This is a genomic window from Glaciecola petra, assembly GCF_031846345.1.
Taxonomy (GTDB): domain Bacteria; phylum Pseudomonadota; class Gammaproteobacteria; order Enterobacterales; family Alteromonadaceae; genus Glaciecola; species Glaciecola petra.
In genome coordinates this window covers 57672-115342 of the sequence record NZ_JAVRHX010000008.1, presented here as the reverse complement: position 1 = coordinate 115342, position 57671 = coordinate 57672, and the positions used below count along the sequence as shown (strand labels likewise).

The 57671-nt window shown below is 40.0% G+C and carries 51 protein-coding genes (1 of these 51 only partly in view); 28 read left to right on the top strand and 23 right to left on the bottom strand.

The window, feature by feature from the left end; all coding sequences use genetic code 11:
* Positions 1 to 109 precede the first annotated feature (109 nt).
* A complete protein-coding gene (locus tag RM552_RS17300) occupies positions 110 to 1648 on the top strand; it encodes a leucyl aminopeptidase (RefSeq protein WP_311370140.1) in 1539 nt (512 codons plus the stop codon).
* 79 nt (positions 1649 to 1727) lie between these two features.
* On the opposite strand, the gene RM552_RS17295 is transcribed toward RM552_RS17300, so the two are convergent.
* The 3 genes from RM552_RS17295 to RM552_RS17285 all read right to left on the bottom strand — a co-directional run bounded on the left by RM552_RS17295 (position 1728) and on the right by RM552_RS17285 (position 4468).
* Positions 1728 to 2168 (bottom strand): SRPBCC family protein, encoded by a 441-nt coding sequence (locus RM552_RS17295; RefSeq protein ID WP_311370139.1) that lies wholly within the window; start codon positions 2166 to 2168, stop codon positions 1728 to 1730.
* A 6-nt stretch (positions 2169 to 2174) separates the two neighbouring features.
* Positions 2175 to 3749 carry an AMP-binding protein gene (locus tag RM552_RS17290; RefSeq protein WP_311370138.1) on the bottom strand — a complete coding sequence of 525 codons (1575 nt, stop codon included), beginning with the start codon at positions 3747 to 3749 and terminating at the stop codon, positions 2175 to 2177.
* Positions 3750 to 3994: 245 nt separating this feature from the next.
* A complete protein-coding gene (locus RM552_RS17285; protein WP_311370137.1) occupies positions 3995 to 4468 on the bottom strand; it encodes a hypothetical protein in 474 nt (157 codons plus the stop codon).
* Positions 4469 to 4838: 370 nt separating this feature from the next.
* On the opposite strand from RM552_RS17285, the gene RM552_RS17280 reads away from it, so the two are divergent.
* The 4 genes from RM552_RS17280 to lysC all read left to right on the top strand — a co-directional run bounded on the left by RM552_RS17280 (position 4839) and on the right by lysC (position 10792).
* The gene (locus RM552_RS17280) at positions 4839 to 5942 is read left to right on the top strand and encodes a PQQ-dependent sugar dehydrogenase (protein WP_311370136.1); all 1104 of its coding nucleotides are present in this window, start codon (positions 4839 to 4841) and stop codon (positions 5940 to 5942) included.
* 226 nt (positions 5943 to 6168) lie between these two features.
* Positions 6169 to 8781, top strand: a complete 2613-nt coding sequence (gene acnB / locus RM552_RS17275; RefSeq protein ID WP_311370135.1) for a bifunctional aconitate hydratase 2/2-methylisocitrate dehydratase — start codon at positions 6169 to 6171, stop codon at positions 8779 to 8781.
* 86 nt (positions 8782 to 8867) lie between these two features.
* Positions 8868 to 9413 carry a DUF192 domain-containing protein gene (locus RM552_RS17270; RefSeq protein ID WP_311370134.1) on the top strand — a complete coding sequence of 182 codons (546 nt, stop codon included), beginning with the start codon at positions 8868 to 8870 and terminating at the stop codon, positions 9411 to 9413.
* A gap of 29 nt (positions 9414 to 9442) precedes the next feature.
* Positions 9443 to 10792, top strand: coding sequence for a lysine-sensitive aspartokinase 3 (lysC, locus tag RM552_RS17265; protein ID WP_311370133.1), 1350 nt, complete (start codon positions 9443 to 9445; stop codon positions 10790 to 10792).
* Here lysC and RM552_RS17260 read toward each other — a convergent pair whose 3' ends face one another.
* From RM552_RS17260 to RM552_RS17225, 8 genes are all read right to left on the bottom strand, one after another.
* Complete coding sequence (locus RM552_RS17260; protein ID WP_311370132.1) at positions 10793 to 10951, bottom strand: YqaE/Pmp3 family membrane protein; 159 nt, start codon at positions 10949 to 10951, stop codon at positions 10793 to 10795.
* Between the two features lie 122 nt (positions 10952 to 11073).
* Complete coding sequence (locus RM552_RS17255; RefSeq protein ID WP_311370131.1) at positions 11074 to 13098, bottom strand: methyl-accepting chemotaxis protein; 2025 nt, start codon at positions 13096 to 13098, stop codon at positions 11074 to 11076.
* 71 nt (positions 13099 to 13169) lie between these two features.
* Positions 13170 to 13991, bottom strand: coding sequence for a symmetrical bis(5'-nucleosyl)-tetraphosphatase (locus tag RM552_RS17250; protein ID WP_311370130.1), 822 nt, complete (start codon positions 13989 to 13991; stop codon positions 13170 to 13172).
* Complete coding sequence (gene apaG / locus RM552_RS17245) at positions 13992 to 14366, bottom strand: Co2+/Mg2+ efflux protein ApaG (protein ID WP_311370129.1); 375 nt, start codon at positions 14364 to 14366, stop codon at positions 13992 to 13994.
* Positions 14344 to 15168 (bottom strand): 16S rRNA (adenine(1518)-N(6)/adenine(1519)-N(6))-dimethyltransferase RsmA, encoded by an 825-nt coding sequence (gene rsmA, locus RM552_RS17240; RefSeq protein WP_311370128.1) that lies wholly within the window; start codon positions 15166 to 15168, stop codon positions 14344 to 14346. The genes apaG and rsmA overlap by 23 nt, the downstream gene beginning before the upstream one ends.
* Positions 15165 to 16142, bottom strand: coding sequence for a 4-hydroxythreonine-4-phosphate dehydrogenase PdxA (gene pdxA / locus RM552_RS17235; protein WP_311370127.1), 978 nt, complete (start codon positions 16140 to 16142; stop codon positions 15165 to 15167). The genes rsmA and pdxA overlap by 4 nt, the downstream gene beginning before the upstream one ends.
* Positions 16143 to 16181: 39 nt before the next feature.
* Positions 16182 to 17486, bottom strand: coding sequence for a peptidylprolyl isomerase SurA (gene surA / locus RM552_RS17230; RefSeq protein WP_311370126.1), 1305 nt, complete (start codon positions 17484 to 17486; stop codon positions 16182 to 16184).
* A gap of 71 nt (positions 17487 to 17557) precedes the next feature.
* The gene (locus tag RM552_RS17225) at positions 17558 to 19798 is read right to left on the bottom strand and encodes an LPS-assembly protein LptD (RefSeq protein ID WP_311370125.1); all 2241 of its coding nucleotides are present in this window, start codon (positions 19796 to 19798) and stop codon (positions 17558 to 17560) included.
* Between the two features lie 339 nt (positions 19799 to 20137).
* On the opposite strand from RM552_RS17225, the gene djlA reads away from it, so the two are divergent.
* Complete coding sequence (gene djlA, locus RM552_RS17220; RefSeq protein ID WP_311370124.1) at positions 20138 to 20980, top strand: co-chaperone DjlA; 843 nt, start codon at positions 20138 to 20140, stop codon at positions 20978 to 20980.
* On the opposite strand, the gene RM552_RS17215 is transcribed toward djlA, so the two are convergent.
* Complete coding sequence (locus tag RM552_RS17215; RefSeq protein WP_311370123.1) at positions 20977 to 21294, bottom strand: hypothetical protein; 318 nt, start codon at positions 21292 to 21294, stop codon at positions 20977 to 20979. The two genes, djlA and RM552_RS17215, sit on opposite strands and share 4 nt — an antisense overlap.
* A gap of 300 nt (positions 21295 to 21594) precedes the next feature.
* On the opposite strand from RM552_RS17215, the gene xerD reads away from it, so the two are divergent.
* Positions 21595 to 22506, top strand: coding sequence for a site-specific tyrosine recombinase XerD (gene xerD, locus RM552_RS17210; protein ID WP_311370122.1), 912 nt, complete (start codon positions 21595 to 21597; stop codon positions 22504 to 22506).
* Between the two features lie 160 nt (positions 22507 to 22666).
* Positions 22667 to 23395, top strand: coding sequence for a bifunctional protein-disulfide isomerase/oxidoreductase DsbC (gene dsbC, locus RM552_RS17205; RefSeq protein WP_311370121.1), 729 nt, complete (start codon positions 22667 to 22669; stop codon positions 23393 to 23395).
* A gap of 21 nt (positions 23396 to 23416) precedes the next feature.
* Here the strand turns inward: dsbC and RM552_RS17200 are convergent, their stop codons facing one another.
* From RM552_RS17200 to pdsO, 3 genes are all read right to left on the bottom strand, one after another.
* On the bottom strand, positions 23417 to 23986 hold the full coding sequence (locus RM552_RS17200) for a class GN sortase (protein ID WP_311370120.1): 570 nt from the start codon (positions 23984 to 23986) through the stop codon (positions 23417 to 23419).
* Complete coding sequence (locus RM552_RS17195; protein ID WP_311370119.1) at positions 23983 to 26319, bottom strand: VIT domain-containing protein; 2337 nt, start codon at positions 26317 to 26319, stop codon at positions 23983 to 23985. The genes RM552_RS17200 and RM552_RS17195 overlap by 4 nt, the downstream gene beginning before the upstream one ends.
* A 133-nt stretch (positions 26320 to 26452) precedes the next feature.
* Complete coding sequence (gene pdsO / locus RM552_RS17190) at positions 26453 to 27223, bottom strand: sortase-associated OmpA-like protein PdsO (RefSeq protein ID WP_311370118.1); 771 nt, start codon at positions 27221 to 27223, stop codon at positions 26453 to 26455.
* Positions 27224 to 27418: 195 nt separating this feature from the next.
* Here pdsO and pdsR point away from each other — a divergent pair, with 195 nt between their 5' ends.
* From pdsR to RM552_RS17100, 18 genes are all read left to right on the top strand, one after another.
* Positions 27419 to 28114, top strand: a complete 696-nt coding sequence (gene pdsR / locus RM552_RS17185; RefSeq protein ID WP_311370117.1) for a proteobacterial dedicated sortase system response regulator — start codon at positions 27419 to 27421, stop codon at positions 28112 to 28114.
* On the top strand, positions 28111 to 30291 hold the full coding sequence (pdsS, locus tag RM552_RS17180; RefSeq protein WP_311370116.1) for a proteobacterial dedicated sortase system histidine kinase: 2181 nt from the start codon (positions 28111 to 28113) through the stop codon (positions 30289 to 30291). The genes pdsR and pdsS overlap by 4 nt, the downstream gene beginning before the upstream one ends.
* A 24-nt stretch (positions 30292 to 30315) precedes the next feature.
* Positions 30316 to 32085, top strand: a complete 1770-nt coding sequence (recJ, locus tag RM552_RS17175) for a single-stranded-DNA-specific exonuclease RecJ (RefSeq protein WP_311370115.1) — start codon at positions 30316 to 30318, stop codon at positions 32083 to 32085.
* On the top strand, positions 32086 to 32853 hold the full coding sequence (gene recO, locus RM552_RS17170) for a DNA repair protein RecO (protein ID WP_311370114.1): 768 nt from the start codon (positions 32086 to 32088) through the stop codon (positions 32851 to 32853).
* 152 nt (positions 32854 to 33005) lie between these two features.
* On the top strand, positions 33006 to 34343 hold the full coding sequence (locus tag RM552_RS17165; RefSeq protein WP_311370113.1) for a DEAD/DEAH box helicase: 1338 nt from the start codon (positions 33006 to 33008) through the stop codon (positions 34341 to 34343).
* A gap of 195 nt (positions 34344 to 34538) precedes the next feature.
* Complete coding sequence (gene pdxJ / locus RM552_RS17160) at positions 34539 to 35276, top strand: pyridoxine 5'-phosphate synthase (protein ID WP_311370112.1); 738 nt, start codon at positions 34539 to 34541, stop codon at positions 35274 to 35276.
* An 8-nt stretch (positions 35277 to 35284) separates the two neighbouring features.
* Complete coding sequence (gene acpS, locus RM552_RS17155) at positions 35285 to 35659, top strand: holo-ACP synthase (protein WP_311370111.1); 375 nt, start codon at positions 35285 to 35287, stop codon at positions 35657 to 35659.
* Between the two features lie 5 nt (positions 35660 to 35664).
* Positions 35665 to 37125: a 23S rRNA (uracil(1939)-C(5))-methyltransferase RlmD gene (gene rlmD / locus RM552_RS17150; protein WP_311370110.1), complete on the top strand. Its 1461-nt coding sequence runs from the start codon at positions 35665 to 35667 to the stop codon at positions 37123 to 37125.
* Between the two features lie 59 nt (positions 37126 to 37184).
* The gene (locus RM552_RS17145; protein ID WP_311370109.1) at positions 37185 to 37943 is read left to right on the top strand and encodes a class I SAM-dependent methyltransferase; all 759 of its coding nucleotides are present in this window, start codon (positions 37185 to 37187) and stop codon (positions 37941 to 37943) included.
* A 312-nt stretch (positions 37944 to 38255) separates the two neighbouring features.
* Positions 38256 to 40412, top strand: a complete 2157-nt coding sequence (relA, locus tag RM552_RS17140; protein ID WP_311370108.1) for a GTP diphosphokinase — start codon at positions 38256 to 38258, stop codon at positions 40410 to 40412.
* Positions 40409 to 40768, top strand: coding sequence for a MazG nucleotide pyrophosphohydrolase domain-containing protein (locus RM552_RS17135; RefSeq protein WP_311370107.1), 360 nt, complete (start codon positions 40409 to 40411; stop codon positions 40766 to 40768). Before relA ends, RM552_RS17135 begins: the two co-directional genes overlap by 4 nt.
* 157 nt (positions 40769 to 40925) lie before the next feature.
* The gene (rplM, locus tag RM552_RS17130; RefSeq protein WP_311370106.1) at positions 40926 to 41354 is read left to right on the top strand and encodes a 50S ribosomal protein L13; all 429 of its coding nucleotides are present in this window, start codon (positions 40926 to 40928) and stop codon (positions 41352 to 41354) included.
* Positions 41355 to 41366: 12 nt separating this feature from the next.
* Complete coding sequence (rpsI, locus tag RM552_RS17125) at positions 41367 to 41759, top strand: 30S ribosomal protein S9 (protein ID WP_311370105.1); 393 nt, start codon at positions 41367 to 41369, stop codon at positions 41757 to 41759.
* A gap of 519 nt (positions 41760 to 42278) precedes the next feature.
* On the top strand, positions 42279 to 42905 hold the full coding sequence (gene petA, locus RM552_RS17120) for a ubiquinol-cytochrome c reductase iron-sulfur subunit (RefSeq protein WP_311370104.1): 627 nt from the start codon (positions 42279 to 42281) through the stop codon (positions 42903 to 42905).
* A complete protein-coding gene (locus tag RM552_RS17115; RefSeq protein ID WP_311370103.1) occupies positions 42905 to 44170 on the top strand; it encodes a cytochrome b in 1266 nt (421 codons plus the stop codon). The genes petA and RM552_RS17115 overlap by 1 nt, the downstream gene beginning before the upstream one ends.
* Positions 44167 to 44895 (top strand): cytochrome c1, encoded by a 729-nt coding sequence (locus tag RM552_RS17110; protein ID WP_311370102.1) that lies wholly within the window; start codon positions 44167 to 44169, stop codon positions 44893 to 44895. Before RM552_RS17115 ends, RM552_RS17110 begins: the two co-directional genes overlap by 4 nt.
* Before the next feature lie 157 nt (positions 44896 to 45052).
* Positions 45053 to 45685 (top strand): stringent starvation protein SspA, encoded by a 633-nt coding sequence (gene sspA / locus RM552_RS17105; RefSeq protein ID WP_311370101.1) that lies wholly within the window; start codon positions 45053 to 45055, stop codon positions 45683 to 45685.
* A gap of 31 nt (positions 45686 to 45716) precedes the next feature.
* The gene (locus RM552_RS17100; protein WP_311370100.1) at positions 45717 to 46241 is read left to right on the top strand and encodes a ClpXP protease specificity-enhancing factor; all 525 of its coding nucleotides are present in this window, start codon (positions 45717 to 45719) and stop codon (positions 46239 to 46241) included.
* 46 nt (positions 46242 to 46287) lie between these two features.
* Here RM552_RS17100 and RM552_RS17095 read toward each other — a convergent pair whose 3' ends face one another.
* Both RM552_RS17095 and RM552_RS17090 read right to left on the bottom strand, forming a co-directional pair.
* Positions 46288 to 47541, bottom strand: a complete 1254-nt coding sequence (locus RM552_RS17095) for an amino acid permease (RefSeq protein WP_311370161.1) — start codon at positions 47539 to 47541, stop codon at positions 46288 to 46290.
* Positions 47542 to 47574: 33 nt separating this feature from the next.
* Positions 47575 to 48390, bottom strand: coding sequence for a LytTR family DNA-binding domain-containing protein (locus tag RM552_RS17090; protein ID WP_311370099.1), 816 nt, complete (start codon positions 48388 to 48390; stop codon positions 47575 to 47577).
* Positions 48391 to 48494: 104 nt separating this feature from the next.
* On the opposite strand from RM552_RS17090, the gene RM552_RS17085 reads away from it, so the two are divergent.
* Positions 48495 to 49133 (top strand): outer membrane protein, encoded by a 639-nt coding sequence (locus RM552_RS17085; RefSeq protein ID WP_311370098.1) that lies wholly within the window; start codon positions 48495 to 48497, stop codon positions 49131 to 49133.
* 105 nt (positions 49134 to 49238) lie between these two features.
* On the opposite strand, the gene RM552_RS17080 is transcribed toward RM552_RS17085, so the two are convergent.
* From RM552_RS17080 to RM552_RS17060, 5 genes are all read right to left on the bottom strand, one after another.
* Positions 49239 to 52835 (bottom strand): PKD domain-containing protein, encoded by a 3597-nt coding sequence (locus RM552_RS17080; RefSeq protein ID WP_311370097.1) that lies wholly within the window; start codon positions 52833 to 52835, stop codon positions 49239 to 49241.
* A gap of 202 nt (positions 52836 to 53037) precedes the next feature.
* Positions 53038 to 53622 carry a BON domain-containing protein gene (locus tag RM552_RS17075; protein ID WP_311370096.1) on the bottom strand — a complete coding sequence of 195 codons (585 nt, stop codon included), beginning with the start codon at positions 53620 to 53622 and terminating at the stop codon, positions 53038 to 53040.
* Between the two features lie 6 nt (positions 53623 to 53628).
* Positions 53629 to 54222: a phosphoheptose isomerase gene (locus tag RM552_RS17070; RefSeq protein WP_311370095.1), complete on the bottom strand. Its 594-nt coding sequence runs from the start codon at positions 54220 to 54222 to the stop codon at positions 53629 to 53631.
* A gap of 33 nt (positions 54223 to 54255) precedes the next feature.
* Positions 54256 to 54600, bottom strand: a complete 345-nt coding sequence (locus RM552_RS17065) for a YraN family protein (protein WP_311370094.1) — start codon at positions 54598 to 54600, stop codon at positions 54256 to 54258.
* Positions 54601 to 54607: 7 nt separating this feature from the next.
* Positions 54608 to 56578 carry a penicillin-binding protein activator gene (locus RM552_RS17060; RefSeq protein WP_311370093.1) on the bottom strand — a complete coding sequence of 657 codons (1971 nt, stop codon included), beginning with the start codon at positions 56576 to 56578 and terminating at the stop codon, positions 54608 to 54610.
* A 135-nt stretch (positions 56579 to 56713) separates the two neighbouring features.
* On the opposite strand from RM552_RS17060, the gene rsmI reads away from it, so the two are divergent.
* Positions 56714 to 57544: a 16S rRNA (cytidine(1402)-2'-O)-methyltransferase gene (rsmI, locus tag RM552_RS17055; RefSeq protein ID WP_311370092.1), complete on the top strand. Its 831-nt coding sequence runs from the start codon at positions 56714 to 56716 to the stop codon at positions 57542 to 57544.
* A 16-nt stretch (positions 57545 to 57560) separates the two neighbouring features.
* On the opposite strand, the gene argR is transcribed toward rsmI, so the two are convergent.
* Positions 57561 to 57671: the final stretch of a transcriptional regulator ArgR gene (argR, locus tag RM552_RS17050; protein WP_311370091.1), read on the bottom strand. The gene runs 354 nt beyond the window's last position; only the last 111 of its 465 coding nucleotides appear in the window; the start codon falls outside the window, past its right edge; it ends in the stop codon at positions 57561 to 57563.

Sequence of the window (57671 nt, the reverse complement as noted above, 5' to 3'; positions counted from 1 at the left end):
AATTAGCATTAACTCAGCTTACTAAGTTTAAGCACTTAAACTCTGCCTATGGGCATTATGATAAGAGCTGGGTATATTTAATTTTTACTTATAAAAGGACACTCTTTGCATGACTTTCAAAAAATCAATATTGCTTGCAAGTTTAATCAGCTTTTCAGGGTTTTGTACGGCTAGTGCAAGTTTCACATTTTCTGACCAAGTGAACACACAAAACAGTGATCAAATAGTGTTTGTTGACGATGTAAACGCACTAGATGGTGCAGCTGGAGAACTCAATAGCAGAAGCGGTGGACAATTAGCTAAACTATTGGCACTTAATGAGTTTGATGCAAAAGCAGGTAGCACCTTACATTTGCAAATGGTAGCGGGTGTTAACAATTTATGGGTAGTAGGTAGCGCAGACGAAGATGGTTTGAGTGCACCAGAACTACAAAACTTAGGGGGGAAAATAGCGGCTAGTGTTGATTCGCTTTTAAATGATGTAAACGTGGATGTGTTTATCGATAATTTGAATACCAATCTGCCTGCACCAAGCGCATATTTAGCTCAAGGTTATCATATGCGCCATTATAGCTTTGACAAATATAAAACCAAAAAAGATGCGGGTAAGTCAGATGTGCATTTTGTGACGGGCAGTGCCTCAGATGCTGAGGCGGCTTATCAAAAAGATTTGCGCTATATAGCTGAAGGTATACATTTTGCCCGAGATTTTGCTACCGAGCCCGGTAAAAGCATGTATCCGGCTTTGTTTGCAGACCGAGTGCGTGCCAAACTGAAAGGTTTAGATAATGTAAACGTTCGCGTACTCGACGTAAAAGATATGCAAAAGCTCAATATGGGCGCATTGCTAGGAGTAGGTAAGGGCTCAATACACGATCCCCGCTTAATTATTGTTGAATACATGGGCGGCAAAAAAGGCGATGCACCTATTGCACTAGCAGGTAAAGGAATCACCTTCGACACCGGTGGTATTAGTTTAAAACAAAACTCTGGCATGTGGGCAATGAAGTCAGATTTATCAGGTGCAGCGGCAGTGGCCGGTACTATGTATGCCATTGCAAAACGCGGTGAAAAAGTGAATGTTGTCGGTTTAATGGCAATGGCTGAAAACATGCCAAGCCGCGATGCTATTCGTCCTGGCGATGTACTTAATACCATGAAAGGCACCAGTATAGAAATTATGAGCACAGACGCAGAGGGGCGCCTTGTTTTGTCTGATGCTGTTTATTATGCTCAAGAAAAATATCAACCTAAAATGCTACTGAATATTGCAACGCTAACAGGCTCAGCAGCTAGAGCATTGAGCAAAGAATATGCTGCTTTAATTACTCGTGATTTTGAATTATCTACTCAAATGATGGCGGTTGGAGAGCGCTCTGGTGAGCATGTATGGCCGCTTCCTTTGCACCCTAATCACTTTAAGCAAATAGAGTCGCCCATTGCTGATATTAAAAATTCGGGCGCTGGTAACCCCGGTGCAAGTATTGGTGCTGCCGTTATTGGTAGCTTTGTGGCAGAAGATTTGCCTTGGATACATTTAGATATTGCCGGAGTAGATTGGCTCGATTCTGACATAGACGTTTCACCCAAAGGCAGCCAAGGGTGGGGTGTGCGTTTTATGGACCAGCTAGTAAGAGAAAACAAATAGTCCCTATTTGACATAATGAGGGTATGTTGAATGATGGTATTGCGAGTCAACATACCCCTTAATGAGCTGCAGAAAGTTCCTAGGCTAAATCAATAGACTTTAAAATACTGCCAAATGCTCTTGCGCCATTTTTTTGCAATTGCTTGTCAAAATACCATGGGCCTAAAAGGGGCACACTTATACGTCCCTTAGACAACCATTCTACTGCCGTTGTATTTTCGTCGAGTGCAAGCAGTTTGATTTGCCCAAGTTCGTGTTGGTATGGCAAAGGTTTTGAATAAACGATTTTATACGACAATAGTGTGGGTGGTTCGTAAGCTACGATTTTTTCATGCAAGGTACCCCCTGCTGCCACAATTTCTCGTATGGCGCCTAGACCATTTTTGTCGTTTTCACCTTCTTCAAGGAGAGACGAGTCATCAACGCCTTTAAATTGTTTATAGTTAGCATGATCAGCTAACTTGGCAAACACAATATCGATTGGCTTAGAAATTTTCCGCTCAACTTTAATCGAAAACATATAGCCCTAAGTCCTTAGTTCACGTCTTAGTATTTTACCCACAGAAGATTTTGGTAACTCTTCTATAACATTAATTTCTTTGGGGACTTTGTACCCTGTTAAGCTTTCTCGGCAATGGGCAATAACTTGTGCGGTGTCGATATCTTTGGCAACCGTGATATACGCACATACACGCTCTTGGGTATTATCGTCGGCTTTGCCAACAACGGCTGCTTCAAGCACATCGGGATGTTTGCACAAGACTTCTTCTACTTCATTAGGGTAGACATTAAAACCAGATACAATGATCATGTCTTTTAAACGGTCGACTATTTTAACGCAACCCTCAGGTGTTATAAGGCCAATATCACCAGTTTTAAAATAGCCACTTGTGGTCATTACTTTGGCGGTTTCGTCTGGACGCTGCCAATAACCTTTCATGACTTGCGGCCCTTTAGCGGCAATTTGGCCTTCTTGTCCTTCGGCCACGGGTTGGTCGTTTTCATCTAGAAATTGTATGTCGGTTTCGACTAGAGGAGGGCCTACAGTGCCCATGACTTCGTTATTTGGAACATTAAAGGCCAATACTGGTGCGGTTTCAGACAAACCATAGCCTTCAGATACAGAACATCCCGTGGTGCTTTTCCATAAATCTGCTGCGGCACTGGTTAACGCTGTACCACCCGACATGGTGAATTTTAATTTTGAAAAATCGAGATCTTTAAATTCTGGATGTGAACACAGCCCCATAAACAAGGTATTGATACCCGCAAAATTTGTAAATTGATGAGGTTTTAGTGTGTTGACAAATGCGTCCATGTCACGAGGATTAGGAATTAATAATATCATTGCACCTTTGGCAAAAAAGGTCATCATACATACAGTAAAGGCATAGATATGATAAAGCGGAAGCGGACACACTACAATCTCCTCACCCTCTACCACTATACTTTTTACTCTGTCTAATGTTTGTATGCTATTTGCCAGTACATTTAAATGAGAAAGCTCAGCGCCTTTAGACACGCCGGTGGTACCGCCCGTGTATTGCAAAATACACGAATCGTCTAAACTAATACCTTCACGAGCGGGTACCGTTGTGTTTGATACCATGGCAAATATTTTGGCGTAACAATCGTATTCGCTATTCTCTACAGGCTTTTCGTCTAGTAACTGGGTGGCACTTGTTACAATAACCTTTTCTATGCCAACGTCAGCTTTTATTGATTCGTATTTAGGAAGCAAGTCAGCCAATATGACTAATGCTTTAGCACCAGAGTCGTTAAATTGGTGTTGCATTTCGCTGGGTGTATACAAGGGGTTAGTGTTCACCACAACCATGCCTGCGCGTAATGCGCCATATACCGCAATAGGATGTTGAATCAGATTGGGCAATTGCACGGCAATTCGGTCGCCGGGCTTTAATTCGGTATGTTCTAATAAATAGTTGGCAAACTTAGCCGAAAGTTCGTCCATTTGAGCAAAACTCTTACTCTGTCCAAGCGCATTGTATGCAGGGCGGTCAGCATATTTTTTAAAGGTTTCTTCAATATAATCGGCGAGGCCGTTGATGTGCGCTGGAAGCAAGCTATTTGAGGCAGTCATAAGGGTTTCCTACTAAAAAATAAAACAAGTAATGGGCTGAAGTTGATATTGTTTGCACAAAATTGTACAGCAAAGATGAACTTACACTACCTATATTTAACACTATTTTTACAAATAGAGATCATCAAATATATTTTACTTAATGCATCATTCTTTTTTATGTGGAGCTAGCCACATTCATTACCGTTTTTTGTTTAGGAGTGTCTTAAATAGCCATCTAGCCATTTAGTATCTATTTATAAGTCTTAGTCGTTTTGCTGATGTAAAGCGTTATTCAGCTTATGCGTGCGCAGTTGTACAAAGAGGGTACCGCCGATCAAGCCACAGATAACTTGAAAAATCATGCCTAATGAGCTTCTGGCACCTGCTAAAAAACTAAGATTAAGTAAATTATCCATTAAAATTAGTATTGTTAGCATGGCTACACCGCCTGCAAGTGTATATAGATACATCGACTTTAAAGGGGTATATTTACGAAGTAACCATGTGCTGGTAAATGCAATTAAAAATCCAATAAGTACAATAGTGCCATAGGTGGGTAATAAGCCCATTAAATCTTGTACACTCATATACGCGCGGTCACCTAGCGTGATATTGATATCCAACAAAATGAGTTCATGCAGCACAAATTGGGTATGTGCTAAGCAGGCTAAAACAGCCGCCAAAGCAGCGCTGATGAAAAAATGCAAAACAAGCAACAAGTATTTCTTAAAACGCATATTTAATACTGCAATTATTGAGATTAAAAGTGAACACTAGTCTGCAATACTTTTCGCATAAGATATTTGCCGACATTTAGTATGATGAAACTACAGCCTATGCAATACTTCATGAATGTGCAAGTGCTATAAAATTTGCTCACAACTTGCTTTAAAATGAAAAGTTGGCAATATGCTAAACAAAAGAGTAGCAATGACAAGCTCATTTAATACTGTCGGTTATTTGCACTGGCCTAACTGTATTAGCCTAACTGTATTAGCTTAACTAAAGGGGCAACAAAGTATCTTTATACCTACATTTTGTGTCGCCACATTATCACGCAATTGCTTTCGATGTGCAGAGTTACACATAATTAAAATTAGTAAAATAATGGCCGCACTATTGTGTTGTTTAACAATAAATACGGCCGGGGCTCTAGAGACTGGCTTGTCACTAAGTCTGCTCAATGATCAAGTTCCTAAGTCTTATGCTATGACCGTTTCGCCTTCGCAAGAGCTATGGTTAACGCATCGATCGGGTAGCGTAGGTCAGTATGATTCAGCGGGTAATTTGCAGCATACATACCAACTAAATCTACCAGACCTCTATTACGCCGGGCAAGGCGGTTTACTAGACCTCGCTTTCCACCCCAATTATGATCAGAACGATTGGCTATATTTGTCATATTCTTATGGAGATGCATCTCTTAATGGCTTAAAAATTGTTAGGGTTAAGTTATCTAAAGGCGAAAACAAAACGGGCAAGTCAGTAGCATTAGAAACGATATTTGAACAACAAAATTTACGCGATACTGCCGCACATTATGGTGCACGTATGGCATTTATGCCCGATGGTAGCTTGTTGGTGACTACTGGTGATGGTTTTAATTACCGTGAACAGGCCCAGATGCATAATTCTCAAATAGGCAAGACTTTACGCCTTACTGATACGGGTGGTATTCCCAATGACAACCCCTTCTTTAATGCTGAGTCGGAAATTCAGAAACAAGTTTATAGTTTAGGCCATAGAAATCCTCAAGGATTGATTGTGTTGCCCAATGGAAAGGTAGTTGGGCATGAACATGGACCAGCAGGAGGCGACGAAATAAACTTTATCAAGCCGGGCAATAATTATGGTTGGCCAGTTGTCACTGACGGCAAAGATTATATTGGTGGGTTAATTTCGCCGTTTAAAGAATACCCAGGTATGCAAACACCAAACTATAACTGGACACCTTCCATCGCGCCGGCAGGACTTATTTATTATGAGCAAAGCAAAATTGCTCAATTTCAAAATAGGCTAGTTGTCACATCACTTAAATATAAGCAGTTGCACTCAGTGCTGGTAAATGGTGAAAAACTTAGCGACGAAAAAGTATATTTTGAGAATAGCAAATATCGTATGAGAGACATTGCACAAACAAATGATGGCAGAGTATTTGTGTTATCTGATTCAGAGCCAGGGCATATTTTGGAGATTATTGATAGACCTTAGAAATAGCCCTTAGCGACCACAAAAGCAATCAATTGACAAATTTATGTGATTGGACAGTATAATTTTTATCATGAATGTTCAAAATATGCGTTTACTTAGTCGATTATAGTCGCATAATATTCATTTTCAGGCTGTAGATGTTATACTCTGCGACCATTATTTCGTACGCTATCTATCGGATTTATTTAATAATCTGTTTGCCCAGCTCATAGTAGAGGACTCAAAAGTGTTAGAAGACTATCGTAAACATGTAGAAGAACGCGCTGCAGAAGGGATTCCCGCAAAGCCACTAAGCCCAGAACAAGTGTCAGGACTGATTGAATTGTTAAAGAACCCACCTAGCGGTGAAGAAGCGTTCTTGGTAGAGCTCTTGTCTGAACGAGTACCTCCTGGCGTGGATGAAGCCGCTTATGTGAAAGCCGGCTTTTTAAGCGCTATCGCAAAGGGTGAAGAATCTTGCTCGTTAATTAGTAAAGAAGCGGCTGTGCAGCTTTTAGGAAATATGCATGGTGGCTACAACATCGTGACGCTTGTTGAATTACTAGACGATGCCGACTTGGCCGAGCTTGCGGTTGAAGAATTAAAACACACATTACTGATGTTTGATGCTTTCCATGACGTTGAAGAAAAACATCGAGCAGGTAACAAGTATGCCACTGAAATCATGCATTCTTGGGCTGATGCAGAGTGGTTTACATCGCGTGATGATATGCCAGAAAAAATCACTTGCTCAGTATTTAAAGTAACGGGTGAAACCAACACTGACGATTTATCGCCTGCGCCAGACGCATGGTCACGTCCTGATATTCCATTACATGCTAGAGCCATGTACAAAATGACACGCGACGGACTTGAGCCTGAAAAACATGGTGAAATCGGTCCATTAAATCAAATTGAAGATATTAAAGCCAAAGGTCATCAAGTGGCATTTGTGGGTGATGTAGTCGGTACGGGTTCATCACGTAAATCTGCTACAAACTCTGTATTATGGTTCTTTGGTGAAGATTTGCCAGGCGTACCGAACAAGCGTGGTGGTGGTATTTGTATTGGCTCTAAAGTTGCCCCAATATTTTATAACACGATGGAAGATGCAGGCGCATTAGTCTTTGAAGCCGATGTTGAAAAAATGAATATGGGCGACGTTATCGATATTTATCCATTAGATGGCGTGATTAAAAATGCGGAATCAGGTGAAGTATTAGCCGAGTATAGTTACAAGTCTAAAGTACTACTAGATGAAGTCAGAGCCGGTGGCCGTATAAACTTAATAATAGGTAGAGGCTTAACGCAAAAAGCGCGTGAGTCGCTTGGACTTGAGCCAAGCACTGTTTTCCGCGTGCCGGAAATGCCTGCCGCTACCAGCGCTGGCTTTACGCTAGCTCAGAAAATGGTAGGTAAAGCTTGTGGTGTTGAAGGTATGCGCCCAGGTACATATTGCGAACCGCAAATGACCACTGTTGGGTCCCAAGATACAACCGGTCCAATGACCAGAGACGAATTGAAAGATCTAGCTTGTTTAGGTTTTTCTGCAGACTTAACAATGCAATCATTTTGCCACACGGCAGCATATCCTAAGCCGGTTGATATTGACACTCAACATACACTTCCTGACTTTATTATGAATCGCGGTGGTGTATCTTTGCGTCCAGGGGATGGCATTATACATTCGTGGCTAAATCGTATGTTATTGCCCGACACGGTTGGAACCGGCGGTGATTCGCATACGCGCTTCCCTATGGGAATATCTTTTCCTGCGGGCTCTGGCTTAGTTGCCTTTGCTGCAGCGACAGGGGTTATGCCATTGGATATGCCTGAATCTGTGCTTGTTCGTTTTAAAGGTAAAATGAAATCAGGTATTACTTTGCGTGATTTAGTGCATGCAATTCCCTTGTATGGCATCAAAGAAGGCCTATTAACGGTTGCCAAAAAAGGCAAGGTAAATGCATTTTCGGGTCGTATTTTGGAAATTGAAGGCTTAGAAGATTTAACCGTAGAACAGGCCTTTGAGTTGTCTGATGCGTCGGCGGAGCGTTCGGCGGCAGGTTGCACAATCAAGCTATCTGAAGAGTCAATTGCTGAATACTTGACCTCGAATATTACGATGCTTCGTTGGATGATAAATGAAGGTTATGGCGATCCTCGCACATTAGAGCGCAGGGCGCGTAAGATGGAAGAGTGGTTAGCTAATCCATCGCTGATGGAAGCTGATGCAGATGCAGAATATGCTGAAGTGATTGAAATTGATCTTGATGAAATTGATGAGCCAATCTTATGTTGCCCTAATGATCCTGACGATGCGAAAACCTTGTCGGATGTTGCAGGTGACAACATTGATGAAGTCTTTATTGGCTCATGTATGACCAACATTGGACACTTTAGAGCAGCGGGTAAATTGCTAGAGCAGTATGGTGGCACTTTGCCGACACGTTTATGGGTATCTCCACCGACTAAAATGGATAAAGCTGTTTTAATGGATGAAGGTTATTATAATATTTATGGCCGTGCTGGTGTGCGAACTGAAATGCCAGGATGTTCATTGTGTATGGGTAACCAAGCGCGTGTTTTAGCAGGTACTACCGTATTGTCTACATCAACGCGGAACTTCCCGAATCGTCTAGGGGATGGCGCTGACGTTTATCTATGTTCGGCTGAAATTGCCGCAGTGGGTGCAATATTAGGCAAAATTCCGAACAAAGAAGAATATATGGAATATGCGGATAAGATTGATTCTATGCGCTCAGAAGTTTTCCGTTATTTGAATTTTGATAAAATTGATTCATTTAAACAAGCAGAAGAAGACGCAAAAGCGAAGATCATACCGACTTTAAATGTGGCATAAGCTTATTGCTTAACTCATAGACAGCAAACACATGCTGTGTATGAAGTGATTTTTGCTTTAATGATTAAAAAGGCTGAGTCTAATAAATGACTCAGCTTTTTTTATATCAAAAGAGCTTAGAAAAGTCTTTTCGACCTGTTATTATCGTCTATAGAAAGAAACCTTTTAATGAATTGCAAAATAAGAATGGAGAAGCTGAAGTGATTAGATTATTGCCCTCGCTGATACTGCTTACTGTACTATTATTTGGCAATAGCATATTGCACGCCGAAGATGATGATAAAGTCAGCATAAAGATAGGTGAGAAAATGCTGAATATTGCTTATGCTGATTCGCCTTTAGAACGACAACTAGGCCTAATGTACCGAAAAAAGATGTGCGAAGATTGTGGTATGTTATTTAAATTTGAACGCTCTAAAATAGCGGGCATTTGGATGAAAAATACATACATACCTTTAGACCTAGCTTATATAACAAAAGATGGCATTATTGTGGATATTAAACCATTAACACCACATGACCTTGTCGCGGTAAACTCGCCTGAACCTGTATTATATGCGCTAGAGATGAATCAAGGTTGGTTTGATAAACAGAACATTCGAGTTGGAGATAAAGTCGATTTGCTGCCTTAGGCATTCGCGTTTCTGAGAAAGGAATTTACATGCAAAACCCCATTAATGTAGCCAAGTTTGGCGGAACAAGTGTTGCCAATTATCAGACGATTTGCAATTGCGCACAGATCGTTATCAACAATACCACTACCAAGGTAATGGTTGTCAGCGCTGCAGCGGGTATCACTAATCATTTGGTTAAACTTGCTAACGAAGCACTAAGCTCGGAGCAAATCACTGACATTATCGAAAAAATTCATCAAATCGAAATAGCGATTCTTAGCAAAATACCATCGGCACAAAATGTTGAAACCAAACTCTATGATTTATTAGCTGAGCTAGAAAGCTACGCTAGGCATGAAGAAATTAATTATAGAGACGATGTAAAGGATGCTTTAATGTCGATGGGCGAGCGGATGTCATCGCTATTATGTGCTGCCATTTTGCGCGAAAAAGGCGCCAACGCTATCAATTTTGATGTGCGTAAAATATTGAGGACTGACGAAAGGTTTACACAGGCGAGCCCAGATTTAGCAAAAATTAAATTGCTTGCGGAGCAGTTGTTGCTACCCGAACTTGAACATAAAATTGTAGTAACGCAAGGTTTTGTAGGAGCCGATGCTCAAGGAAGAACAACGACTTTAGGAAGAGGTGGTTCTGATTTTACCGCAGCATTAATTGCCGAAGCAATTGGTGCTAAAACATGTGAAATTTGGACAGACGTAATTGGTGTTTACACTACCGACCCTCGCATAACTCAACATGCTAGGCCATTGCCAGAACTTAGTTTTGAAGAAGCCGCAGAAATGGCGACGTTTGGTGCTAAGGTACTTCATCCTGCTACTATGGAGCCAGCATTACGTCAAAATATTAAAGTGTTTGTTGGCTCCAGTAAAGAGCCCGACAAAGGCGGAACGTGGATCAAGAGAGATTGCGATCACGAGCCACCGTTTAGAGCGGTAACGCGGCGAAAAGACCAAGTGATGGTGACCGTTAAAACACCTAAGATGATGTACGCAAAAGGCTTCTTAGAGCGGGTTTTTCATATCATTGCCAAACATGAACTCAGCGTTGACCTTATAACAACGTCTGAAATTGCAGTATCGTTTACTTTAGATAATCCGCCTAATTCAATGTCAGAAAAGATGAACAAAGAAACCTTGATTGAATTGAGCAACATATGTGAAGTCACGGTAGAACGTCATCTCGATGCTGTGACTGTGGTGGGCAACAACATGCATAGTGAAGCAGGTGTATCGTCTAAAATATTTTCAGCGATCTCAGCATTTAATTTGCGTATGATTTGTTTTGGAGCCAATGTACATAATTTATCGTTTGTCATTGACGAAAGCCACAGTGATGAGGCTGTTAGAGCCTTACACAGGGCTTTATTTGAATAGTTATTTTTTTGCAATAATCCACACGGCATGAATAATACCAGGTAGATACCCGCAAATTGTTAGCAAAATATTAAGCCAAAAATGACCTTTTATACCCACTTGTAAAAACACACCCAATGGCGGCAGTATTATTGCAATGATTAGCCTTACGATATCCATATAATTCCTTAATTATTGTTATTGTTAGATGTCACCATCAATGGTATCGGAGCTTAAGCTTTAATACAAACAAAAAAGCAACCGGGTAAAGGTTGCTTTTTTAGAAACGCTAGGCCTTAAATTTAGACTTTAAAGCTACCTATAGACTGCTGCAATTCGCCGGCTAACAATGCAACTTCAGCACTAGATTCAGATGTTTGCTGAGCCCCTGTTGTGGTTTGTTCAGCGATACCAACAATACTTTCTAGACGTTCGCTAATTTCAGAGGAAACCGCATTTTGCTCGCGCGCGGCTTGTTCTATGCGAGTACTCACCTCATAAGCTTTGTGCACCGCATCAGTAATTAAGTTTAGTGCTTCACCTGCTTGTTCTGTTTGTTCAACACAAGCAACAGTTTGTTCTTTACCTTGATTCATTACCGCTACCGCTTTTTCTGCGCCCGCTTGTAATACTTCAATCATAGAATTAATTTCTTGGGTTGATTCTTGTGTACGGCTGGCTAAGGTTCTAACTTCATCTGCAACAACTGCAAACCCTCTGCCTTGTTCGCCCGCTCTGGCAGCTTCAATAGCGGCGTTCAGTGCTAACAAGTTGGTTTGGTCAGCTACACCTCGAATAACATCCAGTATGCCACCGATACTTGCACTATCTTGATGAAGCTTATTAATCACTTCAGCAGCTTGCTCAACATCGTTTGCTAATACTTGAATGGTTTGTTTATTTTTACCTGATATTTGTTTTACTTTTTCAGCTTCGTTGTCAGCTTCTTTTATCTGTTTGAGCGTGTCTTCAGCATTGGTAGAGACTAATTCTGACGTTGTGTGCATTTCGGTCGTTGCTGCTGCAATTTGTGATATTTGCGACTTTTGATCTTCAATAGAAACAGTCGTTTGCTTCGTGATGGTTGATGTTTGTCCACTTGCAGCGGCTAATTGGTCAGCACGCTGATTGATAGAGAAGATAAGATCTTTTAGATTATCGATGAGTTTATTGCAATTTTTCGCCAACTGACCAAACTCATCTGTTGAAGAATCATCTAGTCGGTGCGTTAAGTCACCTGAAGACGCAATACCCAATAACTCGTTAACTTTTGCCAAAGGCACAGTGATTGCTCTAACGCTCTTAAAGCCAATAACAGAAGCAATAATGAGAGAAACAACAATAATTGAAAACACCCAAATCATGCTGGTTGAGATGCTGCTTGCTACATCTGCTTTGATGCCACCTGCTTTGGTCGCCGCAAGTTTGTTTAAATTAGTAAGTTGTTCGGTTCCCTGAGCTATGCGTTGATCCGATTCGGCTAAATAATTTTCAGCCCTTTGCACGGCTTCCAATTGTTCCACTTTAGTTCTCAAAATGCCTTGGTTGCTTTCAATAAGGGCTGATATTTCAGAAAGTAATGTTACTACTTCATCAAGCATACCTGATTGGTCCTCGCCACTGGCAGCAGCAACAACCTGTGATATTAGTTCGTCATTTTGTCTTAAAATTGCACGCACATCATCTGAACGTGTTGTGGTTCTGGACAGCATTTGTGTGGTTCGGTAGACATTTATTTCTGAGAACAAAGAAAATAATCGAGATTCGGCTTCACCGCCAATATCAGCCGCTTTTTGCAAATTATCAGATTCACTTACTTCGTCTAAGTCGCTAAAATCTAGCAGCAGAGAAGAAGCGTCGTCTATTTTTTCTTCTAAGTCAGCAACTAAAGAATTAACTTTTGCGCCGCTGTCGAGGGCACTTAAATGTGACTCAAACAAGCGGTCAGTGCTAGTGCTGTATTCTTGATATATGCCAGTTACTTGTGCAACACTTGCGGTTAAGTCATCTTGGCCTGCGACTACGTTGTTAAGGCCTGTAAGGGTTGAATTAAAGTTGTCGCGCGCTTCAAGGTAAGCTGCTTTTTTGGCTTCTACTACTGCTTTTTCGTCAGAAACAAAACCCTCAAACGTTAAACGTCCCATGTTCAAAAACGTTGCCTTTAATTCGGCGCTCCCCGATACTGTCGGCAATGCTAAAGTGCTTAATTCTTCTGATGCCCCACCAATTTTGCTGACGCTCACAATTGATGATATCCCTAATATCACCAATAAAAAACTGATGATAACAAATCCGCCAATTACGCGTGATGCAACGGTAATTCTCATGCTTACTCCTAGGGTTACAAAGTGTAAATATTTATATATTCCATAGGTTATCGACGCAATATAAGATAACTTTATGCTTGTATATGGATAATTTTCTTTGTTTCTATGCAATACATACTTAAGGTGTTACCCCATACAAAACCTGTGTCCAAAGCAACTATATTACTTGGGTTAGGGTGTTTTTTTGGGATTTGCCCTAGGAGTGATGCCCAGTGTCCAAATAAGATGGTTTGTTTCTTTTCCAAGTATTTGTTTTTCATTAAAAACCATGGTTTTAATGATTTGGGTGCGTTTTGGGGGTGGCATTTGGTCTCAAAATCCAACGAAGCATCGTTTTGCAAATACCGCATACGCGTTAACACATTGACGCTAAATCTGAGCTTTTGTATCTCTGTGAGGTCTGAATGCCATTGATGCGGTGAGTTACCGTACATTTTGCTCAAAAATTTTGTAGGTTCTGATTGATTTAAGGCTTCTTGTACTTTATTCGACATTTTAATCGCTTTGTTAAATGACCATCCTGGGTATAGTCCTGCGTGCGAGATGAGTACATTTTTTGTAGGTAAAACCGCGAGTGGTTTAGATTTTAGGAAATCTATATATTTCGGAAATTTCTTATGTTTTGTGAGGGCTTCTAAGCGGTCTTGCGGTTTTAGTTTTGAGATACCATAAGCGTAAGCAATAAGGTGCAGGTCGTGGTTGCCTAGGACGGTTTCAAATTGTGGGCCTAAATCGTGTAAATATTCTAAAGTTTCTAGGCTATGTGGACCTCTCGCGACAAGATCACCTACTGCCCACAATTTATCTTTGTGAGCATCGAATTTGGCTTTTTTTAAAAGACGTCTTAGTCCTTTATAACAACCTTGAATGTCACCAACAACATAGTTGTTCATTTAGTGCACACTATTAGGAACAGATAAACTGAAAACGGGAATCGGCGCATCAAAATCAAATTGCTTATCGTCGCTAAAACTATAATAACCTTGCATTGTACCCACCTCTGTTTTTAGCATTGAGGCGCTAGTATATGAGTATGTTTGCTCTGGCTCTATAAGGGGTTGTTCGCCAACCACGCCATCCCCTGCCACTTCAATTTTCTCACCGTTTCCGTTTGTAATGAGCCAGTAACGGCTAAGCAATTGAATGGTACTGTCACTTTGATTGGTGATGTTTACGGTATAGCTAAATACATAAACCTCATTGGAAGAAGCTTGTCTTTGCTTACCTAGGTATTTAGTAGTGACTTCAATTTGAACGACATGACTCATGGTTTATATTCTCAAAAACTGCATTTGCGAGCGCAGCAAAGTCTGCAAGAGACAATTTTTCGGCTCTGAAGCTTGGGTCTATGTCCAATGTAGTAATTTGTTGCTCATCTAACAAGTTTTTTAAGCTATTTCTTATAGTTTTTCGTCGTTGATTAAATGCAGAGGTCACAACTTGTTGCAAGGTATCAATACAATGCAGATCTACAATAGGTTGTTTGTGGGGTATTAACCTAACCACAGCGGAATCAACTTTTGGAGCGGGTTTAAATGCAGTTGGCGGAACCATCACAACCGGTACAGCTTTACAATAGTATTGTGCCATTACCGATAATCGACCATACAATTTGTCACCGTGGGTTGCGCACAAGCGTTTAACCACCTCTAATTGCAACATAAAATGCATATCTTGAATATGGTTACAAAACTTAAACAAGTGAAACATCAAAGGAGTAGAAATATTGTAGGGCAGATTGCCAAATACGCGAAGTTTCTGGTTGCCATCTACCATACTTGAGAAATCAAACTTTAAAGCATCTTGCTCGACTACATTTAGTTTGTCTTGAATAAAGGGATGCGACCTTAGCCTCTTTGCAAGGTCTCTGTCTAATTCAACAACCGTTAAATCATCAACAAGTTCAGCAACTGGTTCGGTTAGCGCGCCTAAGCCAGGTCCTATTTCAACTAAATTTTCACCGTTCTTTGGACCAATGGCACTGACGATCTTATCTATCACAAATGGGTCATGCAAAAAGTTCTGTCCGAATCTTTTTCGAGCAGTATGACCTAAATGCTTGTTGCTCACAGCTTCAACTTAGCTAATTTAATGGCTTTTTGAATAGCCTTAGACATGCTGCCGGTATCAGCTTGTCCTGTTCCGGCAAGATCGGTCGCGGTGCCATGATCAACTGATGTGCGAATGAAAGGTAAGCCCAAAGTGATGTTGACCGAATTACCAAAACCTTTAAATTTTAAGACAGGCAAGCCTTGATCGTGATACATGGCCAATACTACATCAGCTTGGTCTAAATATTTCGTTTGAAAAATAGTGTCGGCAGGCAAAGGGCCGACTATATTCATCCCACTAGCGCGCAATCGGTCTAGTGTAGGTGTAATCACCATAATTTCTTCTTTGCCTAAATGCCCGTCTTCTCCTGCATGTGGATTAAGCCCACATACATATATACTGGGGTTTGGTATCGCGAATTTTTCTTTTAAATCGCGATACATAATATCTATGACCTTTTCTATTCGTTCTGGAGTAATTGCTTTACTAACATATGCAAGGGGGATGTGGGTGGTCGCGAGGCATACTCTTAGGCCGTCTGTTGCTAACATCATGACAACATCAGATGTGCCAGACTGTTGAGCAAAATATTCAGTATGTCCACTAAATGAAATTCCGGCTTTGTTGATAATACCTTTGTGCACCGGGCCGGTAACAACGGCATCAAAATCGCCTTCCATATTAGCTTCGCAGGCTAAACGAAGTGTATCGACAACATAATGGCCGTTTTCGCTATTTAGCTCGCCAGCAACCGGTTTCACAGCACAGGGGACATGCCTAACAACAAGTCGACCTGCTTTTTGAAGCTGTGGTTTGTGCGGATTATATTCGACCAATTCTATGTTAACACTTAGCATCTTGGCGCGTTCTTCAAGCATTTGCATGTCTGCAAACACCACTAACTCAGCATCCCATGCATTATTCGCTAACAATATGAGAAGGTCAGGGCCAATGCCTGCGGGTTCGCCCGGTGTGATTGCTAAACGTATCATGTTTGTCTCATCAAGGTGTTAACATCATCTGGGTAGTACTTAAGCATTTTCGTCAAGCACTTCAATATACGCCTGATCACGCATTTCTCTTAGCCATGCGTCTGTTTCTTCTTGAAATTTACGATTGAAAATCAGCTGATATGCGCGATCTTCTTTACGTTTATCAGTTGCATCATCAACTCGACGGTCTATAAGTTGAATCAAATGCCAGCCGTGCACGGTGCGAATTGGCTGACTATATTCATCTTTAGTCAAGGTAGCTAAGGCGTCTTTAAACTCAGGCACATATACACTAGGATCATTCCAGCCAAGCTCACCACCTCTTAATGCTGAACCAGGATCTTCTGAGTGTTCTTTCGCTAATTCGGCAAAATCAGCTTCGCCAGCAATAAGTTGCTCTCTAAATTCAGACAACATACTTTCGGCTTTTGCATCACTCAAAATAATCGATGGGGGAATAAGAATATGCCTAGCATTGACTTCTTCTACTTCGACTATTTCAACGCCTCGAGTGTCAGCGATTTGTAAAATATGAAATCCGGCTCCACTTCTAATGGGGCCAATGGTTTGATTTTTCTTTTTGCCTTCAACGGCTTCGGCAAACAAGGTCGGCATGGAATTTATGTTCATCCATCCCATATCTCCACCTTCAAGGGCTTTCGCACCAGAAGATGCGCCTATAGCCAAACGCGCAAAATCAGAACCAGTATCGAGCAGTCCCAATATTCTCTCGGCACGGTCTCTTGCTTCAGTGATTTCTTCTTCAGTTGCGTCACTTCCAATATCAATCAAAATATGGCTAAGTCGATATTCGGCTTGTTCAGCACCTTGTTCGTTCATCAATGACATTAAGGTATCAATTTCTTGCTGAGTAATATAAACCCGTCGACGTACATTAGCGCGTCTTACTTCGCCAGATATTAATTCTTTTCTGATTTGTTCGCGATATTCTTCATAAGGGAGGCCTTCTTTAGCCAATTCGCGCCGGAACGTTTGCATGTCAATATTTTGTTGAGCCGCAATGTTTTCGATTGTTTGGTCTAGTTGAGGGTCACTCACTTGAATACCCATTTTCTCTGCCATTTGCGCCTGCAAGTTCTCTAAAATGAGTCGTTCTATTGCTTGGCGTCGTAATGCTGCATCCGAAGGTAAAGTCTGTCCACTGGTAAGGGCATTAGATTTTACACCTTCCATTAGAACGGTGATTTCACTCTCAAGAATAACCCCTTGGTCAACGATAACGGCCACTTTGTCGAGCAATTCGCGTGCTTGCGATTGCTTAGTAATAAATGAACTTGAAAATACGCCAAGTGCAATGATTAATGCTAAAACTATCTTTTTCATAACTACTCTAGTGTTGATTTTACATTGGTGTTGTTAAAATATTTTGTATATCGGCTATCGTTTATTAGTACCTAATAAAGGGCGAAGGGTTGTCTGTAACCAAACAAGCCTTGGTTTAACATTTCCACTTTTTTATTGCCCGAGCCCATGCCTTTAAATACAAATTGTAAAGCGATACCTGAGTCGAAATCATCCAAATCACGCACGCCATTATTATTAAACCTTGTTGCTAAGTTTTTACGCACAATTAATCGCAATGCCCAGCAACAACTTTCATATTCAATACCCATAAAAGATTCTATGGTTCTTGATCGCTTTAAATCGCGATAGTAACGTCCCACCCAGTGCCAATCTTTATTAATTGGCCAACTAGCTGACACACCAATCTGGTCAATTCGTTCGTTCGACAATTCGCGAATGTAACGATGATTGATTTGCAGAAACTTACTCTCGCTAGGACGGTACTTAGTTGAAAAGCTACTTCTTTCAACTCGGTTTGATTGATTACCAACCTGAATATCAGAGTGCAAAAACCAATTTTGGTTCACTTGCCAGTCTAATTCAGCAGCGACAGATGACCGGTTACCTTCTCGTTGACTATCAATCAATCTAGCATCTTCAATATACAGTATTTGACCAACGCTAACAGTCAATACTTCTTTGTTGTTGCTATCAATTAAACGCGACGTTGCACCTAATGTTACTTGATTATTATCATTAATGCGATCTAAGCCAGTAAATTCTTGGCCTCTAAACAAATTACTAAAGTTGGTAAGTAGCGGTGTTGAATCGTATAGGCCAATCGCAGACTGGTCTTCAAAGCTGGTATACAAATATTGTGCACGTGGTTCTATTGTTAACATATATTCTTGATTAAACAGAGTTTGTTGTTTTTCAAAAATAAGCGAACCGTATAAACGTCCTTGCCCAAGGGTGCGATCTACTCGTTCATCGAGCGTAGAAGTTTGATTTTTGAGATCTTGTTTATACGAGGTATGCAGCACACTTACTTGAGCTAAGAGTTCTCCCCAAGCGCGCTGATATGGCAAACTTATTGACGGTTCAATGTGAAATCTAAGTGCATCTGGTGAGGTTTGTGCGTCATTTTCGAAGTACGCAAGCTCAGAATTGACACCTATATTCAACCATTCATTGATTTTTGAAGTGTATCTTAATTTAGCTTCAGGTAATGCCCGATAATTATTCGCAACCAAACCGATAGTCGTGAAATCTCGAACATTCATCGAGAAATCTAGGGCTTCAGAAGCATAGTTAACACCTACTTGCCGATATAAGTAGGTATCTGCTTGATTATAGTAATCTGAGCCTAAATCAATAATATAATTGTTGTCACTTAAATCACTGATATCGGCTGCTATGGACCAATTTTTTGAGAGTTTACCGCGATGTGAATACCGATAAAAATACCTGGCATCGTTGTCGGCTCGATCATTGTCACTCGGTAAATACTCGATTTGTAATTCGCCTGCGTGATTATCAAATAAATACCTAAATTCAGATTTTAATTGCAAGCCTCTATTGGTCATAAGGCGCGTTGAAAAAGTCGCGTCCAAATTAGGCGCAATATTCCAATAAAAAGGTTGTTCGTATTCTAAGCCTGTAGTTGAAGAGCTTCCAAATTGTGGAAATAAAAAACCAGTTTGTCGTTCGGTAGTAATTGGAAAAGCAAAATAGGGGAGATAAAAAACCGGTACATTGCCTAAATAAAAGCGAGTATTGTATGCTTCTCCGTAGGGTTTTCCCTTGTCGATACTAATTTCAGATGCTTGAATTCTCCAGTCTTCACCGCCTTCTGGGCAAGTAGTAAAAGACACGTCTTCTAGAAGAATGCCTTGTTCTTGGGATATTGACAATATGTCGGCACCACCACGTCCGTTAATGCCTTGTAATTTATAGTCAGTTTCACTCATCTGTAGCAATTTTAAATTGCTATTAACTTCTACCGACTCGCTATTTACTTGCAGTAGTTCGTCGGTATATTGCACGTCACCCGACGCTTTAATTTCGTTACCATTGTCAAGAATATTGGCGCTATCAGCTGTAATGAGAGAGGTCGCACTGGTTATTGAAACATCACCTTCAAAAACTGCTAATTGATCTTTTACAACAAGGGCTGATTCTGAACTCACTATAATGTTATTTGCTGGCACATTAGCGGGTGCGTAATTGAAATCGGTTACCGCACATTGATCTGTTAGTATTGATTTCACATCAGGTAATGCGTTTTCTGTTTGCTGAGCTGAAAAAACAGGCTGTGCATGCCAAGCTAAAAGCATTGTGGTGATGACCATAGGCGCAGTCCATTTGCAAAAAGACGATTTTTGCGAACGTTTACATAACAAAAAAGACCTTAATTTTGGTCGTAAAACGGAAAAAAGCATTAACTAAATTAGACCACAATGTTGAGTGCATAGTAACAGGCGTTTGTCGCCTTTCGGACGAACAAGCACAATCGCTTATAATGGTAATGCTTAAACGCTTATTTACCAACAAAAACCACTAAAAAACTCGAAAAAAACCAGAAAAAGCCTTATCTTTATTGATAATCTTATTTTACTACCCCTTTGTTTCGACATATAAGCTGTCGAGACTGTTTTATCACTAAGTAAATCGGACCTACTAAAACTTATATGAAATACGGAAAAATAATTGGTACTTTGATAGGGGCCATCATTTTTAAATTACCCGGGGCTATTCTGGGATTAATTGTTGGGCATTTGTTTGATATTGCTTATGGCAAGAATTTTTCGAACAAAGGCGGCTTCGCTGCGTTTTTTTCCAACGCTCAGTCACTACAGCAAAAGGCTGTTTTTTTTCATGCCTTATTTTCTGCTTTGGGGCATATCTGTAAAGCGGATGGAAAGGTCACGCCAGAAGAAATAGCGGTGGCCTCCGCTTTGATGGACAATATGAATCTAACCGGAGCTGTTCGTAAAGAAGCTCAACAAGCTTTTCGAGATGGTAAAGCAAGAGACTTTCCATTGGCACAAATGCTCAGTGATTTTAGAAGGCATTGTCATGGTCGACGCGACATCATTCAGGTTTTTCTGGAAATTTTAATCAGCGCTGCGTGTGCAGATGGACGTATTTCAAATGCAGAACTCCTCGTATTAGAAAAAGTAGCATCATCACTGGGGTTTAGTCGTAAAGATTTACATTTTTTGATAACAGCGTACGAGGCTCAACAACGCTTTAGACATGGCAAAGGCAGAAGTCATTCGTCACAACAAGGACGAACATCGAGCGCGTATTCGTCAGGTCAATCGCTGCAAGATGCGTACAAAATTTTGGCTGTTGCTGAAGGCGAAGACGACAAAGCAATTAAACGCGCGTATAAGAAACAAATGTCAGCACACCACCCCGACAAATTAAGCGCAAAAGGTCTCCCTGAGCAGGCATTAGAATTAGCCAAAACAAAAACTCAAGATATCCAAGCAGCTTATGAATTGATTAAAAAAACTCGCGGTTTTTAAGGGCGGTAGTAAGTACCATTTACTCTGAAAATACCGCTGTTAGTCACCACTAACAAGTAATTTGGTTTTTCATGGATAAGCGGATAAATAATCATGTTTTCAGACGGCGATGGTATTGATAAAAACGCCAATTCTTGTTCAGACCACAAGTACACAGTATCGTTAGTGGCCATCCAAACCTTACGTTGAGGGTCTATCTGTATATCTTGAATAAAAGTTTGTGCACTTGAGGAAGGAAGTTTAATAGCTAGATCAATAGAAATACCGTCTATCGCTCTCAGTAGTTTGATGCCTTTTAGTGTACCAATCCACAAGTCTCCTGTGACAGGCCATCTTCTACCGTAAAAACGTTAATAGGGCTAAGTTGCGAGGCAGCAAGATATGTACTGGGTAGCAAGAGGCTCGCCAGTATCGTGAAAAATACTAAGTATTTACTGTTCAACAAGATACAGAAGCGTTGCTTGAGAAGCCTAAGTGGTTTGCACATTCAGAATCATAAATAAATAGTCGTTTGTTGGCATTGGTTGTTATCGGAAAAACAAGGAGAATCTTAATTAATTATAACCGTTTATGGTATTGTAGCTGATATATTCTCATTTTCGTTATTTTGTGCAATGAAGCAAAAATTGAATGACAAAAATCAAGTCGTAATTGACGAATTTGTTAATAGTCTTTGGATAGAAAAAGGGCTTAGTCAAAACACCTTGTCAGCCTATCGAACAGACCTCACTCAGTATACTTTGTTTTTGCAAACGCATTTTGACAACATGCAGGTAATAAATAGCACACAAACACATATTCAAACTTATCTCGCTAGCCGTTTGGAAAAAAAGCTAAGTCAAAGGTCTACCGCCAGAATGCTGAGTACTACCAGAGCATTCTTTGTTCATCAGATAGCGAATAATCGCTGTAAGAAAAACCCAGTTGCCAATATAAGCAATCCTAAACTCCCCCTTTATTTGCCCTCCACATTAACTGAAAAGCAAGTAGATGCGCTGTTAGACGCACCGGATTTAAACGACCCCATACAAATGCGAGACAAAGCAATGTTAGAATTGTTATACGCAACGGGGATTAGAGTGAGCGAATTAGTTAATTTGCAGATGCATGAACTAGGGATGTTACAAGGAGTTGTAAGAGTGACTGGGAAAGGCGGCAAGGAAAGATTAGTACCAATGGGTGAAACGGCGCTTGATTGTGTTGCTGAGTATCTTAAAAATGCCCGACCAGAACTGTTAACACGCCCTATTAATACGGTTTTTCCTAGCCGGCGAGGCAAAACGATGACCCGCCAAACGTTTTGGCATCGAATTAAACGTTATGCGTCACAGGCAGGCATTAAAGTAGCATTGTCTCCACATACACTTAGGCACGCATTTGCTACGCATTTACTTAATCATGGTGCAGACTTACGGGTAGTGCAAATGCTACTGGGGCATTCGGATTTATCAACAACACAAATTTATACGCACGTTGCTACCCATCGAATGCAGTCCTTAGTGAAAGAACACCACCCACGAGGCTAAGTAAGAATTTTTTGGGGCTTGAAAAATATTCGCAAATTTTTACTCTTTTCGGCCGATAAGCTCGTATAATGTTGGATTGATGATTACAAATAAAAATATGAAGTAAAAACCTCGTTTGAACGGTCTACTCATATATAACCGTTATTTTTGGAAGAAGTTAATGAAAGTAAAAGCCGTATTGACCCGTTTATTTTTTGCCTTGTTTGTGGCGCTGACTGTTTCAACAAGTGCACTTGCACAAGACGCTGATGAAGCGTTAATGGCGTCCCTATCTAAAAAGTTAGACTTGGATATTACGGCAATTGCTGATTCGCCAGTACCAGGACTAAAGCAGATTTTCACAGACCGTGGTCTGTTTTATATCAGCGACGATGGTAACTATTTTATGCAGGCGCGTATTTATAATGTTGCCGGTAGCATTGTTGACGAAACTGAAAACGCGCTTAAAGACCTTCGTATTAAAGGTATAGAACGTTTTGCAGAGTCTGCTATTGAGTTTAAGGCCGATAAAGAAGAATATGTGATTAATGTATTTACTGATGCAACGTGTGGATATTGCCGTAAACTACATAACGAAATGGACCAATTAAATGACTTTGGTATTACCGTTCGTTATTTAGCTTGGCCTCGAGCAGGTATCAATAGTCAAGTTTATCGCGATACGGTATCAATTTGGTGTTCAGAGGATCCCCATCAAGCCATTACTGATGCTAAAGCGGGAAAATCAGTTGATGACGCATCATGCGAAAACGAAGTTGCTGAACAGTTCAAATTTGGGCAACGAATAGGCGTTAGTGGCACTCCCAATATCGTTTTACCAAATGGTTCTGTAATTGCCGGATATCAACCTGCTAGCGTGTTAAGAAACACTATAAAAGATAGCATTTAGGCGAATCATCAAGTCAATTAATTAAGCAATTTTGATAGCCCTGACAACGTACCTTTCAGTTGGGTCGGGGCTTATATCATCAAACGGGTAACATGTAATTAGAGTAAGTATTTTTTGCTCTGTCTGTTCTAACACGCTCACATCCGACTCATCTACAACCTCAACTTGTATGACTTTATATCTTGTCTCACCATTATAATCACTTACTGTAATTTCATCATTTATGGTTAGGTGTTCAAGATATGCAAAGTGTGTATCTCTGTGCCCAACAATAACACTATTGCCAAAGTTGGCGGTACTTGCTAATTCACCTGTGTTGACCATATACGCAGGGCCAAAAGCTAAATTGCGCATTGAGGCGTCCTGCAGCACATAACTTTTATGGGTGTTGTTACTGATGCTTGTACTTAACTTTGCAATAACTTTGGTATCGGCCCAAGGCCACGGTTTTACCGGCTGACCGGTATATAATTGCTCTCTAAATGCGCCAGCTATCAACATCTGCGCCACTGATGCTTTTATCTGTATATAGCTAGCATTAATAATCAAACAACACCCAATGGTGAGTATTAGAATACCTTGAGCCTTCATTGTGAAACCGAGGTGAACAAGTGTTTTACAAAAATTAGTGAGGCACCTACTAAAGACAAAAATAAACCTAAAATCGCCATTAATTTGCTAGTTGTGGATGTTTTGGGTAAGCGATTGACGGCATAGACATGCTGAGCTCCCATACTTTTTGTTACTAGTTGGTTGGTTTTAGCTTTGATGTTATTTTCGGTATGATGATCAATGGCAACTAAACTAGTAAATTTGCTGACTAAATGATGATTCAAAGCAACTACCGTTATCGCTTCTTCTATGCCTTTTTTATCAGACAACGCCGATTGTTGCTGTGAACGTTGATCATGTTGAACGCGAGTGTTTATATTTAGCTGTCGATGTAAATCTTTAATTTTTTGCCGGGCCCAATGCTTATGAATACCGGTTTCTTCTGTTGCGCTTATGGCGGGTAATTCACTTTTCCATTGGTTTTCACCGTTTGCCGTAAATCCTTGAAACTCTCCCATTACTGAAAACGGTATAGCTTGTTCACTATCGCTAGGCATATTATGGATTGAACTGTCATCAATTGTCCTTTTATAAGAAATAATAAGTGGCTCATCTGCATATAAATCAGGGATGTTTCTTGGGAAAATTTCAAAACCAAATGCTTGCTTTGGGTCCTTAATATTCAGTTGTATATTGGTAAGAGCGGGGCGTTTTATTTTTGCTAAGAGTGCAGTCATCTTGGGTTTTACAGTTTGTAAATCCCCTATAAATGTATAGGTTCCTTTGCCAACCGCAGCGGCTTCTTCCATAAAGTATGCATTAGGTGCGCTGCCAATACCTATGGTGAAAAGACGATAGTCGCCAAGCCCATTATAAATGGTTTGCATTAGCTGTTGTTCATTGCTGACACTGCCGTCGGTGATAAACACTATTTGATCAAGCGCTTTATTGTCGCTTAGGGTGGGAAAAGAAAATGCAAGATCTAATGCTTGCTGTATTTCTGTTCCGCCATCAGCTTCCAATTGATAAAGCATCGACAAAGCTTCATTTTTTGCATCTGATGAAGCTTGTTGACTGCTCTGCCAAAGCGCCTCTGCCTCTGAACTAAAGGCAATCACATTGAATTGGTCATGTTCACTTAAATCTTCAATTGCAATGGCGAGCGCTTGTTTGGCTTGATTCAATGCTTCTCCAACCATCGACCCCGACACATCCAATATAAACATTACATTTCGTTTAGCAGAAAGTGTATCTTGTACCGGTGGCATTAGCGTTATCAAACCATATTCATGCTTATTTTGGTGATAAGTAAAGTGAGCAGCTTGAACCCTATATCCGGTTTTTACTTGCCAATTGAGCACAAAGTCTTTGTTGGCTGGCTTTTCGGTATCTAATTGAATGTGATATTCGGTATTTTGACGGTTGTTGACACTAACGGGATGGTGTTCGCTGGCAATTTCTTGTACCGGCAAACCTGTATTTAAGCGAACCTTAATATCAACTTCTCCCTCCAGAGTGGCGGGCTGTGGCAGCAGTGTTTGTCCAACTGGTGCGTATCGAGGAGTAATACTTAATGGCAAACGCACGCTATAATTGTGTTTGTCTTGCACAATAAACTGCTGGTATTCGATTGTCACTTTGACTTCTGATTTTGGCGGGATATTCGCGATACGATTAGTAAAAATATTAGGTCGAATTTGACTGACTAAAGCCGCTTTTTTACCTACCGCTTTTGCCATTTTGAAAAGCTCTTTTGCTTCTTGCTTGCGTTTAATAACACCTTCAATTTTACGTCCTTCTATGTGCATCACTAAGTGATCAACGGCAGCATTTTGTGGCAAAGGGAAAACGTAAACACCTGATCTAACGGTATCACTTGGGTTTGAAAATACTTGCGTAATACTGGTACGAGCTATTGGGCCAGTAATATTAATATTGGCTTCAGTATTTTTAAGAAGTGATGGCAAATAGTACCGCTGCTTTGATGGCGTATATTGCTCATTAGTGTCTTGTCCATGGTCACTATAAGTAATGGTTTTTTGATTATCGTCTTCAAAATAAAAGCTACCGCTTTGAGTTTGATAAATATTGGTAACGAGCTGTGTTGAACTCTGTTGCGAGCTAGAAACGCTAGTATTTTGTTCAGACAAGGGATTGGTTTTAGCTATTTCAACAACATGATCGGCAGCACTACTTATTTGAACAATATTGACGTCGTTAGTGTTTCCATTGATTGTTATGTCTGATAACTTCGAATTTTGCGCTTTGGTTTCAGTGGGGCTAATGTATTGCGCAGAATCAGACTGAGCAATGACAATACTAATGATCACAAGAGTCACTAGAATAAGGCTTAAGCGTTGCAATGATCGCATTGGCTCAACTCCAAAATGGTGGCTAACAGGCAAAATAAACGTGCTAGCAAGAAAATTAAAATACGAAAAACGATATTTGCGGCCTCTTTGAATTAACGAGGTAAAGGCCGCATGGTTTATTTCCGTATTATTTTTAGTTAAGTGAGCTTGAAGCGGTCATTTGTTGCTTGGCTTTTATTATGTTGACATTGACTTTGCGAGAAAAAAACAGGTCTTCAACACTGTTACTAGCATCGGTTTTAGTTAAGTATTCACCAGCACCAGAGACTTTAATTTGTGTGGCAGATACTTCACGCTCAAGTAAAAAACGTTTTACCGCTTCAGCACGCTGCTCAGACAGTGTTTTGTTGTACTGAGAGTCGCCTCTATGGTCAGCGTATCCAGTTAATTCAACGGCCAAAGTAGGGTAATTATTTAACACTTCAGCAAGGCTATTTAGTTGACTAGTATAATTATCTTCAACTAAAAATGATGCAGTTTTGAATTGTAAGTTGGTTTCAAAGTTGGTCAATTCTGTTAACCATTCTTCATTTGCTTGTGACTCAAAGGCGGCCACTCGTATTATTTTTTGGCGCTCTAACTCTTCAATATGTGACTGCAGCGCAATAAAGTCTGTATATTGCTTTTCAAGAGCTGTATTGGCTTGCGCAAGTTCAATATCCATTTGTTCGATTTCATTTTTGTTGTTTACATCTTCGGCAATCAACAAACCAATAATACCGCCAACAACTGCGCCTATAGGCCCACCAACAGCGCCGCCGGTGATAGCGCCTGAACCAAATCCGACTAGATCATTTTTGGTTTCTTGTGCTTTTTGTTCTTCATTTGGCTTTGCAAATGCGGCAGGAGTGCTAGCAAGACCAAGACTTAACGCGATAGTAGTAACAAGTAGTAATTTTTTCATTAGTTTCTCCAAAAGGGTTTGTGGTGACTACGGAATCTATTAAAACCCACAAAAAAGGCTATTTAAGGGAGAAAAAGTGGCAATGTTGAGGTCAATTGTGGCAGAAATATGGAAATTACTGTCGAATGCTTTTTATCTGCATGGTTTTAACCGATACTAAGCCCAAATAGTAAATCAAGAGTCATAATTTTCGATATGCAAAAGTACATCGCCCTCATCGAAGACGAACAAGCTTTAAGAGAGAACTACGTTGATGCTTTAAGCCGTCAAGGCTATAAAGTGATGCCATATGCCGATAGGGCGAGTGCCGAAAAAGCGTTTAATTTACGGTTACCCGATTTAGCTATTATTGATATTGGTTTAGGTGATGATATAGATGGTGGGTTTACCCTTTGCCAGTTATTACGCGCAAAATCGAGCACATTACCCATCATTTTTTTTACTGCCCGTGATAACGATTTTGATACCATATGTGGCTTACGCATGGGCGCCGATGATTACCTAACAAAAGATATTAGCTTACCGCACTTATTGGCCAGAATTTCTGCTTTGTTTAGACGCACCGAATTACTGCAACAGCCCTTGGCAGAGAGCGATTTAATTGTGTCGGGTGAGCTCAGTATGGATACCAATAGAATGCAAGTTACTTGGCAATCAAAAGCGGTTGATTTAACCGTGACGGAATTTTGGATGTTACATGCTATTGCCAAACATGGCGGACATGTGAAGAGTCGTCAGCAGTTAATGGACGAATCAAAAATGGTGGTCGACGATACAACCATTACTTCGCACATTAAACGAATAAGGAAAAAATTTTTACAACTAGATCCTGATTTCGACTGTGTAGAAACTGTGTATGGCATGGGCTACCGTTGGAAGCCAAGTGCATGAAGCGCTTTGCCTTTAGTCTAAGACTCAAACTGCTGATATTCAGTGCGTTTTTATTGGCTATTCCTTATTTGAGTTATCAATATGTATGGCAACTCGAAAGTTACCTGCGTGTAGGTCAAGAGCAAACCCTTGTTGGTACAGCAAGAGCGGTTGCTACAGCGCTGCATGAACGCCCGGCTTTATTTGATAAGCAATCTGCGTTTTTAGCAGATATTCGTCCTGGTACAGACTTGTATGCACACAAGATTCAATACCCCATTAAACTCGACGGTGACTTAAGTGACTGGCAAGACTACCAGGCTAATATGCTGGCATATGGGGCCACTAATTTGGTCGAACAAAGTGCGGTGTATCAGACAAATAGCTTATCGTTTAAGCACATGCTAGGGCAGTACGATACTTTTTTGTATGCAATGTTTGATGTGACTGACGACAGTGTTGTCATGCGCCCGCAAAGCTCATTGCGAGTTGACCGTAACGATTATTTGCAGCTTGCTATGCTAAACGCTAGCGGTCGCTTTGAGCGTTATATTATTTCACCGTATGCGTCAGGTTGGGTAAATGCTTATAAACTAGATGTTGATACCGAGACTATCAACCCAATTGCATTAGAAACACGCATACAAGGTCAATGGGAAAATACGGAAACGGGTTACCAACTCGAGCTACGTTTTCCAACGAGTATGTTGTCGAGCAAAATTGCCTTTGCATTAGGTGATGTTGATGACCCTAATACGCGACAGGTCAAATACGTTATGGGAACGGCTAATCCTACTCAATCAGATTCACTTGGTACCGTTTTAGTCCCTTCACCTGAAATTGAACGAATTGTTAAAGGTTTAAAATATTCTGGGGCTAGAGTATGGGTCGTCGACAAGCATATGCGTGTATTGGCTCGTTCTGGCGATATCCAAGATGCCCAAGGTATAGGTTTAAACGCTAATAATGTTGGCCAGAGCGATATAGGTGGGAGTGCGAGTGATTCAGCGCAAATTTGGGACTATTTAGAGCAACGTATTTTACTGCCTTTGTATTATAAAATATTAACCAAACCACCTACAGATTTCATAGATGATTTAGCTGACGCTTTTGCTTTGGAAGGTCGAGATATTGCTGAGGCTTTAGATGGAACGCCCAGCACTTTATGGCGTTTAAGTTCAGATGATAAAGCGGTCATTTTATCGGCAGCGCATCCCATTTATATTGACGAACAAGTCATGGGAGCCGTGGTGGTAGAACAAACCACTCATGGCATTCGCAGTTTGCGCAATCAGGCCTTAGAAAAACAGTTTCATTTTATTTTAGCGGTAATTGTAATTGCCACCTTAGGTTTATTTTTGTTTGCTTCACGTATTTCTAATCGAATACGTAAACTGCGCGATGAAACCGAAGCAGCTATTGATATAAACGGTAAAATTGTAGGTACCATGAAACCTACTAATACGCGCGACGAAATTGGCGATCTTTCGCGTTCGTTCAATCAAGTATTGTCTAAATTATCTCAGTATAATCAATACCTTGAAAATATGGCATCTCGACTTTCACACGAATTACGCACGCCGGTGGCGGTTGTTAATTCATCCCTCGATAACTTATCTTTAAGTGACTCTCAAGAAGACAAAGATGAGTATATTGGTCGCGCAAAACAGGGGATTAAGCGTTTGAGTAGCATACTCAATAGCATGAGTGAGGCAACTCGCCTTGAACAAGCAATTAGCCATAACGAGGCCGAAGAATTTGACCTTGTTAAATTATTAACCGGTTGTGTAAAGGGATATGCTATGACTTATCCTGAAGGCAACATCCAACTAAATGTGCAACTAGACGAAGCACTATTAAAAGGCTCGCCCGAAATGTTTGCCCAAATGTTAGATAAAGTGGTGACTAACGCGGTTGAGTTTATGAATAGTGGCACACCTATCAATATCCGCTTGTTTAAAAAGGCGAGCAAATTTGCGTTAAGTGTAACCAATAGTGGGCCATTATTGCCTGAAAATATGAATAAACAATTGCTTAATTCGATGATTTCTGTACGTAAATCGACCACCGCTGAACAAGCTCATTTGGGCTTAGGTTTATATGTAGCCAATATGATTGCGCAGTATCACGGAGGTCATTTAACAATAGAAAACCTTCCTGATCACAGCGGAGTTATTGTATTATTTGAACTCGATTAAAGCCACCGAAGGTAGGGAAGTCATTTGCCGCAAGTCATTCGCCGAGCACAGCAACAACAAAACGACGTTAACCCTAAGGTACAAAGCCAATACGGCACAATCACTGAACGGGTATTGCGCCATCGCGGCATTTTTGGCAGCAGTCAAAATCATGAAGAAGCACTAGAGCATTTGAGTACGCAGGCAAAATACTTAAAACACTACAAATCACTCAAAGACGTTAACCGCGCAGCAATTTTATTAGCTGATTGTATTAAACAGCAAAAGCAAATTTGTATTGTCGGTGATTTTGATGCCGATGGCGCAACAAGTACAGCTTTGTGTTTACTGGCCTTTAAAGCAATGGCTTATTATAAAGTAGATTACATTGTACCAAATCGTTTTGATTATGGTTATGGTTTGACTAAACCTGTTGTTGATATTGCCATTGAACAGGGCGCAAATGTCATTATTACCGTTGATAACGGTATTTCGAGTATTGAAGCTGTGGCATATGCAAAGCAACACGATGTAATAGTGATTATTACTGACCATCATCTCCCTGCTGAGGCACTCCCAGAAGCCGATGCTATAGTCAATCCAAACCAGCCAGGATGTGATTTTGAATCAAAGAATTTAGCAGGTGTTGGGGTTGCTTTTTATTTAATGTCGGCGCTAAAGAATGTGCTGGAACAACAAGATTATTTTTCAAAATTAGGGTGGCCGGTACCGAATATGGCGCAATTTTTAGATATTGTTGCAGTAGGCACGGTAGCAGATGTAGTCCCTTTAGATAGTAATAATCGAATACTCGTACATCAAGGTATTCAGCGGATTAGAAGCGGTAAAACCCGTCCTGGAATATTAGCCTTATTGAACGTGACTAATCGAAATCATCGCCGTTGCAGCACTAGCGATATAGGCTTTGCTATTGGCCCAAGATTAAATGCAGCTGGTCGACTTGAAGATATGTCGCGAGGCATAGAATGCCTGGTATGCGATGATGCAAATACGGCAGCGCAATATGCGGCTGAATTAGACGGTTTGAACCAATCCCGTCGAGAAATTGAACAAAGTATGCGAGACGATGCAGAACGTATTTTTGCGTCAACCGATATAAATACCGAACAATTGCCATCAGCACTTATTGTTTATCAGGCTGACTTTCATCAAGGCGTTGTTGGCATTGTGGCCGGGCGCTTAAAAGAAAAGTACTATCGTCCGTGCGTTGTATTTGCTAACGAAGACAATAATTATATAAAAGGGTCGGCTAGATCTATCGAAGGCATACATATTCGTGATGCGCTAGTGCGCGTTGATTCTCTTGCGCCAGATTTGATAAAAAAATTTGGTGGACATGCAATGGCCGCTGGTTTATCGATAGAGAGATCTAAATTAGCAGAATTTGAAGCAGTCTTTAATCAAGTGATTGGCGATGCTATCGCAACGTTAACACACGGCAAACCATTGGTAGCGGCTATTTATTCCGATGGAGATTTGAGTCAAGACGAAATGACTTTAGACAATGCATCATTATTAAAATATTCGCTCCCTTGGGGACAAGCTTTTGAAGAGCCAGTTTTTGATAGCGAATTTGAGTTAATTCAGCAACGAATAGTGGGTCAATCACATTTGAAAATGGTAGTGAAAAAACAGGATCAAGTGTTTGATGCTATTGCTTTCAATGTAGATACAAAAAAGTGGCCGAATGATAATGTGCATGCCATAAAGTTAGCTTACAAACTAGACATTAACGAATTTCGTGGTCAAACAAGTGTGCAATTGCTTGTGTCGCATATTGAAGCGCTCGGCTAAATGAAGATGCAAAGTATACTAAGCGGATACGTTTTACATAAGCGTCCTTATCGTGAAACCAGCATGCTGGTAGATTTTTTCAGTCTTGAACAGGGGCTTATTCGAACCATAGTTAAAGGTGTCAGAGGCAACAGTAAGTCTGATCGCAAGAGCTTATTGCAAAGCTTTCAAAAAGTAGAATTCACCTTGGCAGGAAGGGGCCAACTTAAAAATCTAGGACGAATAGAATCACTTAACCTAAGATCTAATTTAATTGGCAATCAATTGTATTGCGGCATGTACATAAATGAAGTACTCAGTCGATGTTTGCCTGAGGCAGAGCCAGTAAGTGAGATATTTGACGATTACGAACAAAGCTTGCTCAGCTTGTCACAGGTGAGCACGACGCAATTATCCGACATAGAACCAATCTTGCGTATCTTTGAATTAAATATGCTACAAACACTGGGGTATTTGCCTGACTTTAGTGTTGAAGCTAATACCGGCGAGCCAATATTACCTGAGCTATTTTATACTTTTGATGCGCAAAGTGGGTTTCATTTAAGCCATGCAAATGCAGCTATGCCTTATACGGGTAAAGTCATTTTGGACATTGCGGATGGTAAAATGAGTCGTGATAGCACCGTTGTTGATCGAGTTGATGAACAAAAAGCGTCGGTCGATGAATTGATACTCCGCAGAGCTGCCAAACAGATTTGTCGACAAGCAATGCGTCAACTACTTGGACAAAAACCTTTGAAGAGTAGAGAGTTGTTTATTCAAGGCTGAGATTTACGGGAGAAGAAATACGCAAAGACTAAGCTAGTTTGCACTCTCGGTTTACCCTATACTCTATAGAAGCAACAACTATATCCTTGCGGCCTATTGCGCTGAGCCTCTCAATTAAACCACACTATGTTTTAACATATCGGAACCCATTAATGACATTTTCTGAATTGGCACTTAACCCTCACATTCTTTCTGCTATTGCCAAGCAAGGCTATAAGAACCCCACGCCAATTCAAGAACAAGCAATTCCCATTGTTTTGCAAGGCAAAGATCTAATGGCAGCTGCGCAAACGGGTACAGGAAAAACAGCTGGTTTTACCTTGCCAATGTTACATCTACTTGCCACGGGTAAATCGGCAACACCAAATCAAGCCCGAGCTCTAGTATTAACACCCACTCGAGAGTTAGCAGCACAAGTTGCAGAAAGCATTGAAACTTACGGTTCAAATTTACGCTTAAAATACAAAGTTGTATTTGGTGGAGTAAAAATTAATCCTCAGTTAATGGCTATGCGCAAAGGCGTTGATATTCTTGTTGCAACACCAGGGCGCTTATTAGATCTTTACCAACAAAACGCTATTCGTTTCGATCATTTGGAAATGTTGATTCTTGACGAAGCCGACAGAATGCTCGATATGGGTTTTATTAAAGATATTCGGCGAATCATCAAATTGTTACCCCAAAATCGCCAAAATTTGATGTTTTCTGCAACATTCTCACCCGATATACGCCAACTCGCAACCGGGTTGATGAATTCGCCTGAAGAAGTCTCTGTTACACCTAGAAATGAAGCGGCAAAAACCGTCGAACAATGGTTGATTCCGGTTAATCAAAATGAAAAAACTAAACTGCTAATTAAGTTAATTAAGCAACATAAATGGTACCAAGTCCTTGTATTTAATCGCACAAAACACGGAGCAAATCGTTTAGCACAACGTTTAGCTAAGCAAAATATTAACGCTGCTGCAATTCATGGTGACAAAAGTCAATCTGCTCGAACTCGAGCCCTAGCAGGATTTAAAGACAAATCAATCCAAGTACTAGTTGCCACTGATATTGCTGCGCGGGGCATCGACATCGACCAACTACCACAAGTGATAAACTTTGACTTACCGCAAGTTGCTGAAGACTACGTTCACCGAATTGGTCGCACAGGACGCGCAGGCTCAGAAGGCAAAGCTATATCGTTAGTATGTGCCGATGAATTTAAAAATTTGAATGATATAGAGCAACTCATACAGCAACAAATCGCGCGTAAAAACGATGATGAATTTAACGCGTCCCCTGCATTGCCCAACTCAAAACCACTAAAACCGCTTAAGCCCAAAAAAGCAAAGAAGCCAAAAGGCAAGGTTTTTAGTGATGATAAACCGTCTTTGAATAAACAAGTAAATAACAATAATAAATCAACTAAACGACGACCATATAAGGGTAATCGCTCAGGAAATTCAACGCTAAAATGGGCGAATAAACAAAGCTCTAAAGCTTAAGTACGTTACTTACTTTCGTTTTATTGAACCGATACACAGTCAGGTAGTACTTGTTTACATTATGAAGTTGCTAATAAGTTAAAAATAGCCGGCTAATTTAGCGTCTGTGTGCAATTGCTGGTAACATTCGCTTGTTTTTAATTTTGTTGAATATCCATTTTCGCAATAGTTTTAATAAATAGGTTTATACAGAATATGCATCCCATCCTACTCGGCGTTAACATTGACCATATTGCTACATTGCGTAATGCTCGTGGCACTAATTACCCTAATCCAGTGCATGCAGCTGATATTGCTGAACGGGCTGGCGCTGATGGCATCACCATACATTTACGAGAAGATCGACGTCACATTAAAGATCAAGATGTTTATACATTGAAACAAACACTCAATACCCGAATGAACCTCGAAATGGCAGTAACAGACGAAATGTTGAGTATTGCAGCAAAGGTAAAACCAGAGTTTTGTTGTTTGGTGCCTGAAAAGCGAGAAGAATTAACCACTGAAGGTGGCTTAGATGTGCTTGGGAATCTTAGCAAAGTCAAGTCAGCGTGTTCTCTATTAGCTGAACAGGGGACGCTGGCATCGCTATTTATTGACGCTGACCAAGCGCAAATCGAAGCTGCTTTAGAGGCAGGTGCGCCGTTTATAGAAATTCATACCGGACAATATGCTGAAGCAAAAAACGAAGAGCAAGCAAACCTTGAATTAGAAAAATTAATTGAAGGCATAGAATATGCCGACCGCTTAGGACTCAAAGTGAATGCAGGACACGGCTTACATTACCACAACGTAAAGCCTATTGCGGCCATTCCTCAATTGATTGAATTAAATATTGGACATGCAATTATTGCTCGAGCAGCATTCGATGGCCTAGCAAAAGCGGTTTCAGACATGCGCATGTTAATGCTTGAAGCTAGAACTGGACTGTAGGTAAGTACATGATTTTTGGTATCGGCTGCGACATCGTTGAAATTGCACGAATAAAAGAAGCCTCAGAAAAAAACGAAAGATTCGCTCAACGTATATTAACGGCATTTGAATTAGAAGAATTTCAACATAGTAAACAGGCAGAACGTTATTTAGCGAAAAAATTCGCGAGTAAAGAAGCCATTGTTAAAGCTATGGGAATAGGCATTGGTAACGGTATGAGCTGGCAGATGATGCAAATTGAACACCAAGCATCAGGGCAACCTGTGGTAAAGGTTTTTGGCGCTATTGCGCAGTTTTTTGAAGAGCAGGGCATCAATCATTGTCATATATCTATCGCCGACGAACAGCATTATGCCTGTGCGAACGTGGTCTTAGAGAAATAGATGACATGGTTCAATTCTATAAGTCCAAAAAAACATCAACAAAAGCTCATAAACATAGGCATCCTGCAAAAACCGAATTATTAAAGAACTTGAGTATTAATACTCATGATCACACAGGGCAAGGCCTGATTTTGTCCACTAAGCCCATTACAGTAGTAAAAAATGCGTTAGTGGGAGAGATATTTGACGCCAAAGTTGAGTATAAAAATAATAAAGTAAAGATAATTAACGCGAGTATGTTTCATAAACGTCATTCTGAGCGCACGCGCCCGTTTTGTCAGCATTATGATGATTGTGGTGGATGTAATATGCAACATACCTCTGCTAAACACGGGCTTGAAGTTAAGCAAACTGCACTGCAGGAATATATGCATAAACAGACAGGGATCCCCTTTGAAGCTTGGGAATCACCCGTGTTGTCTGATATTAACTATGTAGAATCTACAAACCAAATATATGAATTTGGCTATAGGCGTCGTATCCGTTTGGCCGTAGATGGTCGCCAAAAAAACAATGTCCGTATTGGTTTTAGAGAAGAAAAAAGCAAAGACATTATTGCAATATCTCAATGTGCAATTGCGAGTTCGTCTATTCAGGCTGTGCTACCAAATTTATTAGATAGTTTGAAGCGTTTGCCAGCAATTTCAAATGTTGGCCATATTGTGTTAACTGACACGGGTACACAGGTATATTGTGGCCTCTATTGCACCGCTAAGCTTTCAGATTTATGTCTTGAGTTGTTACATAAGTGCATAGAAAGGATTTCAAAACTAGAAATTACGGTATCATTAGCACTTGTTATTTATCAAAACTATCAAGCGATAGCATTATTAAATTGCGATTCAGAATATTTCACGATGCAAGACCATACAGGTAGTTTGATTGAAACAAATTCAAGTCAATTTTTACAAGTCAATGCAGGCATTAACGACAAAATGCTCAAGCAAGCAAAGACCTGGTTAGGCTTGGATGAAACACCCGTGCAAACAACTTCGAATAGCAATTCCTTGTATGATTTTTTTTGCGGTAGTGGTAACTTCACTTTGTTTTTAGCGAATAAGTTTGACCATGTATATGGCTTTGAAGGCACAGCAGAAATGGTCGAACATGCCCGCACTAACGCATTCAAAAATAAAATAGCCAACGCAGCGTTTACACATTGCAATTTAGATGATGACGATGCTCTAGCGAAATTGACGCTAGAAAAAGCTTGCACAGTCGTATTAGATCCATCGCGATCCGGTGCGCTAAAGTTATGTGAAAAACTCGTAAGCGAGGACGTTGGGCATATTTTGTATGTGTCGTGTAATGCAAATAGTTTGATTCGAGACCTTAATGTTCTTAAGCCTAAGTATCAGGTGGAAAAAATTAGCGTGCTTGATATGTTCCCATTTACTAAACACCTAGAGCTTATGGTGTTGTTGACCAGCAAACAAGTGACCAGCAAACAAGCCACAAAGCCTTAGTCTGATCATGCAACATATCAATACACAAATCGCAAACCGAAGAGTACGAAAATAAAACTATGACTGAGCAAGAACAATACATGCAGGACTTTCTATATATTTTTAGTGCTTTGGAGTGTTGGGGCCCTGGTAGCGAAGAAGAAACGAAAAAAGCATATTATTTAATGGGGTTTTCTCCACAAAATATCTTAGAGCTAGGTTGTGGAAAAGGTAATTCAACTATGGTGCTAGCCAAGGTATCAAAAGCTAATATTGTTGCAATAGACAGTGAACAGTCAGCCTTGGATAAATTAAACCAAAAAATTCAGGCAAGTCATTTAAGCAGCAGAGTGAGTGTTAAGTGCATGGATATGGCTGAATTTAGTGTCGATAAAAATGGATTTTCTAAAAATAGTGTTGATTTGATTTGGGCAGAGGCGTCCCTTTATGTGGTGGGTGTATGTAAAGCGCTGATAAATTGGAGGCCGCTATTGCAAGAAAATGGATTACTGGTTTTTAGCGACCTGGTTTGGTTAAGCGAAGCTCCAAGTGCAGAAGCAAAAGATTTTTGGCTGATGGATTATCCAGATATGAAAGATGTAAACCAGCGATTGTCTGAGATTAAAAAAGCAGGTTATCACGTCGAAGAAACATTCACGATGTCAGAAGAAGCTTGGAAAAATTATTACGAGCCATTGCAACAAAGAATCGACAGCTTGACGGGGACAATAGCTAATTCTCAAGCAGCAAGGGACATTACACGGGAAATTAACGTATATAAGAAATACTTGGGTGAGTTTGCTTATCAGTTTTTTATTGTGCGTAAAGCGAGTGCCTGAACTAATCACAGAGGGTGCTTAGTAAGAAATGAAAAACCCTCATAAATGCAACATGTAATGATTGAACACTATCTATTACTTTTGATTAACGTACTTATGCTAAAAAGTCTCTTTTCGTCTATAAAAAAACTTACAAAGACCAATACATCCCTGATAAAGGCTAAAAAAACATTAAGCTTCTTAAAATTTGGCGGTATACTGATAGAATAGAAATTCGAATAGTAATTTGAGTTGTATTCTTCAGTTCAGTAATTTTGCACAAAAATAATTCGCTCAAAAACAAAAGTATCAAAATATTCTGCAAGGAATCGCATGGTTTCAATTCGTAGTGTTCATCAAACAGACAGGCCAGGCTTTCAAAAATGGTTACAAGACCTCGAGCTGTCTTCTGAAACAAAAGAAAAACTAAGAACAATTTCTGAGACGCCTGAAACCTTGTTGATGGGCCAAGAAATGGTTGAAATTTTGCAACAGTTACACATGGATGACGAAACCTTACAAGCCGCTCTTGTCTACCCCTATTGTGAAATTCATGATCTCGATCACGACGCTTTATTGGCAAATTTTGGCCCTGTTATTACTCACATTGTTGAGTCTGTAAGAAAAATGAAGGCGATAAATAGTTTGCAGTCTAAGCGCTTTGAAATTGATGCCGAACAAATTGAGAAAGTACGCAACATGATGCTTGTTATGGTGGAGGATGTGCGCGCTATTGTGATTAAAATGGCAGAAAGAATTTGCACCCTGCATAAAATTAAAGAAGAGGATGAAGAATCAAGGGTATTGGTGGCAAAAGAGTGTGCAACCATTTACGCCCCTTTAGCTAATAGATTAGGTATCGGTCAATTAAAATGGGAGTTAGAAGACCTATCATATCGTTATTTGCACCCAGCCACTTACAAGCGTGTTGCCAGTATGCTGAAAGAAAAGCGCAAGGCGCGCGAGGAGTATATTGTTGATTTTGTCGCGCATTTACAGGGCTTACTTGATAAAGAAAATATAAGAGCAGAGGTCATTGGTCGCCCTAAACATATTTATAGCATCGTCAAGAAAATGCAGAAGAAAAGCCTAGACTTTGAGCAACTTTTTGACATAAGAGCACTCAGAATAATAGCGGAGCGTTTACAAGATTGTTATGCAGCACTAGGCACCGTGCATACTTACTTTACACATTTACCGCAAGAATTTGATGATTATATTGCCACGCCCAAAGCAAATGGCTATCAGAGTATTCATACCGTTATTGAAGGACCCCAAAGTAAGTCAATTGAAATTCAAATAAGAACTGAACAAATGCACCAAGACGCAGAACTTGGTGTTGCTGCACACTGGCGCTACAAAGAAGGTAGTAGCGGTAAAAATGCAAGCGCAGATGACCGCGTAACCTGGTTACGCAAAATACTACAATGGCAAGAAGAAATGGCTGGTGGCGACAATTTAGTTGAAGAATTTCGCAGCCAGGTATTTGATGACAGAGTATATGTGTTCACTCCCAAAGGCGATGTGATTGACTTGCCGGTTGATGCAACGCCACTTGATTTTGCATACTATATTCACACTAATATTGGGCATAAGTGCACGGGCGCTAAAATAAACGGCCGTATTGTACCCTTTACCTATAAGCTACAAAATGGCGACCAAGTCAGCGTATTAACTACCAAAAATGGTACGCCAAGTCGCGATTGGATGCATCCTGGCTTGGGGTATGTGCATACTGCACGGGCAAGAGCGACTATACATTCCTACTTTAAAAAACAAGATAAAGAAAAGAATATTGAAGCTGGCAAAGAGTTGCTAGAGCGCGAATTGAATAAAGTCAATTTATCGCTTAAGCATGCTAATGATATTGTAGAAAAGTATAATCTCAAAACCTCAGAAGACCTCTATAGCGCGGTTGGGGTAGGTGATATTCGTGTTATTGGCCTGGTCAATAGTATTGTCCAGTTGCATTCGCCACCTGAGCCAGAGCCTGAAGTGACATTGCAAAGACGGCAGCGCAGTTCGTCTAAAAAGGCGGGTGAAGCGATTATTGCTGAAGGCGTAGGCAATTTAATGAGTCAATTAGCAAATTGCTGCAAGCCAGTGCAAGGCGAAGAAATTATAGGGTTCATTACTCAGGGCAAAGGTGTGAGTGTGCACAAAGAGTCGTGCGCGCAACTTGCTAATTTACTACGACAATTTCCTGAGCGAGAAATCGAAGTGTCGTGGGCCAGTGATTTTGAAGCAAGTTTTGAATGTAAAGTTGACGTATTTACCACCGACAGAGACGGTATTTTACGTGATATAACCACAGTACTAGCTAATGAGAAAGTGGGGTTGTTGGGGGTAAACAGTCGCAGTAATAAAAAGAGTTTTCAGGCACAAATCACTCTTAGCCTCGAAGTGAATAATAAAGAGAGCTTAAATAAGGCAATAGACAAATTAAAACAAATCAAAGATGTTAGTGCTGTAATAAGAGTGAATCGATGAGCGAGTTACAAAAGGCCCTAACTCTGCAACAAAATGCTAGCGCGATTGGATTTGATTGGAAAACCTTGGCGCCAGTCATTGCAAAAGTGCTTGAAGAAGTAGATGAAGTCAAAGAGGCAATCAACACAAGAAATGCAGCAGCAATAGAAGATGAAGTAGGTGATTTACTTTTTGCAGTTGTTAACATTGCCCGCCATTTAAGGCTAGATCCCGACGATTGTCTTCGCCAGGCGTCTGAAAAATTCCAAAAACGTTTACTTATTGTCAAAAAACTCGCCTCAGAACAACAAGTGCAATTAAAAGATTTAGATGAACAAGGTCTTGATGCATTGTGGCGTATGGCTAAAAACTTGTAAAAATTATCAATTAACACTTCGCTTTTTCTGTCAAATCTGTATAATTCGCGACCTGCCCAGTTACGCCCACCTTTGGGAAGGTGGAAGGTCAACTAGTTCGAAGGGGCTAATGCGTTGATATAGTTAACTTTTTTAATATTAATTCGGGTGAATTTAAATGAAGACTTTTGTTGCAAAGCCAGAAAGCGTTGAACGCGACTGGTATGTGGTAGACGCCGCAGACAAAACCTTAGGCCGTTTAGCGGTCGAAATCGCAAGCAGATTGCGTGGAAAACATAAAGCTGAGTACACACCACACGTGGATACTGGCGATTATATTGTTGTTGTTAATGCAGAAAAAATTACTGTAACTGGCAATAAAGCAAGAGGTAAAGTGTATTACAAACATTCTGGTTATCCAGGCGGCTTGAAAGAAGCAACGTTTGAACAACTTATCAAGAAAAGACCAGAAATGGTTATTGAAAGTGCTGTCAGAGGTATGTTACCGAAGGGCCCACTGGGTCGTGCAATGTTCCGCAAAATGAAAGTTTTTGTTGGTCCAGAGCATACGCATCAAGCACAACAGCCGCAAGTTTTGGATATTTAAGGAGCGATTAACATGGCAGATACTCAATATTATGGTACAGGTCGTCGTAAAAGCTCTACGGCTCGTGTCTTCCTTCGTCCAGGCAGTGGCAACATAGTTGTAAACAAACGCCCATTGGATGAATTTTTTGGTCGCGAAACGGCAAGAATGATCGTTAAGCAACCTCTAGAACTAGTAGAAATGACTGAAAAGTTTGATTTATACGTCACCGTAACGGGTGGTGGTATATCAGGACAAGCAGGTGCAATTCGCCACGGTATTACTCGTGCGCTTATGGAGTTTGATGAAACTCTTCGCCCTGCACTACGCAAAGCTGGCTTCGTTACTCGTGACGCTCGTCAAGTTGAACGTAAGAAAGTTGGTCTGCATAAAGCGCGTAAGCGTCCTCAGTTCTCAAAACGTTAATTCGTATTGTTACTTTAAAAACCCAGCATTTGCTGGGTTTTTTTGTTTATTGCCCAATCTATTTAGATAACAAAGTTCCTTTTAGCTGCTTTTATAGCGGGTTGTTAGTCCATCCTGCTTTTTGAGTATTACATGCTAATTTAATATTTAGGTTCAACAACATTTCATATTCAGATACGAAGCAATCATCGGTGTCTTATTTTTATCCAAATTTTAATTAAAATAGTGGTGAAACAACTTTCAGTATTGCGCTTATATCGATTACGCTACGGTCGAATAGTGCTTTTGATCAATGCTGTGCAAAATACTTGACTGAAATTAGTCAAATAATGAGGTTTTTAGCAGTAATTCCTTGTATTTAGTAAGTGTTTTCTTTTACCATACGCGTTAAAATTTTATTGGATGTTTTGTTCAGTTTGTTTCAAGCTTTATTTTAGTTAACACTTGAACGGGCGATAACATACAACGAAAGTAAAAATCTAAGTGAAAAACCTTAGGCAACCCTTCGGAGAATAGTTGATGAGCGATGTACCTGTTGATGCGAAAGAATCGGCGCAACAAAGTCCGTCTGACAGCAATAGACGTAAATTTTTAACTGTAGCAACCTCTGTGGTTGGTGCTGTAGGTGTAATTGGTGCTGCAGTGCCATTTGTTGCTTCTTGGCAACCCAGTGCGCGGGCTAAGGCAGCTGGCGCCGATGTTGAAGTCGACATCAGTGGTATCCAGGTTGGCCAGCTAATACGTGTCATGTGGCGAAGCAAGCCAGTATGGATTGTAAGAAGAACACCAGAGTTACTCGCTTCTTTAGGCGCCCTCGAAGGCGAGTTAAGTGATCCAGAGTCTGATGTTGAGCAACAACCAACATACGCAAAAAATCAATATCGTTCGCGTAAGGAAGAATATCTAGTATTAGTTGGTATATGTACGCATTTGGGTTGTTCACCACAACATTTAGTGGATGGTGATTTTGCGCAATATGCTGAAGGTATTCCTGAAGGATTTTTCTGTCCGTGTCATGGTTCTAAGTTTGATATGGCTGGTCGAGTATTTTCGGGCGTTCCGGCGCCATCTAACATGGTGGTACCTCCTCACATGTACCTAGATGACAATACCATATTAATTGGTTCTGACGAGGAGTCTGCTTAATGAATGCATTTATGAATTGGATTGAGCAACGCATCCCAATGATGCGCGTAGCGAACATGCATGCTATTCAGTATCCTGCGCCACGCAATATGAACTTCTGGTATGTGTTTGGCTTCTTAGCAACCATTGTTCTTGTTAACCAAATTGTAACCGGTATCTGGTTAACCATGAGTTTTGAACCTTCCGCTGAACGCGCATTTGCTTCGGTCGAGTATATTATGCGTGAAGTCGAATATGGCTGGTTAATACGCTACATGCATAGTACTGGTGCTTCGGCATTCTTTGTCGTTGTATACATGCATATGTTCCGCGGCATGATATACGGGTCATACCAAAAACCACGCGAATTATTGTGGATATTCGGTATGCTAATTTATTTGGCGCTTATGGCTGAAGCGTTCATGGGATATGTATTACCATGGGGTCAAATGTCATATTGGGGAGCACAAGTAATTGTTTCTCTGTTTAGTGCTATTCCAGTGATTGGTCCAGATTTAGTAGAGTGGATTCAAGGTGATTATGTAATCTCTGGTGCTACTCTAAATAGATTCTTTGCCCTGCATGTTATTGCACTGCCACTAGTAATTGTAATTCTAGTATTCTTGCACATTATAGCGCTGCACGAAGTAGGCTCTAATAACCCTGATGGCGTAAATGTTAAGCATCCTAAAGGAAGCTTGCCTGAAGAAGATAAAACGAAATTTGAGATCCATGAGTACTACACGAAGAAGTATGATATTGCTGACGATGTGGTGCCATTCTTCCCGCATATTGTACTGAAAGACTTGGTGGCGTTTAGTATCTTCTTATTCGCTTTCTGTTACATCATGTTCTTTGCGCCAGAAATGGGCGGGTACTTCTTAGAAAAACCAAACTTTGAAATTGCCAATCCACTGAAAACACCTGAGCATATTTTCCCTGTTTGGTACTTCACACCTTTCTACGCGATACTAAAAGCGGTACCTGATAAACTTATGGGCGTTATTGCCATGTTTAGTGCCATTGCGTTCCTGTTTGCGTTACCTTGGTTTGACCGCAGTAACGTGAGGTCGTGGCGTTACAGAAGTGGCTTACACAAAGCTAACTTAATATTTTTTGCCATTGTGTTTATATTCCTAGGGTATCTAGGTGGAACACCTCAAGAAAACTGGAAAATTGTTGCGTCACAATTTGCAACAGTGTTCTATTTTGCTTTCTTTATTGCCTTGTTTATATATTCTAAAAATGAACAAACCAAGCCTGTGCCAGCGAGGATCCCACGATGAAAAAATGGATAGCATTATTATTATTCGTGCCAAGTGTCGCTTTTGCTGCGGGCCCATCTATTCCACTAGATGATCCTGAGATAGACTTAACTGATAAAGCTTCATTGCAAAATGGTGCAAAGATGTTCATGAATTATTGCCTTGGTTGCCACCAAATGCAGTATCAACGGTATCAGCGCACATTCAATGACTTAGAGATTCCTGAAGAACTTGGTCAAAAATACCTTCAGTTTACAGGTGTCAAGGTGTCTGACTACATTACGTCGCCCATGCCTGCAGAGAATTCGGCAACATGGTTTGGTGCACCGCCACCCGATTTAACGCTGGTCGCTCGTGTACGTGGCCCAGAATGGATTTATACTTACATGAGAACCTTCTACGCAGAAGAGGGTAAAACCTTTGGTGTGAACAACGAAGTATTTCCTAACGTTGGTATGCCGCATGTGTTAGAAAGTTTGCAAGGTACGCCACGCAAAACATACGAACAGCGTATGGTAGACGGATCGATGAAAGATGTTTATGTTGGTCTTCAAGCTAGCGGCGGACAAATGACAGCAGACGAATATGACAACGCGATAAGAGATTTAGTCAACTTCTTGGAGTACACTGGTGAGCCAGCAAAGCTTCAGTCCCAAGAAATTGGTAAAGGCGTGCTTATATTTATCGTGATATTCTTTATATTTGCTTACCTATTGAAGAAAGATTACTGGCGAGATCTTAAGTAATAGTATACAATTGCCGGTCTTTTTTAAGGGGTACATGCTACAAGCAAGTGCCCCTTTTTATATATTTTGTATTTATCATTTCCTGTAGGTAAAAGTACTTTTCGCGCATGAATTGTGTGCTGTTTGGGATTATTCTACAAGGAATGCGGAGGTTTCAATGGCTGTAGCCACAAATAAACGTTCAATTATGACGATGTTTTCAGACAACATCGACATTTATTCACATCAGGTTCGCATTGTATTGGCTGAAAAGGGTGTCGGCGTCGAAATTATATTCACCGATCCTAGTCAGATTAATGAAGAGCTGTTAGAGCTAAACCCTTACGGTACGGTTCCTACCTTAGTTGATCGTGAATTAGTTTTATACAAGTCACATATCATTATGGAATATTTGGATGAGCGCTTTCCTCACCCACCGTTAATGCCAGTTTATCCTGTTTCTCGCGGCAAGAGTCGCCTTATGATGCACAGAATTGAACAAGATTGGTATTCACTTGCTGCGCGCGTATTTCGAAATGAACAGGGAGCTGACGAAGCGAGACAGGAGCTTAGAGAAGCAATATTATCGCTTGCACCTGTATTTGCCGAAACTGATTATTTCATGAGCGAAGAGTTTAGTCTTGTTGATTGTTATTTGGCTCCTTTGCTTTGGCGTTTGCCGGCACTAGATATTGAGTTAACAGGTCAAGGTAGCCGCGATATAGTTGCGTACATGAAGCGTATCTTTGAACGTGGTTCTTTCAAAGCCTCGTTAACTGATCAAGAAAGAGAAATCCACAACCCGCTTTAATGGGTAGTAAAGGCTATATTGGAAAATTAGCATGCAGGCAATGACACCTAATCAGCCATATTTATTGAAAGCGTTTTTTGATTGGATAGTTGACAATCAATTAACGCCTTATATGGTGGTTAATGCTGATTTTCCAGACGTCACTATTCCTCAGCAATTTGTGAATGATGGACAAATTGTATTGAATGTGTCTCCTTCTGCATGTGTGAATTTCACTATTGATACTGAAATGGTTAACTTTCAAGCTCGCTTTTCTGGGAAACCAATGTTAGTTTCATTCCCATGTGCTGCCGTTGGTGCAATTTATGCTAGAGAGAACGGCGCAGGAACGGTATTTACAGATCCTGAAGTGGTGATGGACGAAAATATTGATATTACAGTTCCAGAATCTCCTGAAGAGAAGAAACAATCACCCAATTTATCTCTAGCGACATCAACTACCAGCAGTCCTGCTGATAATACAAAATCCGACGATACACCTGAAGATGACGATCCGAATGATCCCAAAGGCTCAAAGCAAGCCAAAAAGAAACCGGGTCTAAGAATCGTTAAATAACCAAGTTGTATAATAAGACTTGGCGATAAATTTCTTTTAGGCTTCACTATCTGAATGTAGGCAATAATGATAACGTCATTGCTATTTTCAAAATAATAATCAAAACGCCAAAGATGATAGCGAGGTAACTTTGTGTTTTTAGTAAAGGTCTATGTTGATTTTTAAATACGCTAAGCGCCAAAATACCCGGTAAAATAAAAAAACTAAAGGCAACAAACATACCTGCATAAGCGATTGCATGTACAAATCCATAGGGAAAAAAGAAACTTGCTATGGCCGGTGGCACAAAACAAATACTCGCTGCTAAACTTTTGTCTCTAAAGGTTTTATTAAGAGATAAACGGTCTTGAATAAAATGAAATAGTCCAAGGCCCACACTCAAGAATGAAGTAATGATTGCGCAGTGTGAAAATAAACTCAGGCGTCCCTGTATGTTGGGATTGCTACCTGCGTCAACTAAGGCTTTATTTAGTGTCCCAAGATCACTTCCTCCCTTTACTATTTGCAAAAAACCGTCACGCCCAATGCTACCTAATGTAGCAGTTAACCAAATTAAATATACGAATAAAGCTAATAATGTTCCCCAAAAAATACATTTATTGACCTTAGCGTTTTGGTTTTCATAATGCCTCACCAAACTTGGCACTAAACCTGTGCATGCAAAGGCAGTGACATAAACAGGGATGGCTGCGAGCAAATATACTGAGTTCGCCCCCTTTGCCATGAACAACTTTTCAACCTGCAAATTTGGATAAATGCCAAACATCGCAATGATAAAACTGATTAACATAGCCAACATTAGACCCAACATAATGCGACTAACAAAAGTGGTGCCTATTAATACAATAGTACCAGTAGCGAGAGCAAAGCATAAACTCAACCATGCTCTGCTACTGGGGCTTGTCTCAATGTTTATGGCCGAAAAACTGCTTTGTATAATACTGGCACCGGCAGTCGTGTAAGCGTACATGAGTATCATCATAATAAAAATAATGCATAGATTGTTCGCTCGTGCCCACGGTTTACCTAAGACGTAACTTACCAAGGAGCTAAAACTGTGCATTACATTTAAGGAGGTTTTAGGGTTTTCAACTAAGCTGATATTGACTTTAGCGAATAGTGAGGCCGACAAATATGTTACTAACCACACTAACAAAAATCCTAAGCTTGCCCACAAAAACCATGGGCCTGCCGACACCATCGGCAAGGCAAACATACCAGCACCTATTGCGCCACCTGCTACCAATAGTATTCCATGCCATAATGGTTTTTTGTAAGTTGATGCTGGCTTTGTTTGGATTGAGTTGACTCCTTGTTAAAAATGCCTAATTGTCTATAAATAAGCTGAAAACAATTCAATATTATTTCTACTAACTGGAATTTCGGCTCCATTAGACATGACAATCTTGGCTTGTCTACCTTGTTTAATGACCTTCGTAATATGTGAATAAGTGACCCAATAAGAACGATGCGCTTGAGCTCCCAAATGGCCAGGAATATTCTGTATAGCATCACGCAAATTATATAAAATAAGATCTTTACCTTTGGTACCAACCACTAATAAATAATGCAATTCAGACTTTAAGTAAATAATCTCCCCTAAAGTATCTTGATTAATTGGTAGAAGGAAATCATCTTTATTGGCGCTGTTTTTATCAATTTCTAATTTTGGAGCGATTAATTCTTGCTTTTCGGAGCTTTCAATATTAGCAGTGATTAATTTATATCCTAACAACCATGGAGCATTTATTGCTATCCAAGATATAGTGATGGGAGGGATAACACCTAACAATTCATCAAGCCATAAATAAACGAGCTTGTTTAGGTTGTTTGGTAAACTATCATTACCCCAAAGAACATCTAAACATAAAGCAATTGGTGAAAAAATAGCAGCACCAATAATGCCTGACACTAACAGTTTTAACCAAGCATTTTTTTCATCGAAAAAGCGTAGTTTATGGAGGCCGATATGTGTGTAAACAAGTATTGCGATTGGCCCTAGTGTTTGCAACATCCATAAGGCCAAATGCATAACAAAAAACCTTTGCTCGTTTTCTGATATAAAAGCGAAGATAACTCCTAGTATACCTGCAAGACCAAAAAAGTATTGAAAAGGTCGTACAGAGCCAAAATCAAAATAGCGTTTCAATAGAAATTGCCCATTGGTGCATGAATATGCCCATTCATACATAAACGAAAACTAAGCGCTTGGCCACAGCCTATAATACATATGAACTTTTCAGGAGAATGTAAATGCGGTTTATAACTTTCATATTTTTTTTGTGTATTCATCAAAGTGTTTTAGCTAACTCAGGAGAATTTTTTATTAGACCCGTAGTGGGGGTCAGTTCACTGTCTGATACTGTAGGTCAAAGTAATGGGGTTGGTCAAACAAATGGCTCAATTATTGTAGATGTAGATAGTGGTTTAAATGGAGGTATTGGATTTGGTTACTTTTACAATGATAACTTCGCAGTTGAAATATTTTGGGAGTATCGGACTAATGAATCTAATACGACCTTGCCAGATGCAAGCTTTTATGAAGAAGGTAATTACGCCTCTAACTTGTTTTACTTAAATGGAACATACTGGTTTGATTGGGACGATAAATGGCAATATTATCTCGGTGCAGGCTTAGGCTGGGTGCAAGAAATCGACATTGATCTTGAAACAAAAGGTATCGAACTATCATATTCGGGTAGCGGTGAAACAGCGATTCAAGGGTTTATAGGGGTCGCTTATCGATTAAATAAACAGCTAAGTTTTGATCTGGAATACAGATACAGCAAAGTTGCCAGCGCTGAGCTAGATGGAGAACAAAACGGTGGCATGATAAATGAACTAGGCTATGATCCTTCCACTATTCAACTTGGGTTAACATGGCGTTTTTAAAAGCTCATAGACTTGAATAGTTTAAAACATAGTGTCAGTTTTCGGCAATATTTTCCAATTTATGAAAACTGAGTTAGACGAGCCCTTACGGCGTCTAATTAATAGTTACTCTACAATAAACCAATTACCATTACTATGAGCAAGATAAACGACCTTATTGTCTACAAACCTTACTTCAAACCCTAGTAGAGCTTCAGAACGATTGCTTGTTTGCCAAATAGTTTTGCCATTTCTTTTGTCCATTTCTGCTGTAAAGAACTTGCTGGCGCTTGCGGCGTCCAGTGAGTTCGTGTTAACAATATAATTCCTACAATCAAGCGCCCATGGTAAACAGTTACCTTTATCTAACACCCTATTTGTTAGTCCTTTGTTCCTTACCGTTTCAGCTTTATTCAATAAACTTCGTTCTTCGATGGTGAACGACTTTATATCCATGAACAAAAGAGTCTCGTCAATACCGTCAACTTGGTACCTTACCAATTCTGCTTGTGGATCCTTGTCTACTTGAGTAAAACCAAAAAAGTCTCTTTGAGTGAATTCAGAAAAAAATGAAGTGATTTGATCATTAGTTATTGCACTAACTGTACCATCTTCTTTTAATTCAAGAAATTTTCCATCTCTTGAATTATCTACCGAGACTATTGGGATATACCATGCTCCATCGCGATAATATTTTAATAAATCTTCATTGTTAATAACATACTCGGATTTTTCAGAAGTGAATAAAATCTCTCCGCTACTCCTGTCAATAATAGTGAGGAATGGGTCCCGTATTGAGCCAATTATCAATAAAAACTTCTCTGTAATTGGTATAACTTCATCAATGCTGTGATTTTCAATTGATATCGGGCCTGATTCCCATTGCAGGACATTCTCAAATGTTAATTTATGTAGCGAAGTAGAACCATCAGTTTCATTGAAATTATAGTTATATTTAACAACCTGATTTCCTTCGGCTATGAGTAATGCAGTACTTTCGCTTGTTGGAGCAACAAACGTTTTTTTACTGTCCTTTAGCTGTACTAACGTTTTTTGCCCGAGAGAAAGACTGTTATCTGCTCCCCAATAATATGAACTACTCAAAGGAACTGAAATAGAATTTGACGTAGCAATTTGTTCAAACTCATCGTTTATAAGGGAATATGCTTTTTCAACACTATTTCCCGAAAATCCAAAATCGCGTCCATTAATAATAAGAGACTGTGGTTCAGAAAATATAATTTCTTTTTTTGAATCACCAAAAATATCCATGAACGCATACCCGTACTCGTTATTTTTGAAGTCATTATTAACTAGGTAAAAGTTTGGTTTTTGGTCGTGTACATTATCAACTATAACTGCGTTGTAGGTGGTTTCAAAGCTGATTAGATTATTTTTTGCAATTCTAATTAATACTTCTGATGATAAGTCATCATCTAAGTTAACGGGGGTTGCGGAAAGAACCCGTATTTCTTCATCATCTGATGCGAAAAATGAAGAGTTAGGGATATAAGTTTTGTTACCCGTTTTAACATTGTAAAGGTATATGTCGCTCTCAGTGTCTGGTTCAGAAAAAATGTTAATGACCAGCATATAGCAAGATACTTTGCCTGTATCGTCGTTGAGTGAATAGATCCTCGAGGAATCTTCTATTTGAATTTGCTCAGTTGTCACTTTTTTGTCTGCAAAATTAGCGACAAAATGGAACTGACCTGAACTAATGTATGTTTCGTTAAGGCCATCATCATCAATGTCACAAAGTTGCCCGCTAATATTTGTATTTCTTGGGAGAATATCTGCCCACTCTTCTATTTCTCCTTTGTAAAGGTAATCGCCAGAGATAGGGTTAATCACAGTTTTAAGAGGGTTAATTCTTCTATTATAAACAAATATATCGTCGATACCGTCATTAGAGATGTCAAAAAAATCTAGATCAACATCAGATACAAAATCGTCACTTTGAATTTCGATTTCACCAAGCGTTTCAATAGAAAGAGTATTCCCATTACTCACGACAATGTCATAGACGTCTTCATTCTCGGTTGACATTAAGAACCAAAAATCACTAATACCATCACCGTCGTAATCATGAGATTTTACAAATATATTGCTATGTCTGAGCAGGCTTTTGGGTAACTTTGAAACCTTTTCGATTATCATGCCGTTGTCTATACTAAAAGCTGACGATAATATATCTTTCACAAACAAATCTTCATAATTACCTAAGGTTACATTAGAGTTGGGCTTTACGAGTATTGGAGTAGATGTCGGCATTTCTGTTGGTTGCATTATTATTGATGACTCTACTATTGTCGACGCATCTTGATTAGAAACTTGAATGCCAAAGTAGACATTTAAATCTTGACCGAAATTGGGTAAGAGACCGTCCCAAATAATAGCTCCATTGCTGTCGACTCTGATGTTCGATGGACCATACTCAATAATATATTCGAACGGACCATCTAGCTCGACATTCGATGTTTTTACTTCTGCGGTAATTGCTTCGCCGTATTTATAGTTAGCTTTTACTAATTCTATCTCCGCTATTGGTGGTTTTTGCTTGACTCTAAAATCAATTACTTGCTGGTCTGATAAACCAGAACCATCGGAGACAGTAAAAACAATCTGATAATTACCGGGTTTGTCGCTTGTGAAAGTAATAACTGAAGCAGAATTATCACTAATATTTGTAACGGCGCCGTTAACAGTGTTCACTATGTCCCACGAGTAATTAAGAAATTCAAAGTTAGCATCACGTGAGGCGCTAGCATCTATGGACAAAGTATCACCGTATTCAATTGCTTCTCCTACGGATACAATTGCAATTGGTGCCACTTGCTCCGGAGGCGGGTCAAAATCTAGACTTAACGGGATCGTGAGAGTATCTGATATGCCCTCTATAGAAATAGTCATAGTTTCTTGAAGAATTGCTTCAACAGAGAGCGTTTTGTCGCCTATGAAAGATAAGTTTATTCGACGCTTGTTGGATTCCAAATTTTCATAAGATGTTGTGACAATGGACAGTTTTCCCGAGTTAGCAAAGTACACATCGCCATTGTATTCAATGCGTCTAAAAACTTCGTCAATAGGGTCGCCTACTGCAAAATTTTCGAAATAGATTTGCTCTTCATCATTACCATCTATTGCAAGTTGAAATACTGCTCGTTCGTTTAAATATTTTTTATAGTGCCCTGCAAAAAAAAGAGTTTCTGAAGCTTCTCTAACTTCAATGTCTAAGTTTGTGGTAAAGATACTTAAAGGGTCAGATTCAGGTCCTGACGCAAAAATTCTAATTACTCCATGAACTATTACGCCATCAATTGAGCAATTATTATAAGTAACGGTTGCTCTACTTCTGCCAGTATCAGTTTCGGTATTTGTGGAGCCTGATTGGCAGGTAGGTTCTTCGCTCAGGTTAAAGGTTTCTGCATTAGCTTCATATAATTTTAACTGGTTGAACCATTGGTCGTACGAAAGTGACTGCAAAAGATCAAAAATTGAAGTGAGGTCTAGTATCAACGGGGAGGCATTCGCTTTTGTGATTTCAAAAGTACTTCTACTTCCGGTGTATTGTGGAACTAAAGGCTCCCATACATTAATGGATGGTGGAAGTTGAATTGGGTTATCTGCGCTCCGTGTTGGGGCTGAATCGCCACCGCCACCACATGCAACCAAAGTCAGACAATAGACTATTGATAATAGTGCATTCTTCAACCTAATCATCCCTGTGCGCCAAAATCATTTTTGCTCTTCAAACTGAAGCGCATAAATTATACTAAAGTAGAAATAGGGTATAATTAAATTAAAGGAGAAGCAATTAGAAAATCTTGTAGTAAATATAATTGCTCGGATTGGAAATCAACCAAAAAAATGAGTATAAGGAGAATAAAGGCGAAAATTCCTCCATGTTATTGCACTAAAGGGCTTAATTGACCAATTCCATCACTCGAATAACTTTAGTGACTCCATCGACATTGCGAACAAGGTCTACAGCGGCAGATGCTTCTGCCTTTGTCAGCCTACCCATTATGAACACTTCACTGTCTTCGACAATTAAGTCTAGTTTTAATAATGGAACTCTTTTGTTGGTTGACATAAGTGCCCTGATTTTTGTTCCTAACCAAATATCATTTACCGTCGATGTTGTCGCGATAGGTTGGCCTAGTCTAATTTGATTATGCACTTTTAGCACATGTTGAACTGATTCTGCTGCCTGTGCTGCTGAATCGATTAAAGATTGAGTACTAGATTGGCCCGTTAACAATACTTGGCCGTTATATACGTTTACGCTAATATCTGCGAGTTCTTCAATGTCGGCAATTTTATTGATAGCAGTGCTGACTCTAGCGCTCGTGGTTTTATCGTCGATTTGCGTACCTAGGGTGCGTCGGTCACTAGTTGTTACCGCTGCTGTACCGGCTGCGCCGACGGCTACCGCAGACACACAAGCAGTCAACTGCGACAAAACAATGAATAGACAAAACGTGAATATTATTTTATTTGCTGACATATTTCGCTAGTCTCCATGGGATATAGGGAATAATGCATTGTCGATACTTTCGCATAAATTATGAATAACTAGCAAATGTACTTCTTGAATGCGGGCTGTACGAGATGAAGGCACCCTAATTTCTACATCATTTTCGCCTAAAAAGCCTGCCATTTCTCCACCATCCTTTCCGGTAAGAGCTACAATAGTCATGTCTCTGGTGAGAGCTGCTTGCATTGCATTGATGACATTAGCGGAATTACCACTGGTAGAAATAGCCAGTAAAATATCGCCTGCTTGCCCTAAGGCTTTGACCTGCTTTGAAAATACCTCATCATAAGAAAAATCATTGGCAATGGAAGTGATAGTCGAACTATCGGTGGTGAGTGCCATTGCCGGCAAAGATGGTCGATTACGTTCGTATCTATTTAATAATTCTGAAGAAAAATGTTGCGCATCCCCCGCTGAACCACCGTTACCACAGGACAATATTTTATTGCCTCTGATGAGTGCTTCAATCATCATTTTTGCGCCTTTTTCAATTGATTCAGGCAATGCTTCTGCAGCCGCAATTTTGGTTTGAATGCTCTCAGTGAAGTTCTTTTTAATATTTTCTAGCATACTTTAAATTCTCTGCCTGGTGCTTGTGGCTTGTTAAACATTTTTTAGCCAAGTTAATTTTTTATCGTCTATGGCAATTACGTCTATGCGTAAGCTTGTATGGTGTAAGTTTAAATTATGTTGCTGTAAATAGCACATTATTGCTCGATTCATTTTACTGCGTTTGCTTGGCGTAAAGTATTCTGCGGCTACGCCATGTTCAGCATTCGACCTATATTTGACCTCTACAAACACCCATTGGTTCTGTTGTTTAAAAATTAAGTCAATCTCACCCACTTTTACACGGAAGTTTTGTTCTATAAATTCCAAGCCTTCTGCTAGTAAAAAAGCTTTGGCGCGCTTTTCTGCATCATCGCCTAATGTTTTTGATGTGTTCAAACATAGACTATTCACTAGCTGAAATCATTAATCCAGACAGTGAACGTTGCAGTGTTTGTCCTTTTTTAATCGATATCGTTCCGGTTAACCCTTTTACTTGTATGTGATTAAACGCGTTTAATTGCACAATATTATTGGCTATATTGAGGGCATCGAAACCAAAAGCAAACAGTCTTAAGAAACTGGTTGATGGCTGATTCAAATGTTCATCAATTTGCTTGGAAAGAGTAGTCTCGCGGCCATCCGGAAGTACCCACGGCATATCAATAAAAACTAAATTCCTGAGGTCACGTTGACTGTTTTTGCTTTGCTTATGGTCATAACTGTACGAAGTCGCAAATACCAATACTTTCTCATCACTAAATAAACTAATGCTAGATTCTATGATTGGATTGATAAGCTCTACTTCGTCAGGTCGCGCAAAAACAACAAATGCATCCACATCTCGGCGATTCCGCGTAACACTAAAAACTGGATCTTCCGAAAGGTTATTTATTTGCTCGATACGTCTTTGGCTTTGCAGAACGTCGAGCGCAGCGGTGATGCCAATTCGCATATTTTTGTTATCGGTGTAGCTAATTTGTTGTACATTTTGTGCACCGGGTTTTTGGTTTTGTTGCCACGAAGTAATAAACGCTTCTGACATTCTATTTGCCATGCTCGATTGATCACTAACGATAATCGGATTTTGGATATTGCGGTCACGCATTAATTGAGATAACTGCTGAGCTTCTTGTTCAGGAGAAAGGGCGAAATATGCAACAAGTGGATTATTGGTCTCGTTTTGATCGCTCTGATTGAGGAATATTTGTTTTTTATCGATAAGTTCAAATTGTCTAACTTGCCTAATGTGTGACTGTAATAAGGGGCCTATAATAGTATCAAATTTAGCGAGGCTCTGTGCATTAATCGCTTCATCTATAAGGGGATCAGAGCCTGTATCGACAATTTCAATTTCAGTATGATTTGCTACGTTTAATAATTTATTTTTTTCTAAATAGGCAGTGACAACGCCTTGTAATATTGCGTTTCCTTGTCCAGACAGTCGGCCTGATAAAGGCAGTAATATGGCGATTTTTTGCTTTAGACCGCTTTGTACTTCTAGATATTGAGTTATTTGTTTTGGAGTATACGTGGCAATCGGAAGGGTACTTTGTGTTTGTAGCCATGCTCGAATATTGTTCTGTCTAAGCGTGTCGTCCAAACTTGGGTCTTGGCTTAATTGAATTAAATCTAAAAAACCATTTAATACGTCATAATTTGCAGACAATTTTTGTTGAATTTGACTGGAAGAAAGTGAATACCAATTCCATAAAAGTGCGATCGTTTCAGGGCTTTGCATAACGGTATTGTTAGCAGATAAGTTTAGTATTGTCTCAAGGGCTTGCTCGTACTCACCTCTCAGGCCATGCACTTTAGCTTGTGCTAGCACTAAACGTGTATTAAGACTATCGCTTGTCATATTGCCAACTTGTTCTTTGGCAATAACCGCGTTTTCTAGCCAATTCGCCACTTCTGCTAATTGCAAATCGTTCAGGGTGCCTAGCGATTCAGGTTTTTCCATTGCCACTAATACGCATTCCGTTTTTATAACTTGTGTTGTAACAATATTTAAGGGATCTACCAAGCTTGCTTCAATATTAGCGGCAATAATATTGGCCGCTATGCAGTTTTCAGTGCTACGCAATTCCTCTGCTAAAGAAAGTAATTCTGTATTGCGCGCGTAAACATCATCTGAATTGACGAAATCTTGTTCGATGTTAAGAAGTCTATCTGACAAGGTATCAACAGCTTCGATAATTATCGTAGGTTTTTCTATTGAGGGTTTTTCAGTCTGAATGATGGGCGATTGAGGTGTTGCGCAGGCAAATAAAAAGCTACCAACAAAGGCTAATAAAGCAAATTTGATACAAGGCATATTTGATGGTAGCACTCTCGCTACTAAGTGCGTTGTTGTATGTTCTTGTCGATTGATCAAATCTGCACTCTCCAATTGAAATAATCCAGAAGCTCTAGTCTACTTACCTTTATTAAAATATCTAGCGTATTTCCTGCAAACTGGTCTTTAGTTTGTGTAAACTACACACAAGTATTATAAAAAAGACAAAGTTTAGTGAGTGGTATTTTATACATAGTTCCCACACCTATTGGAAATTTAGCAGATATCAGTGCAAGAGCCATTGATATACTGACGCATGTGGACTTAATTGCGGCAGAAGACACTCGTCATTCTAGTTTACTGCTTCAACATTATTCGATAAAGACATCCACCATAAGTTTACATGAGCACAATGAGGCTCAGCGCACGCAAACACTGGTTGAAAAACTAAAGCAAGGCCTTTCTATTGCATTAATATCAGATGCTGGCACGCCTCTCATTAGTGATCCCGGCTATACTTTAGTCAATACTTGTCGGCAGAAAGGGCTAAATGTTATTGCCTTACCTGGGCCCTGCGCCCTAGTTACAGCACTGTCAGCCTCAGGTCTACCAACTGATAAATTCACATTTCAGGGTTTTTTACCTGTCAAGCAAAAGGCTAAGCTTGAGGCTTTGCAAGAGTGTATAAGTTTAGCAATGACTTGCATATTTTATGAATCACCACGTAGAGTCAAAAGCACCGTAGAAATGTGCATAGAGCAACTGCCTAATAATCATAAAATGGTACTAGCGAAAGAGTTGAGCAAACGATTTGAAACCTTTATTTCTGGACAAGCAAGCGATATTCTCGATTGGCTTGAGGCTGACTTAAGTCATCAGAAAGGTGAATTTGTTTTAATGATTTATTGCCCTAAAAAACATAACGATGATATTCCTATTGCTGCTAAAGACTTACTTAAACAACTATTAGTCGACATGCCACCCAAGCGGGCTGCCGCAGTAGTAAGTGAGCACTATAGTATTAATAAAAAGCAATTGTACGAGTATGGTGTAAGCTTAAAATAACCCGCAAATTGCTTTTTCACACACTATCGAATAAGTCTTGTACGCGCTGTCGTAAGTCATCGATTTTAGTGATGTCGGCTGGTGCAATAAATATCGTATCATCACCCGCTATTGTGCCCAACACACC

Bases quoted from the DNA above. Each gene is read 5' to 3' on its own strand.
- RM552_RS17300 (WP_311370140.1), top strand. From the start codon at position 110: ATGACTTTCAAAAAATCAATATTGCTTGCAAGTTTAATCAGCTTTTCA.
- RM552_RS17295 (WP_311370139.1), bottom strand. From the start codon at position 2,168: ATGTTTTCGATTAAAGTTGAGCGGAAAATTTCTAAGCCAATCGATATT.
- RM552_RS17290 (WP_311370138.1), bottom strand. From the start codon at position 3,749: ATGACTGCCTCAAATAGCTTGCTTCCAGCGCACATCAACGGCCTCGCC.
- RM552_RS17285 (WP_311370137.1), bottom strand. From the start codon at position 4,468: ATGCGTTTTAAGAAATACTTGTTGCTTGTTTTGCATTTTTTCATCAGC.
- RM552_RS17280 (WP_311370136.1), top strand. From the start codon at position 4,839: ATGGCCGCACTATTGTGTTGTTTAACAATAAATACGGCCGGGGCTCTA.
- RM552_RS17270 (WP_311370134.1), top strand. From the start codon at position 8,868: ATGACTCAGCTTTTTTTATATCAAAAGAGCTTAGAAAAGTCTTTTCGA.
- lysC (WP_311370133.1), top strand. From the start codon at position 9,443: ATGCAAAACCCCATTAATGTAGCCAAGTTTGGCGGAACAAGTGTTGCC.
- RM552_RS17260 (WP_311370132.1), bottom strand. From the start codon at position 10,951: ATGGATATCGTAAGGCTAATCATTGCAATAATACTGCCGCCATTGGGT.
- RM552_RS17255 (WP_311370131.1), bottom strand. From the start codon at position 13,098: ATGAGAATTACCGTTGCATCACGCGTAATTGGCGGATTTGTTATCATC.
- RM552_RS17250 (WP_311370130.1), bottom strand. From the start codon at position 13,991: ATGAACAACTATGTTGTTGGTGACATTCAAGGTTGTTATAAAGGACTA.
- apaG (WP_311370129.1), bottom strand. From the start codon at position 14,366: ATGAGTCATGTCGTTCAAATTGAAGTCACTACTAAATACCTAGGTAAG.
- pdxA (WP_311370127.1), bottom strand. From the start codon at position 16,142: ATGATACGTTTAGCAATCACACCGGGCGAACCCGCAGGCATTGGCCCT.
- surA (WP_311370126.1), bottom strand. From the start codon at position 17,486: ATGAAAAAGATAGTTTTAGCATTAATCATTGCACTTGGCGTATTTTCA.
- RM552_RS17225 (WP_311370125.1), bottom strand. From the start codon at position 19,798: ATGGTCATCACCACAATGCTTTTAGCTTGGCATGCACAGCCTGTTTTT.
- djlA (WP_311370124.1), top strand. From the start codon at position 20,138: ATGAAATACGGAAAAATAATTGGTACTTTGATAGGGGCCATCATTTTT.
- xerD (WP_311370122.1), top strand. From the start codon at position 21,595: ATGAAGCAAAAATTGAATGACAAAAATCAAGTCGTAATTGACGAATTT.
- dsbC (WP_311370121.1), top strand. From the start codon at position 22,667: ATGAAAGTAAAAGCCGTATTGACCCGTTTATTTTTTGCCTTGTTTGTG.
- RM552_RS17200 (WP_311370120.1), bottom strand. From the start codon at position 23,986: ATGAAGGCTCAAGGTATTCTAATACTCACCATTGGGTGTTGTTTGATT.
- RM552_RS17195 (WP_311370119.1), bottom strand. From the start codon at position 26,319: ATGCGATCATTGCAACGCTTAAGCCTTATTCTAGTGACTCTTGTGATC.
- pdsO (WP_311370118.1), bottom strand. From the start codon at position 27,223: ATGAAAAAATTACTACTTGTTACTACTATCGCGTTAAGTCTTGGTCTT.
- pdsR (WP_311370117.1), top strand. From the start codon at position 27,419: ATGCAAAAGTACATCGCCCTCATCGAAGACGAACAAGCTTTAAGAGAG.
- pdsS (WP_311370116.1), top strand. From the start codon at position 28,111: ATGAAGCGCTTTGCCTTTAGTCTAAGACTCAAACTGCTGATATTCAGT.
- recO (WP_311370114.1), top strand. From the start codon at position 32,086: ATGAAGATGCAAAGTATACTAAGCGGATACGTTTTACATAAGCGTCCT.
- RM552_RS17165 (WP_311370113.1), top strand. From the start codon at position 33,006: ATGACATTTTCTGAATTGGCACTTAACCCTCACATTCTTTCTGCTATT.
- pdxJ (WP_311370112.1), top strand. From the start codon at position 34,539: ATGCATCCCATCCTACTCGGCGTTAACATTGACCATATTGCTACATTG.
- acpS (WP_311370111.1), top strand. From the start codon at position 35,285: ATGATTTTTGGTATCGGCTGCGACATCGTTGAAATTGCACGAATAAAA.
- rlmD (WP_311370110.1), top strand. From the start codon at position 35,665: ATGGTTCAATTCTATAAGTCCAAAAAAACATCAACAAAAGCTCATAAA.
- RM552_RS17145 (WP_311370109.1), top strand. From the start codon at position 37,185: ATGACTGAGCAAGAACAATACATGCAGGACTTTCTATATATTTTTAGT.
- relA (WP_311370108.1), top strand. From the start codon at position 38,256: ATGGTTTCAATTCGTAGTGTTCATCAAACAGACAGGCCAGGCTTTCAA.
- RM552_RS17135 (WP_311370107.1), top strand. From the start codon at position 40,409: ATGAGCGAGTTACAAAAGGCCCTAACTCTGCAACAAAATGCTAGCGCG.
- rplM (WP_311370106.1), top strand. From the start codon at position 40,926: ATGAAGACTTTTGTTGCAAAGCCAGAAAGCGTTGAACGCGACTGGTAT.
- rpsI (WP_311370105.1), top strand. From the start codon at position 41,367: ATGGCAGATACTCAATATTATGGTACAGGTCGTCGTAAAAGCTCTACG.
- petA (WP_311370104.1), top strand. From the start codon at position 42,279: ATGAGCGATGTACCTGTTGATGCGAAAGAATCGGCGCAACAAAGTCCG.
- RM552_RS17115 (WP_311370103.1), top strand. From the start codon at position 42,905: ATGAATGCATTTATGAATTGGATTGAGCAACGCATCCCAATGATGCGC.
- RM552_RS17110 (WP_311370102.1), top strand. From the start codon at position 44,167: ATGAAAAAATGGATAGCATTATTATTATTCGTGCCAAGTGTCGCTTTT.
- sspA (WP_311370101.1), top strand. From the start codon at position 45,053: ATGGCTGTAGCCACAAATAAACGTTCAATTATGACGATGTTTTCAGAC.
- RM552_RS17100 (WP_311370100.1), top strand. From the start codon at position 45,717: ATGCAGGCAATGACACCTAATCAGCCATATTTATTGAAAGCGTTTTTT.
- RM552_RS17085 (WP_311370098.1), top strand. From the start codon at position 48,495: ATGCGGTTTATAACTTTCATATTTTTTTTGTGTATTCATCAAAGTGTT.
- RM552_RS17080 (WP_311370097.1), bottom strand. From the start codon at position 52,835: ATGATTAGGTTGAAGAATGCACTATTATCAATAGTCTATTGTCTGACT.
- RM552_RS17075 (WP_311370096.1), bottom strand. From the start codon at position 53,622: ATGTCAGCAAATAAAATAATATTCACGTTTTGTCTATTCATTGTTTTG.
- RM552_RS17070 (WP_311370095.1), bottom strand. From the start codon at position 54,222: ATGCTAGAAAATATTAAAAAGAACTTCACTGAGAGCATTCAAACCAAA.